Source organism: Pseudoalteromonas sp. APC 3495, assembly GCF_030407645.1.
In the GTDB taxonomy this organism is placed as follows: Bacteria; Pseudomonadota; Gammaproteobacteria; order Enterobacterales; family Alteromonadaceae; genus Pseudoalteromonas; species Pseudoalteromonas tetraodonis.
This window is the reverse complement of sequence record NZ_JASDDA010000013.1, coordinates 1-57,671: the sequence shown is the minus strand read 5'-3', so window position 1 is coordinate 57,671 and position 57,671 is coordinate 1. Positions and strand designations below refer to the sequence as shown.

General features: G+C 38.7%; 55 protein-coding genes and 1 pseudogene (1 of these 56 running past the window's edge). 50 read left to right on the top strand and 6 right to left on the bottom strand.

Annotated features, from left to right (window positions below):
• The 43 genes and pseudogenes from tssK to QL984_RS07465 all read left to right on the top strand — a co-directional run.
• Window positions 1–880: the 3' portion of a type VI secretion system baseplate subunit TssK gene (tssK, locus tag QL984_RS07675; RefSeq protein ID WP_036955230.1), read on the top strand. Its footprint begins 449 nt before the window's first position; 880 of the gene's 1,329 nt are visible here — the last part of the coding sequence; its start codon lies off the left edge, out of view; its stop codon occupies window positions 878–880.
• Between the two features lie 22 nt (window positions 881–902).
• On the top strand, window positions 903–2,183 hold the full coding sequence (gene tssL / locus QL984_RS07670; protein ID WP_036955228.1) for a type VI secretion system protein TssL, long form: 1,281 nt from the start codon (window positions 903–905) through the stop codon (window positions 2,181–2,183).
• A gap of 10 nt (window positions 2,184–2,193) precedes the next feature.
• Window positions 2,194–5,703 carry a type VI secretion system membrane subunit TssM gene (tssM, locus tag QL984_RS07665; protein WP_016900102.1) on the top strand — a complete coding sequence of 1,170 codons (3,510 nt, stop codon included), beginning with the start codon at window positions 2,194–2,196 and terminating at the stop codon, window positions 5,701–5,703.
• Entirely contained in the window at window positions 5,685–6,413 is a 729-nt protein-coding gene (gene tagF / locus QL984_RS07660) for a type VI secretion system-associated protein TagF (protein WP_024602748.1), read from the top strand. Before tssM ends, tagF begins: the two co-directional genes overlap by 19 nt.
• Complete coding sequence (locus tag QL984_RS07655) at window positions 6,406–7,203, top strand: protein phosphatase 2C domain-containing protein (protein ID WP_033102984.1); 798 nt, start codon at window positions 6,406–6,408, stop codon at window positions 7,201–7,203. Before tagF ends, QL984_RS07655 begins: the two co-directional genes overlap by 8 nt.
• 203 nt (window positions 7,204–7,406) lie before the next feature.
• Window positions 7,407–8,522 carry a type VI secretion system protein TssA gene (gene tssA / locus QL984_RS07650; RefSeq protein WP_024602746.1) on the top strand — a complete coding sequence of 372 codons (1,116 nt, stop codon included), beginning with the start codon at window positions 7,407–7,409 and terminating at the stop codon, window positions 8,520–8,522.
• Between the two features lie 15 nt (window positions 8,523–8,537).
• Complete coding sequence (tssB, locus tag QL984_RS07645; RefSeq protein ID WP_036955223.1) at window positions 8,538–9,041, top strand: type VI secretion system contractile sheath small subunit; 504 nt, start codon at window positions 8,538–8,540, stop codon at window positions 9,039–9,041.
• Window positions 9,038–10,528: a type VI secretion system contractile sheath large subunit gene (gene tssC, locus QL984_RS07640; RefSeq protein WP_013462966.1), complete on the top strand. Its 1,491-nt coding sequence runs from the start codon at window positions 9,038–9,040 to the stop codon at window positions 10,526–10,528. Before tssB ends, tssC (QL984_RS07640) begins: the two co-directional genes overlap by 4 nt.
• 36 nt (window positions 10,529–10,564) lie before the next feature.
• Window positions 10,565–12,091 carry a type VI secretion system contractile sheath large subunit gene (gene tssC / locus QL984_RS07635; protein WP_028834236.1) on the top strand — a complete coding sequence of 509 codons (1,527 nt, stop codon included), beginning with the start codon at window positions 10,565–10,567 and terminating at the stop codon, window positions 12,089–12,091.
• 2 nt (window positions 12,092–12,093) lie between these two features.
• Complete coding sequence (locus QL984_RS07630; RefSeq protein WP_036955220.1) at window positions 12,094–12,873, top strand: type VI secretion system accessory protein TagJ; 780 nt, start codon at window positions 12,094–12,096, stop codon at window positions 12,871–12,873.
• A 15-nt stretch (window positions 12,874–12,888) separates the two neighbouring features.
• Window positions 12,889–13,374: a type VI secretion system baseplate subunit TssE gene (gene tssE, locus QL984_RS07625; RefSeq protein WP_013462969.1), complete on the top strand. Its 486-nt coding sequence runs from the start codon at window positions 12,889–12,891 to the stop codon at window positions 13,372–13,374.
• On the top strand, window positions 13,371–15,197 hold the full coding sequence (tssF, locus tag QL984_RS07620) for a type VI secretion system baseplate subunit TssF (protein ID WP_036955217.1): 1,827 nt from the start codon (window positions 13,371–13,373) through the stop codon (window positions 15,195–15,197). Before tssE ends, tssF begins: the two co-directional genes overlap by 4 nt.
• On the top strand, window positions 15,194–16,183 hold the full coding sequence (tssG, locus tag QL984_RS07615) for a type VI secretion system baseplate subunit TssG (protein WP_036955215.1): 990 nt from the start codon (window positions 15,194–15,196) through the stop codon (window positions 16,181–16,183). Before tssF ends, tssG begins: the two co-directional genes overlap by 4 nt.
• A 23-nt stretch (window positions 16,184–16,206) precedes the next feature.
• Entirely contained in the window at window positions 16,207–18,825 is a 2,619-nt protein-coding gene (gene tssH / locus QL984_RS07610) for a type VI secretion system ATPase TssH (RefSeq protein WP_036955212.1), read from the top strand.
• Between the two features lie 220 nt (window positions 18,826–19,045).
• Window positions 19,046–19,525, top strand: a complete 480-nt coding sequence (locus tag QL984_RS07605; protein WP_013462973.1) for a type VI secretion system tube protein Hcp — start codon at window positions 19,046–19,048, stop codon at window positions 19,523–19,525.
• Between the two features lie 73 nt (window positions 19,526–19,598).
• Window positions 19,599–21,452, top strand: a complete 1,854-nt coding sequence (gene tssI / locus QL984_RS07600; protein ID WP_036955210.1) for a type VI secretion system tip protein TssI/VgrG — start codon at window positions 19,599–19,601, stop codon at window positions 21,450–21,452.
• A complete protein-coding gene (locus tag QL984_RS07595) occupies window positions 21,452–21,811 on the top strand; it encodes a hypothetical protein (RefSeq protein WP_036955207.1) in 360 nt (119 codons plus the stop codon). The genes tssI and QL984_RS07595 overlap by 1 nt, the downstream gene beginning before the upstream one ends.
• Before the next feature lie 38 nt (window positions 21,812–21,849).
• Window positions 21,850–22,140 (top strand): PAAR domain-containing protein, encoded by a 291-nt coding sequence (locus QL984_RS07590; protein WP_036955205.1) that lies wholly within the window; start codon window positions 21,850–21,852, stop codon window positions 22,138–22,140.
• A gap of 2 nt (window positions 22,141–22,142) precedes the next feature.
• Complete coding sequence (locus tag QL984_RS07585; RefSeq protein WP_036955202.1) at window positions 22,143–23,168, top strand: hypothetical protein; 1,026 nt, start codon at window positions 22,143–22,145, stop codon at window positions 23,166–23,168.
• The gene (locus QL984_RS07580) at window positions 23,165–24,010 is read left to right on the top strand and encodes a hypothetical protein (protein WP_033102977.1); all 846 of its coding nucleotides are present in this window, start codon (window positions 23,165–23,167) and stop codon (window positions 24,008–24,010) included. The genes QL984_RS07585 and QL984_RS07580 overlap by 4 nt, the downstream gene beginning before the upstream one ends.
• Window positions 24,010–28,602 (top strand): RHS repeat-associated core domain-containing protein, encoded by a 4,593-nt coding sequence (locus tag QL984_RS07575; RefSeq protein WP_081875098.1) that lies wholly within the window; start codon window positions 24,010–24,012, stop codon window positions 28,600–28,602. Before QL984_RS07580 ends, QL984_RS07575 begins: the two co-directional genes overlap by 1 nt.
• Before the next feature lie 2 nt (window positions 28,603–28,604).
• A complete protein-coding gene (locus tag QL984_RS07570) occupies window positions 28,605–29,822 on the top strand; it encodes an ADP-ribosylglycohydrolase family protein (RefSeq protein ID WP_024602673.1) in 1,218 nt (405 codons plus the stop codon).
• Window positions 29,823–30,154: 332 nt separating this feature from the next.
• Entirely contained in the window at window positions 30,155–30,598 is a 444-nt protein-coding gene (locus tag QL984_RS07565; protein WP_024602674.1) for a hypothetical protein, read from the top strand.
• Window positions 30,580–30,927, top strand: a pseudogene (locus tag QL984_RS18470) (hypothetical protein); the annotation flags it as partial. The gene QL984_RS07565 and the pseudogene QL984_RS18470, both read left to right, overlap by 19 nt.
• 168 nt (window positions 30,928–31,095) lie before the next feature.
• The gene (locus tag QL984_RS07555) at window positions 31,096–31,884 is read left to right on the top strand and encodes a polymorphic toxin type 46 domain-containing protein (protein WP_290172306.1); all 789 of its coding nucleotides are present in this window, start codon (window positions 31,096–31,098) and stop codon (window positions 31,882–31,884) included.
• A 5-nt stretch (window positions 31,885–31,889) separates the two neighbouring features.
• Window positions 31,890–32,156, top strand: coding sequence for an immunity protein Tsi6 family protein (locus tag QL984_RS07550; protein WP_036957303.1), 267 nt, complete (start codon window positions 31,890–31,892; stop codon window positions 32,154–32,156).
• A complete protein-coding gene (locus QL984_RS07545) occupies window positions 32,156–32,470 on the top strand; it encodes a hypothetical protein (protein ID WP_036957305.1) in 315 nt (104 codons plus the stop codon). The genes QL984_RS07550 and QL984_RS07545 overlap by 1 nt, the downstream gene beginning before the upstream one ends.
• A gap of 258 nt (window positions 32,471–32,728) precedes the next feature.
• Window positions 32,729–33,235 (top strand): RHS repeat protein, encoded by a 507-nt coding sequence (locus QL984_RS07540; RefSeq protein ID WP_128583194.1) that lies wholly within the window; start codon window positions 32,729–32,731, stop codon window positions 33,233–33,235.
• A 121-nt stretch (window positions 33,236–33,356) separates the two neighbouring features.
• A complete protein-coding gene (locus tag QL984_RS07535) occupies window positions 33,357–34,331 on the top strand; it encodes a transposase (protein ID WP_036955129.1) in 975 nt (324 codons plus the stop codon).
• Between the two features lie 228 nt (window positions 34,332–34,559).
• Window positions 34,560–35,924 (top strand): RHS repeat-associated core domain-containing protein, encoded by a 1,365-nt coding sequence (locus tag QL984_RS07530; protein WP_036955128.1) that lies wholly within the window; start codon window positions 34,560–34,562, stop codon window positions 35,922–35,924.
• A gap of 20 nt (window positions 35,925–35,944) precedes the next feature.
• Window positions 35,945–36,871 (top strand): hypothetical protein, encoded by a 927-nt coding sequence (locus QL984_RS07525; protein WP_036955125.1) that lies wholly within the window; start codon window positions 35,945–35,947, stop codon window positions 36,869–36,871.
• 69 nt (window positions 36,872–36,940) lie between these two features.
• Window positions 36,941–37,333: a hypothetical protein gene (locus QL984_RS07520; RefSeq protein ID WP_036955122.1), complete on the top strand. Its 393-nt coding sequence runs from the start codon at window positions 36,941–36,943 to the stop codon at window positions 37,331–37,333.
• Between the two features lie 156 nt (window positions 37,334–37,489).
• Entirely contained in the window at window positions 37,490–38,362 is an 873-nt protein-coding gene (locus QL984_RS07515; protein ID WP_036955119.1) for a hypothetical protein, read from the top strand.
• Between the two features lie 115 nt (window positions 38,363–38,477).
• Complete coding sequence (locus QL984_RS07510) at window positions 38,478–38,813, top strand: hypothetical protein (protein WP_128860841.1); 336 nt, start codon at window positions 38,478–38,480, stop codon at window positions 38,811–38,813.
• A 215-nt stretch (window positions 38,814–39,028) separates the two neighbouring features.
• The gene (locus tag QL984_RS07505) at window positions 39,029–39,508 is read left to right on the top strand and encodes a hypothetical protein (protein ID WP_128860840.1); all 480 of its coding nucleotides are present in this window, start codon (window positions 39,029–39,031) and stop codon (window positions 39,506–39,508) included.
• A 70-nt stretch (window positions 39,509–39,578) separates the two neighbouring features.
• Complete coding sequence (locus tag QL984_RS07500) at window positions 39,579–39,761, top strand: hypothetical protein (RefSeq protein WP_235190266.1); 183 nt, start codon at window positions 39,579–39,581, stop codon at window positions 39,759–39,761.
• Between the two features lie 3 nt (window positions 39,762–39,764).
• The gene (locus tag QL984_RS07495; RefSeq protein ID WP_138764307.1) at window positions 39,765–40,538 is read left to right on the top strand and encodes a ChaN family lipoprotein; all 774 of its coding nucleotides are present in this window, start codon (window positions 39,765–39,767) and stop codon (window positions 40,536–40,538) included.
• The gene (locus QL984_RS07490) at window positions 40,532–41,122 is read left to right on the top strand and encodes a hypothetical protein (RefSeq protein ID WP_036955108.1); all 591 of its coding nucleotides are present in this window, start codon (window positions 40,532–40,534) and stop codon (window positions 41,120–41,122) included. Before QL984_RS07495 ends, QL984_RS07490 begins: the two co-directional genes overlap by 7 nt.
• 56 nt (window positions 41,123–41,178) lie before the next feature.
• Window positions 41,179–41,445, top strand: a complete 267-nt coding sequence (locus tag QL984_RS07485; RefSeq protein WP_010389341.1) for a hypothetical protein — start codon at window positions 41,179–41,181, stop codon at window positions 41,443–41,445.
• Between the two features lie 60 nt (window positions 41,446–41,505).
• Window positions 41,506–42,291 carry a hypothetical protein gene (locus QL984_RS07480; protein WP_016900105.1) on the top strand — a complete coding sequence of 262 codons (786 nt, stop codon included), beginning with the start codon at window positions 41,506–41,508 and terminating at the stop codon, window positions 42,289–42,291.
• A 179-nt stretch (window positions 42,292–42,470) separates the two neighbouring features.
• Window positions 42,471–42,980 carry a DUF6795 domain-containing protein gene (locus tag QL984_RS07475; protein WP_016900106.1) on the top strand — a complete coding sequence of 170 codons (510 nt, stop codon included), beginning with the start codon at window positions 42,471–42,473 and terminating at the stop codon, window positions 42,978–42,980.
• Window positions 42,967–43,515, top strand: a complete 549-nt coding sequence (locus tag QL984_RS07470) for a DUF6795 domain-containing protein (RefSeq protein ID WP_327077468.1) — start codon at window positions 42,967–42,969, stop codon at window positions 43,513–43,515. The genes QL984_RS07475 and QL984_RS07470 overlap by 14 nt, the downstream gene beginning before the upstream one ends.
• A gap of 27 nt (window positions 43,516–43,542) precedes the next feature.
• Window positions 43,543–44,709 carry a lipase family protein gene (locus tag QL984_RS07465; protein WP_016900108.1) on the top strand — a complete coding sequence of 389 codons (1,167 nt, stop codon included), beginning with the start codon at window positions 43,543–43,545 and terminating at the stop codon, window positions 44,707–44,709.
• A gap of 13 nt (window positions 44,710–44,722) precedes the next feature.
• Here QL984_RS07465 and soxR read toward each other — a convergent pair whose 3' ends face one another.
• Window positions 44,723–45,181, bottom strand: coding sequence for a redox-sensitive transcriptional activator SoxR (soxR, locus tag QL984_RS07460; protein WP_013462989.1), 459 nt, complete (start codon window positions 45,179–45,181; stop codon window positions 44,723–44,725).
• A gap of 97 nt (window positions 45,182–45,278) precedes the next feature.
• On the opposite strand from soxR, the gene QL984_RS07455 reads away from it, so the two are divergent.
• The 3 genes from QL984_RS07455 to QL984_RS07445 are packed head-to-tail and all read left to right on the top strand — an operon-like array spanning window position 45,279 to window position 46,932.
• Window positions 45,279–45,743: an NAD(P)H-dependent oxidoreductase gene (locus QL984_RS07455; protein ID WP_016900109.1), complete on the top strand. Its 465-nt coding sequence runs from the start codon at window positions 45,279–45,281 to the stop codon at window positions 45,741–45,743.
• A 47-nt stretch (window positions 45,744–45,790) separates the two neighbouring features.
• Window positions 45,791–46,315, top strand: a complete 525-nt coding sequence (locus QL984_RS07450) for a DsrE family protein (protein ID WP_016900110.1) — start codon at window positions 45,791–45,793, stop codon at window positions 46,313–46,315.
• Window positions 46,315–46,932 (top strand): GDSL-type esterase/lipase family protein, encoded by a 618-nt coding sequence (locus QL984_RS07445; protein ID WP_016900111.1) that lies wholly within the window; start codon window positions 46,315–46,317, stop codon window positions 46,930–46,932. Before QL984_RS07450 ends, QL984_RS07445 begins: the two co-directional genes overlap by 1 nt.
• A 35-nt stretch (window positions 46,933–46,967) precedes the next feature.
• Here the strand turns inward: QL984_RS07445 and QL984_RS07440 are convergent, their stop codons facing one another.
• On the bottom strand, window positions 46,968–49,217 hold the full coding sequence (locus QL984_RS07440; RefSeq protein ID WP_016900112.1) for a TonB-dependent receptor: 2,250 nt from the start codon (window positions 49,215–49,217) through the stop codon (window positions 46,968–46,970).
• A 280-nt stretch (window positions 49,218–49,497) separates the two neighbouring features.
• Between QL984_RS07440 and QL984_RS07435 the strand changes: the two genes are divergently transcribed.
• From QL984_RS07435 to QL984_RS07420, 4 genes are all read left to right on the top strand, one after another.
• Complete coding sequence (locus QL984_RS07435; protein WP_010389326.1) at window positions 49,498–50,505, top strand: LacI family DNA-binding transcriptional regulator; 1,008 nt, start codon at window positions 49,498–49,500, stop codon at window positions 50,503–50,505.
• Window positions 50,506–50,674: 169 nt separating this feature from the next.
• Window positions 50,675–51,913 carry an MFS transporter gene (locus QL984_RS07430; protein ID WP_016900113.1) on the top strand — a complete coding sequence of 413 codons (1,239 nt, stop codon included), beginning with the start codon at window positions 50,675–50,677 and terminating at the stop codon, window positions 51,911–51,913.
• Between the two features lie 15 nt (window positions 51,914–51,928).
• Window positions 51,929–53,425 (top strand): alpha,alpha-trehalase TreF, encoded by a 1,497-nt coding sequence (gene treF / locus QL984_RS07425; protein WP_051894363.1) that lies wholly within the window; start codon window positions 51,929–51,931, stop codon window positions 53,423–53,425.
• Window positions 53,426–53,528: 103 nt separating this feature from the next.
• On the top strand, window positions 53,529–54,218 hold the full coding sequence (locus QL984_RS07420) for a LuxR C-terminal-related transcriptional regulator (protein WP_013462996.1): 690 nt from the start codon (window positions 53,529–53,531) through the stop codon (window positions 54,216–54,218).
• A gap of 52 nt (window positions 54,219–54,270) precedes the next feature.
• Here QL984_RS07420 and QL984_RS07415 read toward each other — a convergent pair whose 3' ends face one another.
• Genes QL984_RS07415 through QL984_RS07400 form a run of 4 tightly spaced genes read right to left on the bottom strand, consistent with a single transcriptional unit; the run spans window position 54,271 to window position 57,402 of the window.
• Entirely contained in the window at window positions 54,271–55,044 is a 774-nt protein-coding gene (locus tag QL984_RS07415) for a CsgG/HfaB family protein (RefSeq protein WP_024602690.1), read from the bottom strand.
• Complete coding sequence (locus QL984_RS07410) at window positions 55,044–55,466, bottom strand: curli assembly protein CsgF (protein WP_016900115.1); 423 nt, start codon at window positions 55,464–55,466, stop codon at window positions 55,044–55,046. The genes QL984_RS07415 and QL984_RS07410 overlap by 1 nt, the downstream gene beginning before the upstream one ends.
• Complete coding sequence (locus QL984_RS07405; RefSeq protein WP_016900116.1) at window positions 55,460–55,852, bottom strand: curli production assembly/transport protein CsgE; 393 nt, start codon at window positions 55,850–55,852, stop codon at window positions 55,460–55,462. Before QL984_RS07405 ends, QL984_RS07410 begins: the two co-directional genes overlap by 7 nt.
• 41 nt (window positions 55,853–55,893) lie before the next feature.
• Window positions 55,894–57,402 (bottom strand): curlin, encoded by a 1,509-nt coding sequence (locus QL984_RS07400; protein WP_013463001.1) that lies wholly within the window; start codon window positions 57,400–57,402, stop codon window positions 55,894–55,896.
• Window positions 57,403–57,671: the final 269 nt, after the last annotated feature.

The window sequence follows — 57,671 nt, the reverse complement described above, 5'->3', positions numbered from 1 at the left end:
TAAGTTGATGCTGTCTTCTGATGATCATTCAGGGTATATCGTGTTGCCTTTAGCACGAATAGTGGATGTGAGCAGCGAAGGGCAAATAAAGTTAGATGCAAAGTACATTCCTCCCTCTTTAAAAGTAGGGCAGTGTAAACCTTTATCGGGGCTAGTGAGAGAAATTGGCTCAATGATAAAGCAACGCGCTGAAAGCATTGCTGCTAGGTTGTGCCAAGGTTATGCGGGTAGTACGTCAGTTGCAGATTTTATAATGCTGCAAACACTAAATAAATATGACGCGATATTTAATAATTTGCTCAGCGTTAATAGTTTACATCCGAACGTGTTTTATAGCCGCTTAATTGAACTGGCAGGTGAGTTATCAACCTTTAGCACGGCTAATAAAAGAGTGCCTAAATTACCTAATTATGATCACACAAATTTAGGGCAAGTGTTTAGTGAAGTGGTTAACTTTTTATACCAATCATTAAGCCATGTAATTGAGCAAACCGCGACTGAAATTAAGCTTGAACAAAGTAAGTTTGGTATTTCGTTTGGTGCCTTAAAAGATAAATCTATTTTAAATTCAGCGCAGTTTGTTTTAGCAATTAAAGCAAGCGTTCCGCATGAAGAGTTGAGAAAAATTCTACCTTCGCAAATTAAAATTGGCAGCGTTGAAACCATTCGTGATCTTGTTAACAACCAGATCCCAGGTATTACAATTAGTAACTTGCCAACAGCGCCAAGACAGATCCCTTACCATGCTGGTTTTCATTATTTTGAATTAAATCGCCATGGTGAACATTGGGAAAAACTGCGCTCCAGCGGAGGAATTGCTATCCACCTCTCAGGAAGTTACCCAGAACTCCAATTAAGCCTTTGGGCTATTAGAACTTAACTTTTTAAAAGGAAGAGTTTCAATGGACGAAACCATTATAAAACCACGCCCTGGCCGACTAGGGCGAAATACCCCAAGCAGTGGTGCAGCGCAAAATGATGCTGATAAAACCGTTATGTCGGTTGAGCCACCCTCTGCAAAGCCGATGAGCAATAATAAGGTATCAATTTTTAAAAATCCCTTGTTAGAAGCGGCAACAGATTGCTTTTCTCTTGTGATATCCATAAATCAATCGCTTGAAATGAGCAATCTAGCAGCGCTCAAGCACCGCTGTGTTGAGGCTATAAAGCGTTTTGAAGTGGAAGTCCGTAACCAGCACCTATCAAAAGAAGTGATTAATAATTCACGCTATTGCCTATGCGCTATTCTTGATGAGTCTGTATTGAATTCAAAGTGGAGCTCAATGGAGTGGGCTGATGAAAGTCTGCTGTCGACTTTTCACAAAGAAACCTTTGGTGGTGAGTATTTTTATACTCTACTTGATGCCGGGTTAGGGCAACCTGAAAAAAACAAACAGTTTTTGGAGTTGCAATACCACTGTTTAAACTTAGGCTTTAAAGGGAAATATCGATTAGATGCCGGCGGCGATACAAAAGTCGAAGAGTATCGTTCACAGCTTTATCATTTACTCAATCAGCTTGATGGCCCGATTAATAATAAACTATCTCCAAACTGGCAACAAAGAGTTGCTGCAGGTGTTGAACTAAGAAATCAAGTGCCACTGTGGGTCATATTTTCTGTGCTGGGGCTGATATTATTGATGATTTATCTATCAATAAATATGAAGCTAAATAACGATGTTTTTGCGATTAATGAAAAACTAGCGGCCATTCATCCGTTAGCTGTTAATCAAACGGTTGATAAAAAAGATCAGCAGCTGCGTGTACTTGAACAGTTACTGCAAACAGAAATTAAAATGGGGATTGTTGCTGTTGCAAAAAATTCCGATGGGATCCGCATAACGATAAACAGTGAAAATTTGTTTAAACAAGGGGATTCTCAACTACTTCCATCATTTCAGCCTATTTTAGAAAAGTTAGCGTTAAGCTTAGAGGGAACTAAAGGGCGAGTGCTTATAACGGGCCACACAGATGACTTACCAATTAGTACAGATAAGTATCCTTCTAATTGGCATCTTTCTTTAGCCAGAGCAACACAGGTTGCTAATTTAATGGCTAAAAGTACCAACTTAAGCGGTCGTTTATGGCCAGAAGGAAAGGGCGCTGCAGAGCCTATCGCCAGCAATTCAGATTCAGCTTCTCGGTCATTAAACCGACGAATTGAAATCGATCTATTATTTTAATGAGGCTGCAATGAGTTTCTCACAAAAATTTAAAAAAATAACCTACGCACTAACATCACGAACCGCTATATTAATTATCGGCTTTTTAGCCTTATCATTATTAATTTGGTTTGGTGGCCCTTTAATCGCAGTGGCAGACTATGTACCGCTTGCAGGTGTAGCATCACGATTATTAACTATTTTATTGGTATTATTAGTTTTTTCAGTGACCAAAATTTATCGTCTTATGCAGCAAAATAAGCGCGATGAAAAAATGGCAGATGAGTTAATTGATAACAATGATGCCAATAGTAGTGAAGTAAACGAAGAAATTACTACTCTTAAAACGAGAATGAATGAAGCTATAGATTTACTAAAAGATGTAAAGCTATTTAAAGGTAAAAATATATATCAGTTACCTTGGTATATTATGATTGGCCCTCCGGGTGCAGGTAAAACAACGGTTATTCATAACTCAGGCCTCGATTATCCATTAAAAGATAAGCTAGGCGTTGACTTAGTTCATGGTGTAGGCGGTACCCGTAATTGTGACTGGTGGTTTACCAATAAAGCGGTATTAATTGATACCGCAGGGCGTTACACAACACAAAGTAGCCACGCAAAACATGACTCAAGAGCATGGGAAGGTTTTTTAGGGTTATTAAGAAAGCATCGCCCGTTACGTCCTATTAATGGCGTGATGATCAGCATGGGTATTTCTGAGCTAATGAGCCAGACCAAAACTGAGCGAAACCTACATGCTCGTGCTATAAAACAGCGTCTTCAAGAATTACAAAACCAACTAGGGATGACATTTCCTGTTTATGTTATTTTTTCTAAAGTTGATTTAATTGAAGGCTTTAGAGAGTTTTTTGCTGAGCTAACTGAAGAAGAATGTGAGCAGGTTTGGGGAATTACCTTTGAACTTGATTTAGATAAAGATACTCAGGTAGATGCGTTCAATAAAGAGTTCCATGCTTTAATTTCTAAGCTTACGGAGATGTTAAATCGTCGGCTTATTAACGAGCGTAACGAAGCTATCCGTGCCAAAATTTTTGAATTCCCTCGACAGTTACGGGTATTGCAGGGCGTAGGTGATGACTTTTTAAAAGAAATTTTCACCCCCAATGCCTATGAAGAATTACCCATGTTCAGAGGGGTGTACTTAACCAGTGCGACGCAAGAAGGGACACCGTCAAGCTTTTTAAATGATGCGAGCGCAGGGAAAACAGATTACATAAATCAATCTAAAAGTTTCTTTATTAAGAATGTTTTAGAAAGTGTTATTTTTCCTGAGCAAAACTTAGCAAGCACTAACAAACATCATGATAAGCAAAATAAATGGCTTCGCGTTGCAAGTATTTCAGCTGCGTGTGTTGCTTTATTAGGTTTTTCAGTTTCGTGGTACTTTAGTTTTGCATGGAATAGCAACTTAATAGACGCCACCGATGAGGCAATTACTACTTACCAAGAGCTCGATGCCTCTTCGTTTGATAGAAATAATTTATTGGTGTTGAACGACAGACTAAATGCACTGAGAAATCTACCTGCTACTAACTCTGAGCTCATTAACCCTGAGGATGCTTCATCAGTTGGTTTTAATAAGTTAACCGAAATTAAAGAATCTTCTACTAATGCTTACAAGCGTTCTTTACAAACGTATTTAGAGCCATTTGTTGCTAATACTTTAATTAAGGAAATGGAAGCGCATCCAGAACACTTAAGCTATTTATATGAAACGCTAAAGTGTTACTTAATGTTGTTTAAACCTGAATACTTTGAAAGTGAAGATATTGTGGTGTGGTTCAGTGCTTATTTAGACAGAAACTTACCCGGTGATATGAATATGCAAACGCGTGGTGAGTTAATGAATCATATTTCAGCTTTACTCAATGAGGGAATCACGCAAACCGAAATAGATAACCAAGCTGTGCGAGTTGCACGTGCAGAGTTAACTAAACTACCGATTGCGGAAAGAGCATACCAGCGTCTTCAAGCTGATTTTCTCGATAGTAGTATTCCGCCTTTCAGACTAACCGATATTATTAGCTTTGAAAGTGCACAAAAGTTTACTTTTCGTAATAACGGCGACTTAACGCGAAGCATTCCAGGGTTATACACTTTTAATGGTTTTCATGGCATTTTTAATATTGAAAAAGGAAAAATGCTTGGAAACTTAATGGCTAGTAGCTGGGTTTACGGGCAAGAAGCCTCAGGAACTTACGATATTTCTAAAGCGGAGATAGAGAAGAAACTAGAGCAGCGCTATTTCCAAGATTACATTTATTATTGGCAGTCATTTTTAGATGACTTGAGTCTTAATCAATACAGCTCACCCGCTGAAGGCGTCAATATTACTGATGTGCTAGCAGGCTCTGAAGCACCGATTAAAAATATCATTAATGCGGTGAAAAAGAATGTTCAGCTTACTAAACTACCAGTATCTGAAAATCAAAAAGTAGCTGGTGATGTGGCAGCCAATGCCGCTAAAGTCGCTATGCAAACTAAAGCAAATCGAATTAAGCGCTTTTTACCTGATGAAGCTCCAAAATTTGAAATTGATCTACCAGGTTACCAAGTAGAAGAAGCCTTTGAAGATATTATTGATATTGATGTTCAGCAACTTGATAATATTCAGAAAAATTTAAGAGAGTTAAATATTTATTTAACCAAGCTTGATAGAGGCGATCAGCTTAAGTACTCCATTAAAGATCAAATAAGCGGTAAGAGTAAACCTAGCTTTATTCGCCAATTAGAGTATCAAAGCAGCGACTTACCTTATCCATTTAATAGTTGGTTACTGGATATTAGTAGAGATACTAGCAACATAACCAAAAATAGTGCTAACAGGCATCTAAATGAAATTTGGAAAAGTAAAGTTTTACGCGAGTATAACGCGGCGATTGTGGGCCGTTACCCATTTGCTCCGCAGGCTGAAAAAGAAGTCAGCATTAAAGACTTTACCCGCTTCTTTGGTCCTAATGGCACCATAGACAACTTTTTCAATAGCTACGTAGCCCCGAGTGTGGACATGAGCTCAACCCCTTGGAAGTTTGAAAAAGATATCGGTATTAGCAACAACACGTTAAAAATGTTCGAGCATGCTTACAAAATTCAAACCGCATTTTTTGACCGTGGTAGTAATACTCCAAGAATTGAGTTTGGCTTGCGTACCTTTAAATTAGACAAAACGGTCTCAAGCTTCATGATTGAAATTGATGGCCAATCTATGATTTATCGTCATGGTCCGCTTAAGGTGACCAATTTTGTTTGGCCTGGTGCAAGTGGTCAAAGCAAAACTCGAGTGGTGTTTACTCCACCAAATGGTGGGCGTTCAATTAACACCACCTACCAAGGTGAGTGGTCACTTTACAGAATGTTAGATGAACTGAGTGAAAAGCGAAGTAAAACGCGAGAAGACTTAGAGCTGCATTTCTCACTAATGGGTAACAATGCAAAAGTAGAATTATTGCCGAGTTCAATCAGGCATCCTTTTTGGAATAGCAGTGTAGAGAAGTTCTCATGTCCGACCCGATTGTAGATATTGGTTATCTTGGCAAAGTCCCTTGTTTAGGCGACTTTGTTCAAGATAATGTTACTAAAGAGTTTTCAGAGCATTGGGAGCAATGGCTTCAGGCTGCCATTGCTGTAAGTAAAGAACAGCTTGGTGATGTTTGGCAAGAAAACTATTTAACAGGTCCCGTTTGGCATTTTGCCTTAAGCCCAAATATTGTGGGTGATACTGGCGTTATGGGCACGTTATTGCCAAGTATGGATGCTGTGGGGAGGCATTATCCTCTCACGGTAACGCGAACAACACATATTGCTCCTGTCGATGTGCTTCATTCTGGTGTTTTTTCGTTGGAGTACGAAGATGCAGTACTCAAAGTACTTGATGGCTCCGTTGATTTATTTTCTTGGCGCAAAGAGTTAGCTAATACTTTGAGCGAAATTACTTCAACTAAAAAGCAAGTTAGTTTTGCAAACTCGCTAGATAAGAATAAACAGGCTACAGCATTGGAGTTTTCTGGTACCGAATTAAGTGATCACATTTTACAAGATGCCATGCATGCCATTTTATATAAAAAGTATGGTGATTACAGTGTTTGGTGGACTCATGGCTCATGCAATATTAAGCCTATGGTGTTGATCACTTCGGCTCTACCGCCTGTAAATCAAGTGGCCGCTATGCTAGATGGACGATGGAAACATTGGGAATGGAATTTTACACAGGTAAAAAATAGTGATTAATAATTTAAGCTCAAGTTATGCCATTACCCACCGAGGTGCTGTTAGGCAACTTAACGAAGACGCGCATGTAGAAATTAACAGCCATAATTTATGGGTAGTAGCTGATGGTATGGGAGGACATGAAGCGGGTGAAGTTGCCAGCCAATTAGTTGTTGATGTTATAAGAACCCATGTTGAAAAGTTTAAACTAGAAGATTTAAACGTCAGTGACATTGTTAAAGCCATTGAAGATGCAAATAAACAATTAACTGAATATAGCGCGCAATACTTAAGCAACAAAACAGCGGGCAGCACGGTGACAGCTTTGTTTGTTAAAAATGAGCGCTATTACATTTTATGGGTTGGCGATAGCAGAGCTTATTTGTTGCGCAATAGTAAGTTGACTCAAGTTTCTAGAGATCATAGCCAAGTTAACGACTTAATAGATGAAGGAATGATTTCTGTTGAAGAAGCTAAAAATCATCCACTATCTAATGTAATTACCCGTGCCGTAGGGGTAATGGATGAAGTAAAAGTTGATGTTGTTGAAGGGGATATAAACACAGGCGATATATTTTTACTGTGCTCAGATGGTCTTACTGGCGAGTTATCAGATGAAGAAATATGTTTGTCATTAGAGCCCTCTAGTATTATTGATTCAGGAATGGCGTTAATGCATTCTTCGTTAGTCAGAGGAGCCAAAGATAACGTGACCTGTATTTTAGTAAAATATGATGATGTGGATGCCAATCAATCGATACAATCTTGCAATTTGCAAGATGAGGCAACGATTCCATTGTTCACTAAGTAGCTGATTAAGCCTGTTTTAGTATAATCAAGAAAAAAAGTTGTAAATAAATCAGGAACAAAAAAACTGTTATTTCAATTATTTATAAAATAACATTAGCCAGCTTATCGGCATAATAGCGTCAAGGCTTGTAATTTAATTTAAAGAATGTAATATAATTTCCGCTTTGCTTCTTAGAGCACATGGATAATATTTAGGACAATGGAATGTTTTTATTTGAAGAGTATATTTCCCCTATTTCAGATGCTGAGTTTGCAGGTATTGATCCGCGCTCAGACGTCTCTCCAACGTCTACTTACTATGCCTTAAAAGATTTAAGAAACCAACTTCGTGCGGCTGAAAGAAATGCCTTAGTCGATGAAGAGGGAATTGCTTCACTTTCGCGAGATTGGCTGCCATTACTTGAACAATGCAGTGAGGCAGTTAAAAGCGAAAGCAAGGATATTGAATACCTTGCATGGCTAATTGAAGGTTTATGCCGCGTTCACGGGTTTAAAGGAATAGCGTTTGGTTTTCGCGTTGCCAAGTATTTGCTTGAACACCATTTTGAATCCCTTTATCCAACACTTGATGACGGTGATGAAATTTCAGACAAAGTGTCTGCCTTAGTTGGCTTAAATGGTACAGCCGGTGAAGGCACGTTGATCATCCCAATAAAAAGCATTTATATGACAGACAGTGTCAGTATGGATCCTTTTTCTTTTTGGGAGTATCAGCAAGGGTATGATATTTCGCGTTTAAATGATGAAAAGCGCGAAAAGAAAATAGCCCAAGGCGCAGTTGATTTTGAGCAATTAGAAAAAAGTGCCGCTGAGACCAGTACCGAATTTTTTGTGTCTTTAAAAAACGATATTGAAGATGCGATAGAGCAGTTTGCTGCCTTGAGCGAAGTTATGGATGAGGTGACAGGTGAGCCACAACCGACGTCTAACATCAAACAAGCATTAGAAGTGAGCTTAGCGGCGGTAAAACACGTAGCAGCAGATAAGCTTGAAGCAGCGCAAACTGCACTAGATAAAGCTAACGCTGAGCCTGAAGAGGAACTCGTTGAGGATGCGATTCAAGCTGACTCAGAGCAACCTAAAAAGCTTAGCAGTGATGAGATTAATTCAAGAGAAAACGCAATTAAAAAACTTCAAGAAATTGCGACTTTTTTCAGAAAGACTGAACCTCATTCACCGATGTCTTATACGATAGAACAAGTTATTCGATGGAGCGAATTATCGCTACCTGAGTTATTAAATGAGTTAATTACAGATAGTGATGCTAGGACTGGATACTTTAAGTTGTCTGGCATTAAGATCAGCGAAACTGAAACATAGTAAAAGGAGTTCTCAATGAGTATCCATGATAAGTTAAAACGAGTTCGTAAACCTAGAGTACATATCACTTATGATGTGGAAACTGAGGGCGCGGCAGTAAAAAAAGAATTACCCTTTGTAGTGGGTGTAATGGGCGATTTTTCTGGTGATAATACAGAAGCGCTTAAGCCACTAAAAGATAGACGTTTTATTCAAATTGATCGTGATAACTTTAATGATGTTTTAAAGCGTATGAACCCATCTCTACGTTTAAAAGTAGACAACACATTAACGGATGATGGTTCTCAGTTTGAAGTTAACTTGAACTTCAAATCGATTGACGATTTCGAGCCTGCAGCCGTTGTAAATCAAGTAGAGCCGTTACGCAAATTGATGGAAACGCGTAACAAGCTTCGTGACTTGATGACGAAGATTGACCGCTCAGAAGAACTTGAAAACGTACTAGAAGAAGTTTTAAGTAATACAGCAAGCTTAGATTCGATGGCGAAAGAACTTAACTTAGAGGAGACTGATAAATGAGCACTGAACAATTAGCAACAGAATCAGAATCAGTAGCAGAAGTTAGTTCTTCACTTTTAGAGCAAGCAATTGGTGCGACTAAACAAACAGAGTCAAGCCGTGCTGAAGAGTTACTGAAAACGTTAACTGAAGAAGCATTAAAAGGCACAGTTCAATGGAACAAAAACATGACTGTGACGTTTAATGAAGCAATTCAATTAATCGATCAAAAAATCTCAAAGCAGTTAAGTGTCGTAATGCACACGGATGAGTTTCAAAAACTTGAAGGCTCATGGCGCGGATTACATCACTTAGTGATGAATTCTGAAACTAGCTCAACATTAAAAATTCGTGTTTTAAACATGAAAAAGAAAGAGCTGCATAAAGACTTAAGTAAAGCTGTTGAGTTTGATCAAAGCCAAACCTTTAAGAAAATATATGAGTCAGAATTTGGTACCCCAGGTGGTGAACCGTATGGCACGATTGTAGGTGACTTTGAATTTACGAATCACCCAGAAGATGTTGAAACATTAAGTTTAATGTCTAATGTTGCAGCCGCTGGTTTCTGTCCATTTATTGCCGCATCATCACCGTCGTTATTTGGCTTTGATAATTGGGAAGAATTAACTAAGCCACGTGATTTAGAAAAAGTGTTTGAATCACTAGAATACACTAAATGGCGTTCATTTAGAGACAGCGATGATTCACGCTTTGTATCACTTACTATGCCGCGTTTCCTTTCGCGTTTACCTTATGGTGCAGCGTCAAAACCAGTTGAAGAATTTAACTACGAAGAATTTGAAGTTGAAGCGAAAGATGGCCGTTCAGTCAGCACTGATAATAGTGATTACTGTTGGAGTAATGCCGCATACGCTATGGCAACAAACATGACCGCTGCTTTTTCTCAATATGGTTTCTGTACTGCTATTCGTGGCGCAGAGGGTGGTGGTAAAGTAGAAGGCTTACCAACGCACATATTTACAAGTGATGATGGCGATCCAGATCTTAAATGTCCAACAGAAATTGGCATTACAGACCGTCGTGAGGCCGAGCTAAGCCAGTTAGGTTTCTTGCCTTTATGTCACTATAAAAACACTGATTATGCTGTTTTCTTTGGTGGCCAAAGCTGTCAAAAACCAAAAATCTACTCAACACCTGATGCAACCGCTAATGCTGCCATTTCAGCACGCTTACCTTACTTAATGGCGACTTCTCGTTTTGCTCATTACCTTAAAGTAATGGCGCGCGATAAAATTGGTAGCTTTATGGAAGCCGAAGACGTTGAATCATGGTTAAACCGTTGGATTCTGTCTTATGTAAATGCGACAGAGGGCGGTGGTCAAGATATTAGAGCACGTTACCCTCTTGCTGATGCGAAAGTATCTGTAAAAGAGATCCCAGGACAACCTGGTGCTTATAACGCTGTTGCTTGGCTTAAACCTTGGTTACAAATGGAAGAGCTTACTTCTTCTTTACGCCTTGTAGCTAAAATCCCAGAGATCGGTTAATAAAACCGCTCTCTGCATTAAGGATGATGCAATAGAATGAATCACGAAGAGTTTTCATTTATCAATCAAGACTTCACTTTTCAACAAAAGTCGCAGTCTCGAATAAGTGATAATGACGCTTTACTCGATAGGTTTTTGAACGAAAAAAACCTAGATAAAGCGTTATTATTATGGCTTGAAGGCTCTTCTGATTCTCCACTTTCTTGGAATAAGGAGTCATTGAGTCCTTATTTACAGCGTGTGATCATTGAACTCGATCAACTGATTTCTGCACAACTCAATCATATAATTCATGCAAAAAGCTTTCAAAATTTAGAAGCTAGTTGGCGAAATTTATGGTGGCTATTATTACAAACAGAGCAACAAGACAAAGAAAAAAAAGTAAAAGTTAAATTGCTTAATTGTGACTGGCCAACGCTCTCAAAAGACGTAAATAAAGCGATAGATTTCGATCAAAGTACGTTTTTTCAATTACTCTATCAAAACGAATTTGACAGTGCCGGCGGCGAGCCCTTTGGTATTGTGATTGGTGATTATGAAATTAGTAATGGTTGCTCAGCGGGCACTATTTACAACGATATAGATACGATTAAAGAAGTGTCAAGAACGGCTGCCGCCGCATTTTCTCCTTTTATATGTTCGGCATCGGCTAACTTATTTGGCGCTGATAGCTTTTCAGATTTAGGTTATTACTCTGATTTATTTAATCATTTTGAGCAGCCTGAATATATAAAATGGCAAAGCTTTAGGAAAATGGAAGAAGCTAGATTCATGGGTTTTACACTCCCTCATGTGCTAGTTAGGCCGCCTTATGCTAATGACGGTAAGCGCCATCAAGAATTCTATTTCAAAGAACAAATTATTAATCCAGAAACAGATATGCTGTGGGGAAATGCAGCCTATCAATTTGTATCAACAATAATCAGAGCTTACTGCGATAGCGGCTGGTTTGGGCATATACGTGGTATAGAGCCAGGGAAAGTGTCAAAAGGCTTAGTCACAGGGCTAGCTCGCGATAGTTTTGCTAATGATACTTATCAAAAAGAAGCCAAGCCGCCACTGGATTTGTTAGTAACCAGTAAGTTTGAAAAGCAATTTTCTGAACTCGGTTTTATCCCAGCCTCTTCGGTTACAAATACCGAACATATTGTTTTTTACAGTAATGCGTCGGTTCAAAAGACAAAAAATTACGACTCAAGCGCTGCTAATATCAATGCGCGCTTATCGTCTATGTTGCAATACATTTTATGTGTATCGCGCTTTGCGCACTATTTAAAATTATTGGCCCGAGATCGTGTTGGTTCTTATAGCACGGCTCAAGCGTGTGAAAGAGATTTACAAGCGTGGATCAATAACTACACAACCGCGTCAGACTCTGCGTCTGAGCACATTAGAAGTAAATACCCACTCAGTAATGCAAAAATAAAAGTAAGTGAAAACAAGGCTAATCCGGGTCATTACTTTTCGGTTTTGCAGTTACAGCCCCATTTTCAGTTAGACCAAATGGTCTCGAGTATTAAGTTAATAACAGAGCTCAGTCCTCATCATAAAATAAAGGAATAGTCATGAAGAAAATACACAGTTTAATTCGCGAGGGAAAACTTGCTGATGCTTTATTATGTTGCGCTAAAGAGTTGCAAGATGAGCCTTTAAATTTTGATATTAGAAGTCTTTATTCTGAATTACTTTGCATTAACGGTGAACTTGAAAAAGCAGATAAACAGCTAGATTTTATGGTGCAAAAGAACCCTGAATTTGCTGTAGGTGCGGTTAACCTTAGGCATTTAATTCGCGCACAACAATCGCGTGTAGATTTTTATCAAGGTAAGGGTATTCCTAAACTCTTTCATGAAGCTAATGAGCTAGACACCTTGTTCTTAAAAATGCACGTAGCCCTACTTGAAGGCGAAACATCTGAAGCGGCAACGCTTGCAAAACAAATGGAAGCGCTTCGTCTTGAAAGCGTTGATGATGAGCATTCAGCAATTAGAGATTTAGATGATAGCTTAAGCCCATATTTGGAAGTGCTAGGCACGAATGGCAAGTTTTACCTTGCAAACTTTAATGAAATTGAAACATTAAAAGTAGAACCTGTAGCGTCTTTATTAGAGAGCATCTGGTTACGTGTTGAGATCACTATCAAAGACGGTCCTTCAGGCACGGCACATTTACCGTTGGTTTATGCAAACTCAAATACTGAGCTTGAAAAGTTAGGTCAGGTTTCTGATTGGGATGAACTACAAGATGAGTTTATTGTAGGTAAAGGAATGAAAATGTTATTTGTCAACGATGAGGCAATCACCATTCCCAGTCTAAAAATCAACGCCGTTGAAACAGCAGAGTAAGCGCAATAGACGATTATGATTGAACATAAGCAGCAACTCCAAGCATCTATTTTAGATAGGCTCATTGACGATGAGCCTGACTTTCAAGATGCGCCTTCTCGTACTGAGGGGATCAGCATTAGTGAGCTGAGAAAAAATGTGCGTAGAGACATAGAAGCGCTGCTAAATGCTCGAATTCAGTGGCATACCTGGCCATCACAATATGCTGAGTTGTCGACTTCGTGTTTATCATATGGTTTGCCTGATTTTTCAAGTATGTCTGTAAGCTCTCACGAAGGGCGTGCACTTTTATGCGAAACCGTAAGAAATACAATTTTAAAATTTGAACCACGGTTTATTGAAGTAGAAGTGTTTACCGATGATGAAGTACCCGTGAACAGAGTATTAAACCTAAGGATTAACGCCTTGTTGTATGCCGATCCAGAACCTGAATTTATTAGCTTTGATTCTGAAGTTGAGCCAGTTAATTTAGGTATGAAGATTATTGAGGCCTCTTTATGAACGATGAGTTATTGAAGTACTACAATCGCGAACTAGCGTTTGTTCGCCACATGGGTAAAGACTTTTCTGAAAAGTACCCTAAAGTTGCCGGGCGATTAAAGTTAAGTGATGACCATATTGAAGACCCTCATGTATCTAGGCTAATCGAATCGTTCGCATTTTTAACTGCAAATATTAGGCAAAAACTAGATGACAGCTTTCCTGAACTAACGGATGCTCTATTGGGGCAAATGCTGCCAGACTATCAAGCGCCTATCCCTTCAATGTCGGTAGTAAAATTAGAAGCTGAAAATCTGTCCACCACGGGCGTGGTCATTCCAAGAGGCAGTGAAGTAGAAACCAATGTTGAGTCGATGAAGCAATGTAAGTTTCAAACCTGTTACGAAACTTATTTATGGCCTGTTGAGATCACAAGTGCCCAATTTGATAATAGTCCGTTTGTTGCCCCTAAGCCTCGTTGGCATGAAAAAGCTAAGTCAATTTTTAAACTTGAGCTAACCGGTGAATATCCGGGTGTATCATTAGCTGAAACCGGGCTGGAAAAATTACGATTATTTATAAATGGCCAATGGCATCATACGCTTAAAGTGTATGAACTATTATTTAAACACGCTATTGGTATTGCTTTTGATAATGGTGAAGAGGGTATAAAGTACCTTTCTAAAAACCAGTTAAAAGCCGTAGGCTTTGATGCAAATGAAGCGGTGGTGCCCTATTCGCAGCGCTCAAGTGCTGGTTATCGGTTACTGGTGGAAAACTTTACCTTTCCGGAAAAGTTTCGCTTTGTTGAGCTTGAAAATATTCGTTCATCACTGCCTGAAAAGTCTAACAAATGCAGTGTGTATATTTACCTTGATTCAGAGTCAACCGAGCTTGAAAAGCAAGTAGACAAAAATATGTTTTTAATGGGATGTACACCCATTATCAATATGTTTGAGCAAGAACTAGAACCGATTCGCCCTGAGCTGAGTGAATACGAATACCAATTAACACCACGCTATATGGACTCTGAAATCTCAGAGGTGATTGGTATCTCAGAAGTTATTGCGTTTGATCACAAAGGGAACAAACAAATAGTGTGTCCTTTTTATGGGCAGACTCATCCACGATACCAAGGCCATGATGATTTATTTTGGCACATCCGCAGAGAAACCGCCTCATGGGCCGGTGGCTATGTTGAGTCAGGTACGGAATCGTTTCTATCATTGGTAGATGCACGATTTGAAAATAGCGCTATGGATTATGCTGAAGGGAACACGGTATTAACAGTACGTGCTAATTGCAGTAATCGAAACCTTCCTGCTAGCATGCCTTTTGGAGATGATGAACTCGGACTTTTAATGCCTGAACGTGGTGATGTAATAAAAAAAATACGTTGTTTAATCCCATTTACTCATGCAGTTAGACCGATATTAGCCGATGCAACTCGTTGGCAATTAGTTAATCATTTAACCCTTGATGCGTTTAGTGGAGATGATGCATGTAACAAGCTTAAAGAAGTGTTACGGCTGTATGACTTTAGAGCTTCACCGCAAACAAAAGGCCTTATCGATAATATTTACCGCGTGATTGTAGAACCAGCAACGGCGCGTGTTGTACAAAAAGGACGAGTAAGCTTCGCAACGGGAAGCGAAATAGAAATTACCTTTGCCAATGATGATTTTTCGGGAAGTGGTATGTTTTTCTTTGCTTCTATCCTCGATCATTTCTTTGCACAATTTGCGGCAATAAATAGCTTCACGCGTGTTAGTTTAAGGCTCAAAGAACAAGAGCAAGTGTATTATCAATGGCCTGCTCGAGTTGGGGAAAGCCCGTTAATATGATCCAGCATATTATTTCTCAAGCGTCACAAGTTGATTTTTATAAAGCTGTTTTCATTATTGAAAACCAGCTTAAAAAGCATTGCTTAGAGTATCGCTATGTAGGGTATGACAGTAGCCCAAAGCAAGAGTTAATTAAATTTACCGCAACACAAAAATTTGGTTACCCAGGTAACGCTATCACAAAATTAGAGCAAGCTAGCTTTGAAGATGGGTTGCATAAAGTCAACATGCAGATCTCTTTTATGGGATTAACGGGTTGCTCGGGTGCTTTACCCCAATTTTACAGCGAGCTGGTGATGCAGCGTCTTCGCTATAAAGATACCACCATGCGTGACTTTTACGATATGTTTAATCATCGTTTGGTGTCTTTATATTATCGAGCGTGGAAAAAATATAAGCCGTCTTTAAATCATGTGAACAAAGATAAAAACAAAGACCCATATACACAAATATTGGGACTTTTAAGTGGCGGCTACAATGATCATCAGTTGCACTTTTCAGGCCTTTATAGCCGAAAAATTCGCAACGCTTTTGATTTAAAAAGTGTATTGAGCTCTTACCTTGGTTGTGATGTTGTCATCAAACAAATGGTAGGAAAGTGGCATGATTTGAAGCCACAAGAACAAACTTGTTTAGCAAGTGAGCGCCTATATGAGGGACAACATGCTCGCTTAGGCGTTGATACCGTAATAGGTAAAAAGATATGGGATATTTCTTCTAATATTGAGATTCATATCAGCACTACTGATATTGATAAAGCAAAATCCTTGTTACCGAAAGGCAAGTTATTTGAGTTAGCTACAAAGATTGTAAAAGATTATGCGGGCAATGCGATTTCATTTCGACTTATCATCGAATCAGATTTTCAACAACTTGATGCGGTGCAGTTGTCTAAACGGGAATGCCAACTTGGCGCTAATAGCTTTTTAATGGCGAGTAAAAACACCCCTAAATTTAACCCTATTAAGTTATCGTTTAAAGGATAATTAAAAATTAAAAGGAACAGCGTATGTCAACGATGACATTAAATAAATTAGTTGAAAAACTAAGTCCAGATTGTAGAAAAAGCTTAGAGGCAGCTGTTGCAATATGTAATAGCCGCAGCCATTTTACGGTTGAATTAGAGCATTGGTTGTTAGCTATGATTGAGCAGCAACTAGACGATGTTAGACTCATATTCGGTTCTTTCGATATTGATATTGATCAGGTAAAGCAAGATTTAAACCAATCACTAGAGTCATTTAAAACGGGCAGTGATTCATCGCCTAGCCTATCAGTGCATGTGACTACATTATTAAGGCAGTCATGGTTAAGTACCAGTATTGAGTTCACCGATGAGCAAATTCGTAGTGCTTACGTTATTTACACGCTCACAAAAGACGATACCTTGTCTAGTTTAGTAACGCGTTGTAGTAAGCTTTTCAATAATATAGAACCTGGACAACTGTTACACGCATGGCCTGAAATTGTTGCCCAATCGCAAGAACGTAATACCAGTACTGCAAGTGCTACAACACCTGCAAATGGTTCATCTAAAACACCAAGCTTAGATCAATTTACAGTTGATTTAACCGCTCAAGCAAAAGCGGGGAAAATAGACCCTATTCTAGGTCGTGATTTTGAAATACGTCAAATGGTTGATATTTTAACTAGACGTCGTCAAAACAACCCAATCTTAACGGGTGAAGCGGGTGTAGGTAAAACCGCTGTGGTTGAAGGACTTGCCCTAAGAATTGCCCAAAAAGGCGTACCTGCAGTATTACAAAACGTTAAGTTGCACAGCCTAGATTTGGCTTTGCTTCAAGCAGGTGCGGGCATGAAAGGTGAGTTTGAAAATCGCTTAAAGTCGTTAATTAACGAAGTTAAAAACGCTGTTGACCCTGTGATTCTTTTTATAGATGAAGCTCACACTATGATTGGTAGTGGCGGACAAGCGGGTCAAAACGATGCGGCTAACTTACTAAAACCTGCTTTAGCAAGAGGGGAATTACGTACAATTGCAGCAACAACGTGGGCTGAATATAAAAAGTTTTTTGAAAAGGATGCTGCACTAACACGTCGTTTCCAAGTGGTAAAGGTTGAAGAGCCAACGCCAGAAAAAGCGGTTGCTATGCTACGTGGTTTAGTTCCTGTTATGGAAAAGCATCATAAAGTGTTTATTTCAGAGCAAGCACTTGAAAGTGCGGTGCATCTATCGCACAGATACATTACTGCGCGACAACTTCCCGATAAAGCAGTTGCATTGTTAGATACGGCCTGTGCTCGTGTTGCTATGAGCCAAGCATCGACACCTAATGCGATTGAGCAGTTAATGAATAGACTTAGTGAAATTGAAGCGCAAGTTTTAATGTTAAATCGTGAGCAAAAAACCGGTTTAGATCACAGCGAACAATTATCAGCACTTAAATCTGAACTAGTTGAGATTGAACAGCAACTTGAACCATTAAATGAGCAGTTCAACGTTGAAAAAGGCATCGTTGCAGAATTAAACCAAGCGCTTGAATCGATTAACACAAACGATGCAGACTCTTCTGCTGAAGTACTTGAGCAGTTAAAAGAAAGCAAGCTTAAGCTAGCCTCGTATGAACATAATATGGTGCATTGGCAAGTTGATGAAGAGCTGATTGCACAGGTTATTTCTGATTGGACTGGTATTCCTGTTGGTAAAATGCATGAAGATGAAATTCATGGCATTTTAAATTTAGCTGCGCAAATGAAACAACGCGTAGTTGGCCAAGATCATGCGCTTGAACTTATGGCTAAAGTAGTACAAACCTCCCGTGCTCAGCTTGCAGATGAAAGTCGCCCTAATGGTATATTTATGCTGGCAGGCCCAAGCGGAGTGGGTAAAACAGAGACCGCACTTTCACTAGCACAAGAAGTGTATGGCAGTGAAGATAACGTAACGGTTATCAACATGTCTGAGTTTAAAGAAGAGCATAAAGTGTCATTACTACTTGGCTCACCTCCAGGTTATGTTGGTTATGGCGAAGGCGGTATTTTAACCGAAGCAGTAAGAAGAAAACCATACAGTGTAGTGCTACTTGATGAAATGGAAAAAGCCCATCCTGGCGTGCAAGATATTTTCTATCAAGTATTTGATAAAGGCACCATAAAAGACGGTGAAGGCCGAGACATCGACTTTAAAAACACCATCATCATTATGACCTCAAATGTGGGTACTGATACCACAATGAGCTTATTTGAAGATGAAGAAAGTAAGCCAAGTATTAAAGGCTTATTAAAAGCATTACAAGATGATTTATTAGGGGCATTTAAGCCTGCATTTTTAGGACGAATTAATGTTATTCCATATATTCCGTTAAGTGATGAAATTCTTACCCAGATTGCTGCGTTGCAAATTAGTAAAATAATTAAGCGTGTTAAAAAGCACTATGATGCGCAATTAACGTATAACGATGATGTGATTGAGCACATTATTGCAAATTGTCAAAATGCCGGATCGGGTGCACGAAATATTCACACCATATTACAGAATAAAGTACTACCTCTATTGTCTGAGATCTTGCTTTCAAGCATGGTTGAAGGTGAAAAAGTAACATCTATCTCATTGTTAATTAAAGATAATGAGTTTGATATTGAGTTAACTAAAGTTAATTCAAAATAACTTGTTTTTAAGGTTGTTTCTTTAGTTTTAGGGCATTATAATTCGTGTGTCTTATATAGAAACAAGGAATTTTTGAGACATTGTCTTCATCTAGGGAAAGGAATTCTGAAGACCTTTTCATTGCTGTTTTAAAGATAATGATTTCAAGGAATTTTGGGTAACCAAAGTAAACGAATCCACATAATGGATAATATTGTTTAATAAAAAGGAGCATTATCAAATGCAAGCAAATACATATTTAAAATACGGTTCAATCAAAGGCGAAACTACTGCTGAGTCTTTCAAAGATTTAATTACAGTTTTATCTTTAGATTGGAACGTTAGCCGTGAAATTAGCGCAGCGACTGGTACGGCGATGGATCGTGAATCTAGCTCTACTCGTTTAGGCGATGTGACTATTACTAAACTTCAAGATAAAGCATCTCCGGATCTTTTCAAAGAAGCAACTATTGGTAAAGGTCTACCTGCTGTTTTCCATATCACTAAACAAGGTGATAAAGTTGAAGAAATCATGAAAATCGAACTTACAGATGCCATGATCTCTAGCTACTCAGTATCAGTTCAAAACGACCGTCCAATTGAAACAATCACTATCAGCTACACTGAAATGATGATGACTGTTACACCTACTGACGACCAAAACAACATCACTGCACCACTTGTATATGGTTACAGCGGTGTTAAAGGTCAACAAATGTAATATTTGTTACCCGATTGTAGCTCTGGGCTTTGCCCAGGGCTTTTTTTGATCTTCAGGATGGGAAAAGCAAGGAATGCAAAAAGCAACACAAGATAAAAACGTAATTCAAATTAGTACTCCTGTTGGTAAAGACGCCCTTTATTTAACACGCTTCGTTGCGCAAGAAGCCATGTCAGATTTGTTTGTTATGTCGGTCAATATGTACACCATAGGCCAACAAATTGCACATGAAGATCTGGTTGGCAAGCCTGTTTCTATCAAGGTAAAAAATGCCGAGGGTGGCGGAGAGCGTTATTATCACGGTATTGTGAGTCAGCTTGTTTCTAACGGAAGCCGTACGGCGGATGTTGATGAGCAAAAAAATTACATTGATTATCAAGCTACCATTGTACCTTTTGCCGCTTCTATGCGTAATCGTAAAAACAGTCGCATTTTCCAAAAGAAAACAATTAAAGATATATTTGCTGATTTGTTTGGCCAACACAATGTGGCTTTTTCAGATAAAACCAGTAAAAACTACCCCAAATACGAATACTGTGTGCAATACCAAGAGTCAGATTTTGACTTTATCCAACGCTTATTACAAAGCGAGGGGATTTTTTACTTCTTTGAGCATACAAAAAGTAACCATACATTAGTTTTAGCAGATGATATTACCGCATATGAAATGTGTGGTGAGGCTAAAGTTGTTCATTCAACTGGCCATTTAAGTGAGTCTCATGTTTCGCGTTGGCAGGGCGGATTAAGCTTAGCGCCAGGTAGTTTCAAACGTTTGGGCTACGATTTTAAACAGCCATCGCGTTACCCTGATGCAGAGCAAGCAAATGCCGAGTTACCGACCCAATCGGTATCAGAAATTTTTGAATATACAGCAGAGTCAGAGTGTCATCCTCGCGCGGCTAATTTGGCATCTGTACAATTAGAGTCACTGCAAAGAGACATGAAGCTCTCAAGCGGGCGCAGTGACTGCCGCTCATTTTCTGTTGGTAAACTGTTTAGTTTCAAAAAACATGAAGACCCACGCCTTGAAGGTAAAACATTTGCTATTACCTCGATGATGACGTCGATTGTGGTACCAAACCAATCAGGCGCTGCACAAGCATCGAGTGAAGAAGTGTATTCTAACCACTTTGAATGTGTGCCAAAAGACATTCCATACAGAGCGCAAGTGAGCAAAAAGAAACCGGTTATCAACGGCGTACAAACAGCCATAGTAACGGGTGATAGCGCCGATGAAATTATGATTGACCAATATGGTCGCGTTAAGGTGCAATTTGATTGGGATCGTGAAGGTAAAAAAGACTCTAAAAGTTCATGTTGGATCCGAGTTGCACAAAACTGGGCTGGCAAAAAGTGGGGCGCCTTTTTCTTTCCCCGCGTAGGTCAAGAAGTTCTGGTTGATTTTATTAATGGCGACCCAGATCAACCTATTATAAGCGGTGCTGTTTATAATGCAGACCTAATGCCTCCGTACGCATTACCTGGTGAAAAAACGCAAAGTGGTATTAAAACCCGCTCAACTAAAGAAGGTGGAGCAGATAACTTTAATGAGCTCCGCTTTGAGGATAAAAAAGGCAGCGAGCTTGTGTATATGCAAGCCGAAAAAGATAAACAGCTTTACGTTAAAAACGATCAAAACGAAAAAATAGATAACGACCGTAATGTTGAAATTCTTAATAACGATAATCTCAAAGTCACAGCTAACCGTGTTGCTGAAATGGGTGAAAATGACACCTTAAAAGTCGGTAAAACACTTAATATTGAAGCGGGTGACGAAATAGTGATTAAAACAGGCTCGGCGCAAATTAAAATGAGCAGTAGTGGCAATATTACTATAGAAGGTACAAACATTGATATTAAAGGCAGTAATGTAAAAGTAGATGGCAGTGCCATTACCTTATCTGCTGGTGTAATTAAGTTAAATTAATGATGGAAATAGTCAATAACTTTCAATCAGGATTTAGAAACGGCATTGCAAATAACGGGCACGTTGTTTACTGCCGTTATGGTTTACCGCATTTAGTGTGTTTACCGATAAACAGGCCAGATGATCCATTACTAAGCCCAGCTTTAAGTCATTTAAAAGCCATGAATGGCTATTATGCACAGCAGTTTTTTATTCATTTAAGTGATGCACTTAATAGTGAAAATGTAATTTCAAACTTATATCAATATGCAACTCAAAGCGCTGTGGCACTTGCTGATCACAGTAAAGATGAGTTAATTGAAGAAATTTCGCTACTGGTAACCAGTAACAAGCTATTAGTTATCCCGCTTTATGAATAGTATTTCATAAACCAACAAAGACACGACAAGGAGTCAAAATGGGCAAACCCGCTGCTACAATTGGTCATATGCATGTATGCCCTAAAGTGACCGCTAAAGTTCCACATGTGGGCGGACCTATAGTTGCTGGCTCTGGCAATGTGTTAATAGGTGGTATGCCCGCTGCCCGCAAAGGCGACATGATAGTGTGTGTTGGCCCGCCAGACAGCGTGAAAACAGGCTCGGGTAGTGTTCAAATTAATGGTAAACCTGCGGCTAGAATGGGCGATGATAGTGGCCACGGCGGAAAGATCATCGTTGGCAACCCAACCGTTTTAATTGGTGGTTAACTTTGCTAACGACCTATTTAAGTGTTCATCAAGCACAATTACTACAAATTAGTAACGCTCAATTGTGCCCGTTTACGTGTGTAGGTCATGTTCGTTATTTAAGAAAAACCCTATTAGAAAGCTGCTGGGTAAACGCAAAAAACAATAATCAAAAAAATAACTTTGAATTGCCCACCACTGAGCAACTAGTCGAAATAATAACTAACACCAAAAACGATGAATTAGTTGCCCAAGCATGTATTGAAGTCATGGCTAACTTGCCACAAAATAAAAATATTATATTTATAAATGAATTACTTAATGAGCCAGCGCTGAGAGCCTTTTTTAAAATCATTATAAATAAAGTCGTTATTCAACAGCATAGCTTTAACTTAATTCGGCTATTAAATTTAAACACCTTGTTTTTTGCTTACAGTGCTGAGGAAGAGATTGCCCCGCAAACACTGGCAACGATAAATAAAATTACCAAGCTTGCGCAGCACCACGACTCACAGATACTAACGGCTATTTTTGATGCATTAAGTGAGCAAGCCCATCTATCACCCTTAATGTCGTTATTTTTGTTGTCGTTAAATTTTGAGCAAGTAAATAGCTTAAGCAATCATGCTAGTAATACCTTATCGGTTGATCAAACACTGCATATTTTATTACAAAGCGGTTTTGTAAAACTGATTGTTTTAGCTAATTCTTTATTACAACAAGTAGAGCAACCCGCGTTAATTATTGCGCTAATAAGACGCATGTTAGGTGATAAACTCGATCAGCTAGTGGAGTACGATATCCAGCGACTCGCTTGGCAAGGTGATGAAAGCGCGCTATTAGAGTTTCAGCAGCAGTTAAAACATAACTGGTCTAAATATGAAACCGCCCTGTCGAGTTTACGACTGATTGCAGGACACTCTCTTGATGAAGTGCCTAATGCCATTTATTTATCGGCCATGGATAGCTATAGCCAAGGGGTGTTTAACTTACATCGCTATTATCAACATCTCGCTGCCAATAAAGCTCAGGACGAGGTGGCATCATGAGTGCATTTTCAATCGAGATGACATGCTTTTCAGCCCCAAATATTAGCAGCGTAGATGCATTATTATTTGACGATAACAGTGCTGTTTTTAATGAGTTGCAATGGCAGTCTTGGGATGCATGTGTTTACGATTGCATAATTAAATCTAAAGAATTAATGGCAGAAGTTACCGACAGCACATTGCCGATGATTTGGTTACTACCGGCATTATCATTTCAAGATGAGCTCAAACAGTTATTAGCTCAAAGCTTACAACAGTTATACCCCGATCATAGCAGTGAGCTGATTTTTCATGGAACAACAGGTGCACACTCTGCTATAGCTTTGGCTGGTGAAAAAAAATGGCAAAAATTTAATGTAATTGCTTTAGATGCAACTTTTAAAGCAAATAAACAGCAACAGTTTGTATATCAAGGTGTAGGTGGTGCGTTGGCTGTAGTTGAAATGGTGCCTTGCGGGTGGTCGCAGGTAAGCCATGAGATTGCAGCATCTATTGATTTTAGCAAACATAATCAGCTAGCAGGTATGCTTACGCGATTAGCTGAACAAACAGAGAATAAGATTGATCTAATTTTTGCACCGGGAAATGGGGTAGATGATGATAGTTGGCTAAACAATTTACAGCTACTTACTAGCTTAATTGATGAGCACACATATTACGAACTACCCAATTATAAATTAGGGAAAATAGGCGCACTAGAAGGGTTAGTTAATTTGTACCAATTAACCACAAGCCCTGCAATTGTTGAGCATTTTAGTTATGCATTAATGCTCTCCCAAGAGCAAGCAAAGCATCAAGGTGCAGCATCATACTTATGGATAAGTGAGGAAGTAGACAGCTAATGCAAAGTAATACCGTTGTTTTACAAGGAATAAGTTACCCAATTTGCCTCGTCGCTGGTAAAGGTTCTGCGCCGTCGGGCTTTGTTGCTGTAGCAGCTAACACGCCTGAAAGTGCCAAAAATCAAATTGCGCAAATAGGCAGTGCGCTTACTAGCGACGCCGCTAAACGTTTAGACGTTATTAACTTGCTTAACCTTGCAGGAATAAGCTGTTCGCGCGGTGCGTCTGCACGTGAAACCGCGAGTGTATTAACCCAAGCTTTGGTTGCAGATAAAATTAGTTGTTATCACCAAAAAGCTAAGTCGGCCATTCAGGTAAGCGATAACACCAATAGCGGCGCAGCAGGTAAAAAGCCAAGTAGTAAGAGCAGTTCAACAGCCTCAGGTAAAAGTGCCTCTCAAGCGCCGGCTAAAAACAGTGGCGGTGCAAGGAATAATACCCCAAGTGAAGAACCTATCACCCAACAAGAATGTCGTTCTGATCCGGTTTCTATGCTCTCAGGTGAAGAAATACTGCCGCTTATTGATTTCACCCTAGCAGGGAGTAAACAATTAATTTGGCGACGCCTATACCGTTCATCGCATGCGGATGTATGCAGTGTAATGGGGAATGGTTGGCGACATGACTTTATGGTGCAGCTAACTGAGCACTATTTACCGCCACCTAAAGTAGGCCCAAAACAAAAAGGCACCTACTGGTTAGAATACCAAGATGAGCATGGCGCTAAACACCGCTTTGAAAAAGTAAAACCGGGGCAATCGAGCTATCAGCTAAGCAGTAATTTAGCGTTGCATTACCAAACTAATGGTAAGCAAGTATTGGTAACCCCAGATGATCAGCATCTTACGTTTAAAGCTGGCGAAAACTCATGGTTGCTCGAAAAAGTTATTAACGAAAAAGGCCAAAGTATTGGTTTTTATTACGATGCGAAAGAGCGCTTGCATCGCGTTGAGGTAAATAAAGCGCGTGGCTGTATTTTAAAATATAACCCGCAAGGGTTGCTGGCAAACATTTCGGCTTATCGTACAGGTGATAACAATAAGCCAGTATTACTAACGCCGTTTCTTGCGCAATATGATTATGATGAAAACAAAAACCTCATTCGTGCGACCAATCAGCAGGGTGAAACAGAGCATTATGGCTATAACGCCGCTAACTTATTAACTAAGCGTACCCGTGCCAGTGGTTTTAGCCATCATTTTGAATGGGACAGTTACTCATCGAGTGCTAAATGTATAAAACAGTGGGGCGATAACAACACCTATACGTATCAGTTTGAATATAATTTAGACGCTGGTGAAACAACTTGTATAGATTCGCGTGGCCACAAAGAACACTTTGTACATAACGCGCAAGGTAAATTAGTTAAGCACACCGACCCTAATGGTAATGTGTGGCACTACGGCTATAACGTACAAGGTCAAAAAATAACGGAAATAAAGCCTGATAGCAGTGAAATAAAATACAGCTATACGCCTTACGGCCAGTTAGAATCAATAACGCAGCCAGATGGCCGTGTCACTAAATTTGCTTACAACCAATTGGGTCAGCGTGTATTAACCACCTTGCCTGATGGTCAAACAATAACCCGTAAATACAGCGTAGCGGGTTTACTGCAAAGTGAAACCTTTGGCGACGGTCGCACCGTACTTTACAGCTATGACAAATTTGGCCAGCTAACCCAACACATAAATAAAGATGGTCAAGTCACTAAATTTGTATGGAACGAGCAAGGCGAGCTTTTAGCCAAACACCATAACGATGAGCTCATTCGCTACAGCTACGACAGTTTAGGCCGTGTAAATGCCACCATTAATAACGCAGGTTTGCTGACTCAATATAAATACAATGAGCACGGCCAGCTTGCGCAAACTATTGCCTTTGACGAAAAAGACCCCGAGAACAAACAGCATCAACATTTTAGTTACGATGATGCAGGGCGGTTAATTAGCTCGCAAAACAGTAAGGGCGATACCACCGAGCAACACTTTGAAGGGCTAAGCCAGCCACATTGTGTTATTCAGCCCGATGGCAGTGCACTGCATTTAACTTACGATAAAGAGCGCAACCTAACCGCCATTGAGCGTAGCGACGGCCATGTATACCGTATAAGCTATGACGCTAACGAAAACCCAACGCAAGTAACTGGGTTTGACGGTACGCTACAGCAATATAAATACGATGCTTGCAACCGCTTAACCTCGGTGACACAAAGCGATAAACGCCATGTAAAAATTGAGCGCGATAAATTAGGCCGCGTGATTGCGCAGCATGCCAGTTTGGCAACCGATAAGCACATCGTTAATAACGCCAATTATTACAGCTATAACCTGCAAGGTAAAATTACCCGTGCGCATAATGCACAATCCACCTTAAAGCAGCAGTTTGATAAAGGCGGGCGATTAGTACGTGCTGAGCAAGTGCATAACCAGCAACAAGCGCACACCTTAAAATACAGTTACGACGACTACGGCAGAAGGCAATCCCTGACCTTGCCAGATTCAAGTACGCTTAAATACAGTTACAATAAATTTGGCCAGCTAAGTGCGATTCATTTACACCAAGGCAACAGCACCACTGTTGAACTTGCAGCGCTCAGCTACGACAGCCAAGGCAATATTCAAACGCAAAAGTTTGGTAATGACATAACTCTTACTCAACAGTTTGATGTATTTAATCGCTTAACACGGCAGCAGTTAACCCATCCTGCGCAAGCGCTATTTGATACCTGTACGTACAATTACGACAGCGTAAACCAACTTATTGCGCGTAAAGAGCAAGGCGTTAGCAGCCACAATATTAATTTTGAGTACAACAGCCTTGGCCAGTTAATTCAGCAAAATCTAGTAAGTTCTGAGGTTGATACAACCACGCAATACCAGTGGGATAGCTTTGGTAACCCAGTTAGCCAGTCAAAAATTCAAAATAACGAATTAGCTGAGCAGCAAGCTACTCAGCACAATGATGATAGCGATGCTAATGACGCCAGCAATAAGGTTGAAAGTAATCAGTCAGAAAGCACAAATCACGTGCTTCACAGTGAGTACAGTGATTCAAGTACAGCAACGGTTGCTAGTGAGCTAAGCGAAGACGATAGGATTATTACAGGCATCACTGATGCAGACCGTTTAACCCACTTTGGCGACAGCGACTTTCATTATGATGAATTTGGTAACCAAATACGCGAAACCGGCAAAGGTATAAAAACCCGCCGTGAATACAACGCATTTAACCAGCTAAGTTGCTTTAACAACAACGGCACGCTCACCCAATACGACTACGACCCACTGGGGCGCCGTATTGCCAAGCACACCGAGCAGGGCAAAATTGACTATATTTGGGATAACGACCAGCTAATTGGCGAATACCAACACGGTGAATATACTTGGTATATTAACCTGCCAAATCAATTTCACCCAATAGCATTGATTAAAAAAGGCGAGGTGTACTTCTACCACCTAGACCAACTGAATACTCCACGTTTTGTAACCAACAACAAAGCAGAAGTCGTGTGGGAAAACCAAGCCGATGTGTATGGTTATGAAGGGCCAGAGGTAAGCACTACAAATAGCTTTACTCAGCCAATTCGTTTTCAAGGGCAGTATTTAGATGAAGAGAGCGGCCTACATTACAACCGCTACCGTTATTACAGCCCCAAACAACAACGTTTTATAAATCAAGACCCGATTGGTTTAGTGGGTGGAATCAATCATTACCAATATGCTCCGAACCCGGTTAATTGGGTTGATCCGTTTGGGTTAATGTGTAAAGAAGGTGAGAGAAAATTAAAAATAAGCTTAGAGAAAGCAGTTAACGAAGGCGTAATTAGTAGGGAGCTACAAAGAGATCTATTAGAAGCTGCACAAATTGGATTCATTACCCCAAAAGAGATTAAACAGAAATTAATTACAGGGAATCCAGCTTCGTTACTTATATTGAATGGGATGGAAAAGCCAAGCCCAATGACCACTCAATCTATAATTGACGAATGTATTGACGGACCACCTTCAGTTGATGAATTAATTAACTCAGACTTAGATATAGTGACCAGTTTAATTGGGAAAGAGGGGGAAGAGTTCAAAAATCACGTATTAATGAATTACCATTTAGATCCTGATATGAAGGCTTTAACTCGTGATGAGTTTTTATCACTAGCAGTATATACTACAGACCTTTACAAGCCTATTAATGCAGGTCTTCGAGGCTTTTCACCTGAGGATAAGGAAAAGTGGGCTCGGGTTGTTGCTGATACTGACCAAGCGTTAATTAAACTAGCAGAGAACTCAGCATTAAGGCATGAGGGACAGGTTATTCGTGGAGATGAATTCAGCGATGACTTATTAGAGGAACTGTTCCCTATTGGCGGCATACACCATGAAAAAGGTTTTAAAAGCTCATCGAGCAATTTAGATAAGCCTTTTAGTGGGAATACTAAAATAATGATAACTTCTAAAAGCGGGGTTAATATTGCCAATAATGCCGCAGTCAAGCCTGATGAGGAAGAAGTACTGTTTAAGTCAGGAACGAAATTTAAAGTTATTAGTCGTATTAAGGTAAATGGTACAAACTTCATAGAGTTGGAAGAGGTTTAAAAATGAGTGACAAAAAATATTATGATGATTCTGGTAAGTTAATTACCTCTTCCACAATAATTCGAATGTTAGAAATGGAAAACAAAATCCCTAATGATCTTCGATTTCCTTTTATGACAAATAAATTAAGTGGTTCTAGAGAGCCTCATAAAACACAATGGATGTCATCATATAATGTTTATCGCATCGCTGTTCCAAGGCCAACTGATGAGCAATGTAAAGAATACTATCAAAGAATTCAAGTTGATTATGATGATGACATCAATCGTTTCCGAGGGGCTTTGCTAGGATGCGCGTTAGGTGACTCTTTAGGTACAACGCTTGAATTTAAGGCCCCTGGAACATTTGAGCCGATTAATGATATTGTGGGTGGTGGGCCATTTAACTTGAAGGCAGGAGAGTGGACTGACGATACTAGCATGATGTATTGCTTAGCTCATAGCCTTGTTCGTACTAAAATTTTTGACCCAAAAGATCAAATGGATTTGTATTCTAAATGGTGGAAAGATGGTGTTTTTAGTGTTAATGGTAAATGTTTCGATATTGGAAATACCGTAATTCATGCACTGAAAAATTATGAACGAACAGGTGATCCTATAGCTGGTGATACAGATCCTAATTCAGCTGGAAATGGTTCGTTGATGCGTTTAGCACCAATACCGATTCGTTACTATTACAGCTTCGAAGACGCGATTAAATACGCTGCTTTAAGTTCTAAAACAACTCATGGTGCAGAAGAAGCAGTAGATGCGTGCCGATATTTTAGTGGGTTAATTTGGGGAGCTTTACATGGGGTATCGAAAGAAATTTTACTTGATGGCATTTACACACCTATTAATGACTATTGGGATAAAAATCCATTATGTCAATCTATTGTTAAATTGATAGTAGACGCTAAATATAAATCTAAAAGTGCTTCTCAAATACGTGCTAGTGGTTATGTTATGCATACTTTAGAGGCTGTTTTATGGGCGTTTTATCATTCTGATACATTTGAAACTGGTGCTTTATTAGCAGTGAATTTAGGTGAAGATGCTGATACTACCGGTGCTATATATGGACAACTCGCAGGAGCTTACTATGGAGAGCGTGTTATTAATTATCATTGGATTAAAAAAGTAAAAGAATTTCATGTTTTTTATTTAAAAGCCCAAGAGTTTAAAGAGTTGATTGCAACTGAGCGCAGTAATAAAAAATATGGAGCGGAAAGCAATAACTAATAGAGCAAAGTTATTACATTTATTAAAAGAAGAGATTGTTTACTTATCTATAGCTCTTATATTTGGCATTATGACGTATCTAAATCATGATATTCCGAACTCAGTTGAGATGTTTCTATATGTAACATTGTTTTTTCAGTTAATAATTTTAATAACTAACTGGAAAATAATATTTAGTAGTGATTGACTTAAGTTTTTTAAGAAAACAAAAATAACCTAAATACGTATCTAAAACGTAAAAATATAACGCTCTTTAAAAACATGGATATTTTAAAGCTTAGGCAATTTCCCTTAAGTTCTCTATGCTAATGAGGGCAAGGCAATCACTGACCTTGTCAGATTCAAGTACGCTTAAATACAGCTACAATAAATTTGGTCAGCTAAGTGCTATTCACTTACAGCAAGCCAATAGCACGGCTGTTGAACTTGCAGCGCTTAGCTATGACAGTCAAGGCAATATTCAAACGCAACAATTTGGTAATGACATAACCCTTACTCAAAAGTTTGATGTTTTTAATCGCTTAACACAGCAACAGTTAACCCATCCTGCGCAAGCGCTATTTGATACCTGTACGTACAATTACGACAGCGTAAACCAGCTGATTGCGCGTAAAGAGGAAGGCGTTAGCAGCCATAATATTAATTTTGAGTACAACAGCCTTGGCCAGTTAATTCAACAAAATCTAGTAAGTTCTGAGAACAAAAAACCACGCAATACCAGTGGGATAGTTTTGGTAACCCTGTTAGCCAATCAAAAATTCAAAATAATGATTTAACAGAGCAGCAGACTACTCAGCCAAATGATAATAGCGATGCTATCAATAAGGTTGAAAGCAACCAGTCAGCTAATACACCTAGTGTAATTCAAAGTGAGTATAGTGACTCAAAGTCAGCAACGCTTGCTAGTGACCTAAGCGAAGATGATAGGGTTATTAAAGGCATCACGGACGCTGACCGTTTAACCCATTTCGGGGATAGCGACTTTCATTATGATGAATTCGGTAACCAAATACGCGAAACCGGTAAAGGTATAAAAACCCGCCGCGAGTACAATGCATTTAACCAGCTAAGCTGTTTTAACAACAACGGCACGCTTACCCAATACGATTACGACCCACTCGGCCGCCGTATCGCCAAGCACACCGAGCACGGTAAAATTGACTACATTTGGGATAACGACCAGTTAATCGGCGAGTGCCAACACGGTGAATATACCTGGTATATCAACCTACCAAATCAATTTCACCCAATTGCGCTTATTAAAAAAGGCGAGGTGTACTACTACCACCTAGACCAACTGAATACTCCACGTTTTGTAACCAACAACAAAACAGAAGTAGTCTGGGAAAACCAAGCAGATGTATATGGTTATGAAGAGTCAGAGGCAAACACTACAAATAGCTTCACTCAGCCAATACGTTTTCAAGGGCAATATTTAGATATCGAGAGTGGCTTACATTACAACCGCTACAGCTATTACAGTCCAAAACAGCAGCGCTTTATTAACCAAGATCCAATTGGTTTAGTCGGTGGGATAAACCACTATCAATATGCGCCAAATCCGGTTAATTGGGTGGACCCGTTTGGGTTGAGTTGTAAGGAGGGCGAGCAAGAAGAAACGCCTATTGCTGATACTATTAAGCAACGTAAACTCGTGGCTTTTGAGTTTTATAAATCGCAAGGCTTTAAGGAAGAAGATATTCCGTCACATCTTACAGGAATTGATTTTGCTCACCCGGTAGAAAAAGTCATGATTGAGAGCGGTCAAGTCTTCTATCAGTTTCAATCACCCGGAGCACCACAAGGAAATTATTATTCAGATGATCCCAATATCACGCCAACTCAATTAGGCATAAGCCCTATGGGTACAAATAGAGCATTAAATAGTATAGAGCCTAAAATTAAAGGTGTTTATATTGCCCAAGAAGATACACCAGCCCTTAGAAGTAGAGCAAAAGCGGTTGATGACTTCTGGTCTGTTCGGGGGGAATCATATCCAACAGAAGGTGGTGGAACACAATATTTTACTGCTAATAAATTAGCTTTTAAAAAGAAGAGATAACTTAAATGAGCCGCTTGGAAACAATAGAAGAAGGTATATCTTTAACTGAGAAAAGGTTAAAAAACATTCCTGATTTTGATATTTATAAAAGCATTTTAAAACAACTACACTATTTACAGATGATATTGAACGGTTCTGAACCTGATCGAAGTAAATTAGAGAAAATAATTTTAGGGCATTTCGCAGTTCGTGAATTTGAAGAAAGTGACCTTGAATTTTCAGAAATATTAAAGAAGTGCCAAAATATCGCTTTTAAGTTAAGTATGGAGTAGTGAGAAAAGTTAGTAAGTTAGTACCTATTCCTGTCTCATTTGAAAAAATTAAAATACAGGATTACCCTAGTGAGGATGAGGCTGACTATTCACACCTAAAGCCAGTTGTAGATTTTTTAATAGGGCATGGTAATAAGTCTGTTAATGAATATATTTGGGGCATCAATAGAACTGGTTATTTTTGCCATTTAGAGAAAGATATAAATTTTGATGATCTAAGGAGAGTATTTAGCTTTCCTGATAGTATAAAAATAGATGAGGAAAAGAATACAATTGATTGCTTTAATACTTATACAGTAATAAAGACAGCTTAATCAAACAATCAATACTTTCATTTTAAATATAAGATAAAACGCTCTTTAAAAACATGGATGTTTGAAGGTTTAGGCAATTTTGCTTAAGTCTTTTATGGCTACGACAGCCAAGGTAATATTCAAACGCAAAAGTTTGGTAATGATGTAACCCTTACCCAACAATTTGATGTATTTAACCGCTTAACACAGCAGCAGTTAACCCATCCTGCGCAAGCGCTTTTTGATACCTGTACGTACAATTACGACAGTGTAAACCAGTTGATTGCGCGAAAAGAGGAAGTCGTTAGTAGCCATAATATTAATTTTGAGTACAACAGCCTTGGACAGTTAATTCAGCAAAATCTAGCAAGTGGTGAGAACACAAAAACTACCCAATACCAGTGGGATAGTTTTGGTAACCCAGTTATCCAGTCAGCGGTTAAAAATGATGAATTAACCGAGCAACAAAATGCTAAACCAAGTGATGCTAGCGATACTATAAATAATGTTGAAAGCACCCAGTTAGCTAACACAAATAACGTGCTTCACAGTGAGTATAGTGATTCAAGTACAACAACACTTGCTAGTGATTTAAGTGATAATGATGATGTTATTACAGGCATCACTGATGCAGACCGTTTAACCCACTTTGGCGATAGCGACTTTCATTATGATGAGTTTGGTAACCAAATCCGCGAAACCGGTATAGGCATAAAAACCTGCCGTGAATATAACTCGTTTAATCAGCTAAGTTGCTTTAACAACAACGGCACGCTCACCCAATAGATGAATAAACTAGACACCTGAATGAACTACACCTGAATGAACTGGACACCCATCCTAATTTTTGCAGTTTGGCTAACTAAGTACTAGGCTTTTATCAGTGCAAAAAAAAGCAGGGTGTCTTATGGCAATCGCAAGAAAGCGTCAAGTAAGTTTGGTTGATACAAAATATTACCACTGTATCTCGCGTTGTGTTCGGCGTGCTTTTTTGTGCGGTGAAGACCATTTTACAGGGCAATCTTATGAACATCGACGAGGTTGGGTTGAGGATAAGCTGCTTAAATTAGCCAAGATATTTTGTATTGATGTGTGTGCTTATGCTGTTATGAGTAACCACACGCACTTAGTGTTGTATGTTGATGATAAAAAAGCAAATAGACTGAATGATAAAGCAATTGTTATTCGCTGGCATAAACTGTGTAAAGGCACGTTACTCACGCAAAAATACATACAAGGTGAAAAGTTAAGTAAAGCTAAGCTTATCTTTTTTAATCAAACAGTCAAACAATATCGAGAGCGCCTATCAAGTATTAGCTGGTTTATGCGCTTATTGAATGAAAATATTGCTCGTAGAGCAAATAAAGAAGATAACTGCTCAGGCAGATTCTGGGAAGGTCGCTTTAAATCTCAAGCACTCCTTGATGAAGCCGCACTTGCGGCCTGCATGGCGTATGTAGACTTAAACCCCATCAGAGCCAAAATGGCAAATACACCAGAAGACTCTGACCATACGAGCGTTCAAAAGCGGCTAACATACGCAAAAAATGGCAAACAAACAAAAAAATTGCTCCGCTTTGCAGGTATGCCACGTCAAATAATGCCAAAAGGGTTACCGTTTGAACTTAAATCGTACCTTGAACTTGTTGAGTTAACAGGGCGAGTAATACAAGAGGATAAACGCGGGTATATTAATAATATGAACCTCCCTTTGCTAGAAAGGTTAAATATATCGCCAGAAAACTGGGTGAAACTGACTACGCAATTTACACGCGTATTTCATGGTGCAGTTGGCCGCCCGTCTTCACAAGCAAGTTACTGTGAAAATCTAAACAGAAAACGGCGAGCGGATCTTAGTAACTGTGAAAAGCTATTAGCATAAACTTTAAATTACTCATTAGAAAAAGTTGTTACTGCAATGGTGCAGTTGTTTCTATGCGTGTAATTTAGGTTTAAAGGTGATAATGGTTTATTTACTGGATGAAATGAAGTAACGCAGTCGTAAAATATTAATTATGAGCCTAAAAAAATAAATCTAGAAAAACAGCTTTGCTTGCAGAATTAGAGTGGATGTCTTGTTTGGTTTTTTGTCACCAACAACAAAGCAGAAGTGGTATGGGAAAACCAAGCCGATGTGTATGGTTATGAAGAGCCAGAAGCAGACGCTGACTTTAGTAAAGAAAATAGCTTTACTCAGCCAATCCGTTTTCAAGGGCAGTATTTAGATGAGGAAAGTGGTTTACATTACAACCGCTACCGCTACTACAGCCCAAAACAGCAGCGCTTTATTAACCAAGATCCAATTGGTTTAGTAGGTGGGATAAACCATTATCAATATGCGCCGAATCCGGTTAATTGGGTAGATCCGTTTGGACTTGCTTGTAAAGAAAATACATGGAATGAATTTCAAAAAGATCATAAAGGAATGTTTTCAAGTTCTTCGGAAGCCGCAGCAGCCTATAAAGATTTAGTTGAAAATATGTCTCCATGGCCTATTGGTTTTGATTATAAAGCGACCATAAGGGATATGAAGGTGGGAGAGACCTTCAGTATGATAGTTGACGATGGTAGTGAAGATATGCCAGGTAGGTTTGCCACATTCGACAATATTACGAATACAGAATATGGAAGGCAAAAACTAGCTATTAAAGAGTCATGGAAACCAACATTAGATAATGTTGTTACTTATGAAGTGCTAAGGCCATTTAAAGTATACGAAGGTCCTGTTGGCCCGCAAGTAGATAATGGGAAGTATCTCAAGGGTGGTGGTACGCAAGTTACTTTCGCAGATGATAAAGATTGGTCATCTGCACGCCCAAATAAATATAATGACTATACAGAAGAGCCAAAGTTAGATGTTAAGTCAAAAAGAGAATTAGCAGACGATGAGCTTGATCTTACAGACGAATCTGTCAGAAAAGCATTATATGAAAAGCATGGAGTGGTTGTTGGCCCTTATAAAAAATTACAAGGGATAACAAAGGAAGGCTACCAGCGGGAGCACTTTATTCCCCACTCTTGCTTCATGGAAAGATCTAAGTATGCAAAAGAAAAGCGCTCTAATGTACCAATAGGCAAAGACTTTGGTAATTACAATGAAGCTGATGCGATAACATACTTTGTATTTGATGATCAAAGTAAAGGCACTGAGCATAGGTACCTTACTGATGTTGAAAAAGACTATGCTAAATCGCTTGATAAAAAAGGCGAGTACGCCACAGTAAATGAATGGCTAGACCATATGGAGAGTGAGACGGCAAAGTCGCTTAGTATGGAGACAATTGAGAGGGCGCCAGGCGTATACGAGGCGAGGATCCCAGAAGAGGAAGCAGCTTTAGTGGCTAAGGCGATTCGAATAGATGCTGAAAACTACTTAGATAATGCAGGGGTTAATAAAGATGCCAAAATGTCTAATTTAGTTGGCGGTGGTGGTGTTCCTGATGATGATACCATTGAGATAGGCGAAGATTTTTAATGAATTTGGAAGTATAAATAATGCGTAATGATTATGAGATAGTACATGTAATTGATCTTAAGGTATCAAACCTTGGTGAGCATAGATTAATAACATATTACAATGAGGCGGATGCGTTAAATGCTGTAGGCGGTGTAAGCTTAAAGGAAAAAACACACGTTAAGACGTGTTTAGGTGCAAATTTTCAGCTTAACGCTATGTGGTCATCACAAAACGGTCATTTATGGGTTGTAGATGACCAAGGTGACGTATTTACTAATGCTAATATTAATTTTAAGCAGCCGCCTTTTGAGCGATTAAAATTTAATTCAGGTAGTTTTGATATTAAGTGGAATGTTACTGAAGTATTTAAAGGTCAGTTAAATGCAATTTGGGGAACAACAGACGAAGATGTATGGGTAACCTCCTTTGCAGGTCCTGCGTTTCACTGGGACGGTCAGTCTTGGACTAAGTACACACTTCCAAAAGCGCCAAATGCAATAGATGGCTCAGCTTCTGATGACGTATATGTTGTTGGTTATGATGGAAACATACATCATTTCGATGGGAATGAATGGTTGAAAATAACTTTACCTTCAGGCATACCGCAGCAAGATGCGTTCACTGATGTAAAAGTGCTTTCTCGAGACAAGGTTTTTATTACTGGTCGAAGTGGCTGTTTACTAGTAGGTAATGCAAAAAATGGCTTCACAGATATTGGGTCTGCTAAATATTCATGGTACGGAGTTGGGGCAATTGAAGAGCGTATTTTTCTTGCTGGTGGCGAGCAAGGTATATTTGAATTAATTGATGGGCAATTTGTATGTCTGAAAGATAAAGGGCAGCCTGTAGGTGTTTTTGAAACGCCTAACGCCATTAATTTTATACCTGCAGAGCAACAACCAAACCCCTGGTTTGTAAGGTATGAACCAGGGGTTAGCAGAGAGTGGACGAAAGTAAATACTTAAATAGCTAGCAAAACCTGATTCATATAAAGTCAAATTTCAAAGTATATTTAATAGAGTTATTTAGGATTTATGAAAATAAAAAGAGTGTTTAACAGAGAAGGTGATTCGCCTAATACAACCTTATCATGGACTCATGAGGAACGGCTTGTTGAAATAAATTTTAGCTTTGATGCTAGTGCTGTTTTTTCTAAAAAGCTAAACCTAGTTTTTGTTGAAGCATATGCTGATATGGAAGTTCAGCTTTTTAAATTAAATGGTGAGTATATTGGAAAATATAAAATTGCTACTTTAGAGCATTATAGCTTTCGCGGTTTAAATCAAAATATGGATTCTAAAACAGGTGTTTCACTATTATTTCACCCAAATACTAATGAAGTTGGTAATGAATGGGGAGATACAGAGCAATATGAATTTATTATGGGAGATAACACTCTCGGTAAGTTTTTAGATATATATAGATGATGGTCATTTTAATGGCTTCATATCTGTTTAGAAATTGTAACCATGTCGGTAGGGGGAGGCTGTAAAATAATATAGTCGATTTTCATCGAAATGTTCAAAATTTGAATAGTACTAATATAAATAGTTAAAAAAGTATTTTTATAGAAAAGGAATTTCATGTTCAACTTAAATATGACTGCAAGTGTTGGATTAAAATCAGCAAATAAATCGGCTGACGTACAACTAATACGCTCACTCTTAAATGCTTATGCACGTAAAACGGGGTTATCTCCTATTGCAACTAATAAGGTTGATCATCACTTTATTGACCTAATTGAGCATTTTCAGAAAAAAGTCATAAAAATGGGTAATCCAGACGGTGTTGTTTCTGCAAATAGAGGGACTTTTAGAAAGTTAGTTGAATTTTTGTCTAGCACTTATACCAAAGTCTCAATTACAAAGCCTAACTACGGTATTTTAACATGGGATGCTGAGGGTACAGAAGGTGGGTTATATCACAGCCGCTGTTTCCATGTTCCATCCAATAGGTCTGGGTTAACCATTGGTCGGGGTTACGATATGCGTGATAAAACATCTTCCAAAGTTAGTGGTCATCTTATTCAATCGGGCATCGATAATAAAGTGGCTAATGTTATAGCCCTTGCTGCAGGTAAAATGGGTAATGCAGCTAAGCAGTTTGTTATAGAAAAAGACTTACTTGATTTTGAAGTATCAGCACAGGTGCAATTAAAGCTATTTGAAATTGTTTATAAAGAAATGGAATCTGATGTAAAGCGGATATGTAATAAAACTATAACAAGTCAAACATATGGAAAAACAGATTGGCTAAATTTAGACCCGAAGATAAAAAATGTTTTGATAGATTTAAGATTTAGAGGAGATTACCACCCTGCTAGTCGTAAAATTTTACAAAAACATGTTGCGAACAATGATTTAATATCCTTTAAAGCTGAAATAAATAAAAGTGCTAATTGGAGTGGTGTACCACTAACTAGGCAGCAGGCACGTATTAAATACATAAATTCATAGGTGTATGATGAAACAACTGATTACTAGCATTTGTCTGGTTTTAACTTTTTTTTGTACTGAATCGGAAAGTAATGATGACAAAACATATGTGAGCCTAGATGTTATAGAGATGCATGTGGAAAGGGTTAATGATAATTTATTCCGCTGGATAAAATTTCATCCTGAGAGTGACTTTCCATGTTTACGATTAGAGATTTTAGAAGCAGGTAGTAATGAGCTTATTAAACGAAAGAATATCTGTGATGTATATGACGAGGCACTAAAAGTCACGCACGATTTTAAAAAGTTATCATTTTTAGATATTTACAATCTGAGTGTTGAATCTCAGACTCTAACATTTGATTTAGAGCTATCTTTACTGAGTCAAAGTGTGGTTAATATGAATTGTTCAATTAAGGTTGAAAATACAGACTTTTCTCCACTTGTTTGTCACCGTTCAGAGTCAGAGTAGTTGGGATAAAGTGTGGGGGAATACCGCTCACATTTGTGGATGATTTTAATGATTCAAGCTTTAATGGACATATATTTATCATTTTAAATGTAATAACGGCTCCAAACTATCTAAAATAATTACTTAAATAAGTAGGTATAGTTTGGTACGTTTCAAAAAAGCTCAAGAGTTTTGATTAGCTAAAATTTAAAGTTAGGTCTATGGGGACGGTTTTAATGGCTAAAGGTACCCAAATCTTTTTATTATTCCCCCCATGGAAGCTTTTACGTAGGTTCTTATTAGTAACAATCATCTTACTTTTGGGAACGGTTTATTCAGGCATGACATTGTTAACACAGTACTTTGATACAAGTCCTGAGTGGCTGTTGGGCATTTTGTTTTCCGTTGGAATTATGTTTTGCTTTTTTAACTTTAAAGTTAGTCAAGGCTCTCTTCTATGTGCAAAGATATTGAAATACTATGCTCTATTTTTAGCTTTGATTTGCTTACCATCATTTATGATTTTAGAGGGAAGTGGTTATCATATAGCTACAGTTACTAATATAGCCTTTATGCTGCTGTCTTTTTATTTAATTAAGGGAAATAAATACCAAGGCTTAATAAAATATCAATATAATTTTTTTAAGGATATAAAAGACGCTCGGGCCGCTGTTGAAAAAGAGATGGCTAAAGGAAATAAAAGGAAGAAAAAGTAAGGCTGTATAGCTTTGCTGAAATACAAAGGAACATAGATAAAAATAGGGCGACGGGTATGTTAGCCGCGCAATGTCATTATGGCGTGGAGTAAAGGAATGTTCTTCAAAAAGTGAAGAATGTAACCTCACTGCAAAAGCGCTTTTATTTGCAATGAGCTATGAATATGCAGTTGCTCCTTACAGCTCTGAGAATAATGACGCTATTGAATTTTATAAATGGTGTTTTGAAAATTTAAATAAAGATCAAGGATAGGTAATGAATAAAATAAACACGGATGTAAATTACAGAACAATGGCCGGTAATGCGCGATTAGTGATGCTTGGTGAATCGAGCCATAATACCGCTGGCTATAAATATGAAGCTATTAAAGCCCTAAAACAGCTTAAAGGAGCTGGATTTACTCATTTTGCGATGGAGATGTTGCCACGCTCTATGCAAGAAAAAATTGATTTTTACCAACGTACGGGTAAAGGTTTTAGAGAAATTCAACAATACTTTGATGAAAACTGGGCTTGGGGTTATTTAGTTCCTAAAGCTTATGGTGAGTTAGCAAAAGCTGCTAGAGATATTGGCTTAAAAATTATTGCTTTAGATATTTCGCAACAAATAATGGAGGCTATGGATAAGGAGTGCTCTTATGATCAATATATTGGAGGGGACTGTTTGAGCACGCACACCCGTCGTAATAAAATATGGGCTGATAATATAGCGGGTGTTTTAAATCAATCGAAGGCAAATCGTATTGTTGCTTTTATGCATCGATGGCATGCTGTACAGGCTTCAAACTACGAGCCTGGTTTAGATACCCTAATGCCAATTAGGGGAATCAATAGCATTAGGTTTATAGATTTTATAGGTGGTATTGCTTGCCTATCTCAAAGGCGTTGTGAAGGCGATTCAACTGAAATAAATACTCTCAAGCAGCAATATTTTTATCGTGAAGGTTTCCCTTCTAAACATTCAGTTAAAACATTTCAAGTTCATATTCCTGAACAAAGAGTCAATTCTGATGGAACTCTCAAATGGTAAAAAAAATATTTATAGCTTTTTTTGTTCTTAGCACAATCACTGCTCAAGTTCAGGCTAAGTCGTTATCAAAGACTTTATGGCCAGATCTTGATATCAACAACCCAGAGTTGTCTAAAAATACAGTGATGCTTCAATGTCAAAAAAGTTTAATGTATGCGCCTAGACAGCTTGAAAAGTGGTGCGAAAAAGCTTACGACATGGGTGAGTATGAAGCATTACTTTTTATTGGCCATCATACTGGGGACGGCTCCCGTTATGTTAATGAGTTAAAGCGCCGTGTGCTGAAAAATGAAAATTTGGCTATTCGCAGGCTTGCATGGCTTTATGATGGTGGTTTGTTTGTTGAGGAAGATTTAAAGGAAGCCGCACGTTTATATGAGCTTTTTTTAACTCAGGCAGAAGAGCCCTATCCAATTCTGTTAAGGTCGATTCATTACGATTTAGCAAAAATCTATACCAAGCTTGAAGATTGGCCAAATGTTATTATTAATGCGCAATATGTGATAGATCAAAAGCTAGACGATGGCTCTGATACTTTAGCTAAAACATTAAAAGAAAATGCCGTAGCAGCAATGAACAATTAAATATCAAATCCAAAAAGGAGCTATAAACGCCAAACTTAGGGCGTTATAGAATTATTATGGAACAACAACACCAACAAACACTAACCAACCTTGTATACGATATTTACGAGGATCCAACCAAAATTGAAGAGCATCAAGAGCTTATTCAGCCATTACTGAGCGATTTAGTCGCAACTGCCCCTGCGGGTTTTGAAGGCATGGCGACGATGATTAATACTCACATTTCAAACGGGTTTAAGTTTAAAAACCCTAAAATACAGAAGTTTGAGCTTGAGTCGGGCTTATTAAAGCTTAAAACTTACCTGCAAAAAATAAACCTTTAATTAGTTTCGAAATTGCCAATACTCTCGGCGCAGCGTGTTGGCGTTAATCAAGGATGATAAATGACTCTTATAAACACCTGCATTTTAATGCTGTTTTTACAGCCATTATTTGTTTATTTAGCACTTTTTAAACAGTCAAAATATAGCGTTGAGCCCAAAAGCTCGTTAGATAATGAAGATTCAATGTTTTTATTTATCGCCCCTGGCTTATCGGTTTTTTATCTTGATCAGTTTTGGGTCGCGCTGCTTTATTTAGGTAGTGTGTGCTTATTGGGTGTATTGCTGGCTAAAATTGTAGAAAGCAAAGCAAACAAGCGATTGACCAGAGATGATTCAATAGGGTTTATGGTCGCCAGTTTTATCTTTTTTGGAATGATAAAGTTAATAATTGTTGCGGCTGCGTATTTTTTTACCGATGACGCTTCAAGCGCGATAACGGAAGATTTAAGCCCAGCTAAAGAGCCCTCATTAACGATTAGCCAAATGTTTAGTGTGGATTATTTATATAGCCAGTTTAAACCTACGGTTTATTTTTTAGCATTAATGGTCGTGACCTTAGTGCTCAAAATTATTGAGTATAAGTTTTCTCTGAAGGAGGCGCTTTCAGGCATACTTATTATGCTAAGTGCTATATTAGTCGGTATTTCTCCACTATTTGGCGAAGCTTATATATTAGGCTTAATTGCTAACTTTTTTATCTTTTTTATAGTGTGCTCTACATGTATTGAAATAGACAAGATAGGGGATGCATCGGGTGGCGCTATTGCTATTTTGTATGGCTATATATTAATGATGGGACTCGGGTTTAGCATTATATGTAAGCTGGTTTATGAATTGTTTTTTTAAGGAATGATTTATTGCTTGTTTTTTGCTCTAAATGCTTGCAGTGCGCTTTGTACCCAATTAGAATAAATTTTAGTTGAAATGGGCAATTTCATTAACGCTGATAGTTAAGAGTTTAAAACGTCATTAAATAGCAATACGACACGTGTATTTTGAGTTTAATAGTTGGGAGCTTGTATATTTTGTTATCACGTTTTAAAGCTTACTTTTTGGTAATTGTATCTATTATCATTATTTTTACTACAACACAGGCTTGTGCAGATATGTTTGGTTTTTTTAATAAGCAGGATTTTGTTTTATCGGCTCCGGTAAAAGGGCAATTATTAGATAAAGGGCAGCCTGTTGCAAATACTAAGGTTGTACGTGCGCTTACTTATGGTGATGAATATAAAGATGAAGCAATAACAGATGATAATGGTTTTTTTACCTTTACAGAAAAATCTATAAAAACGAGTAAGCCTGCAAACATGTTTGATAATGAATCATTGGTTCAACATGTTTATTTAGAAAATGGTACGCCTGAGGGCGTTGTTCTTTGGTACATAACCGTGTCTATGCACGAGGGGAGTGATACCCTAAAAAGCTTACTCGCTGACTTAGAGTGTGATATTGCCAAAGACCCACAAACATACGACATACCTATAGAAGAAGCGCCAGAGCACTTCTTTACGGTATATGGTGCATGCATTTGATTTATTGGAGATTATATTTTTGATGGAGCGGTTTAAGTTGCCATTACTCATTGTAGTTGTGGCTATTCTAATTTTATTTACTACAACACAGGTTTTTGCAAATATGTTTGGTTTTTTTAGTAAGGAAGATTTTGTGTTATCAGCTCCAGTTGAAGGGCGCTTGCTTTTTGATGAGCAGCCTGTTGCTGGTAAAAAGGTATTTCGTAGACTAAATTATGGCGATGAATATATTGATGAAGTAACAACAAGCAGTGATGGTCGTTTTTCTTTCCCTAAAAAAGTTATCAAAACATCAAAGCCATCAAACATGTTCGACAACGAATCTGTTATACAACACATATACACATTAGATGAGAATGCAAAGGAAGTTACTATTTGGGCAGTTAGGCTATTTCCTTATGAGCATAAAGATACGCTAACCAAATACTTAAGTAATTTGGTTTGTGATATCGCAAATGAGCCAGAAACATTTGATATAGCCGCTAAAGATAATAAGCAGCATACATTTGCAGTTTTTACCACCTGCAAGCTCTAACGTTTAAAACCAATAAAAGGATTTAAAATGAATACGTTAACACCTACTCAGGCAGTCCAATTAGCATCACTTGCTTATGATGCTAAAGAATTAAAAAATACAAAATTATTAAATGGGTTATTGCACGCATCCTTACGAGATCAGTTTGATTTTTCTATCAATAATAAATCCATACAAGGTGTGTCAGGCGGGTTTTTCTCTCATTTATTTGGTTTAAGTACTGGGTTTGGCCTTGTTGCACACGGTAAAAATTCATTTCAAGGTGATTCAGTAATCACAATTCGTGGGACGGCTTCTCTTAGAGATGGCCTAACAGATGCACATTTTGGGTTAAGCGGTGGCTCTAACGGCAGTATGGTACATGCTGGGTTTAATAAAACCTTTTATAGCATGAAGCCCGCTTTACAAGAGTTTGTAGCGGCTAACATTCGAGACAAAATAACCGGCTGTGTGCACATTGTTGGTCACAGTTTAGGTGGTGCATTGGCTACGCTTTCAGCCGATTGGATAAAAGCAGAGTATTCGTTGCCGGTTAAATTATATACATTTGGCTCGCCAAGAGTGGGGCTTGATAACTTTTCACGCGCTGCTACTTCTCGTATTGATAAAATATACCGCTGTACACACGGTGCTGATCCGGTTACAAAAGTGCCTTTGTGGCCATTTTCACATGCGCCCTACAATGGCCAAGAAATTCGTCTTGATAATGGTCAGGGTCTTAAAGGCGCAGCACACAAGTTAAGTGGTACGCCAGGCTATGTCAATACCGCAAACAGTAATAATTGGGGCAATTTAACTGTAAAAGCAAACCACTTTTTAAGCACGCCAGTACGTTTAAAGTTTGAAGACAGAAACCAAGCTTCATTTAGTTCACACTGGGCAGATAAACTGGGCGCTGCGTTAGTTACCTTATTAAAAGATTCGGGTTACTACAGTGCTGTTGCAGCACAAGCAGCCATAGGTACAGGCTTAACTTTTTACGATATGCTCGCGCGAACGCTTGATAAAATAGCCAAAGCGTCAGCCTCATTTGCAACGCAAACCTTAGGTTTACTAGGCCACATGCTTGTGTTTGCTGGCAAAGTTATTAGTAAAGCCGTAGAGTTGACTTACAGTTTTATTAAATCAGTATTTGATTCAACTCTAGGGGCATTATATCGCGCTGCACGAGAAGGCTTAAATGGTCTAGATTAAGGTTTTATAAGCCTTAATCTCGCTCTAGCAAAATAGCACCACTTTGGGTTTCACCTAAGTGGTCGTCTTTGTTATAAATAGGGCACTTACTCATTGATAAACACCCACAGCCAATACAGCCATCAACCCGTTCACGTAAACGTTGCATATAAGCAATGCGCTCATCAAGCTGTGCTTGCCATTGTTTTGAAAGTGCAGACCAGTCTTTTTGGGTAGGTGTGCGCTGCTCTGGTAACGTTGCCAGAGTTTGTTTAATTTCTTCTAGCGTGATCCCCATCGCTTGTGCCGCTTTTATAACTGCGACTCGCCTTAGTACATCTGGTTTAAAGCGTCGTTGGTTGCCACTGTTTCGCCAACTGCGTATTAGCCCTTTAGTTTCGTAAAAGTGCAGTGTAGATACCTTAACGCCACTGCGTTTAGCGACAAACCCAACCGTTAAGTTGGCTTCAGTAAGCTTTTTTTGTACCGCCATCACTTTAATTCCTTTTAAAAATTAAATTATTTCTTATTGACCTAAACTTAACTTGAGGTTTTAAGCTTTGCTCCATCATAAAAAAGGAGCTAACCCAATGCAAGAAAAATCAGCACACAATATTGCAATCATATATTCAAGTGGTCGTAAAAATGGCAATACTACCGCGCAAGTTAATGCCTATAGTAAGCAACAAAGCGGCATTGTTTTTTGCTTAGATGATTATGTTATTTCACCTTATCGCTACGATAAGCAGTATCACAATGATGATTTTTATAATTTGTTTGAAGTGTTACTTCGTTACGAACATTGGGTGTTCGCATCGCCTGTGTACTGGTATAACACCACGCCAAAAATGAAAGCATTTATAGATAGGATCACAGATTACATGGATGATAAGGCGTTAAAACCGAAGCTTAGAACTTTACGTCAAAAGCAGTTTTCACTGCTGTCTAATGCCGCATCTCCCTCTGCGCCAGACGCATTTATCGATATGTTTAAACACACCTTTAATTATTTAGGAATGACTTTTAAAGCGCATTCACATGTTCAGGCTAGTTAATCACGTTAAATAGCGTTAGGCTAAACAAAAAGTAAAAAGGATGATGTATGAAAACGTTACTTATTGGCTCAAGCTTACTTTTGGCTAGCTTTAGTACTCTTGCTGCAGAGCCTGCGCCTGTTATTAAAGACTATGGTTATTTTTATAATGTGCCCGAGCATGTGTCTGATTTAAGCCAAGCACAGTTTAAGATAGCTTTTGATGTAGGTAAAGGCGCTGAAAAGGGCGCGCAAAATAATCATATTAATTCGTTAGCGCGATTTATTAATATGCATGTGGCTCACGGCGTAAAACCAGAAAATATTCAACTTGCGCTGGTGGTACACGGTGGAGCCAGCGTTGATGTACTGCAAAACAGTGATTATAAAGCTCGGTTTGAAAAAGATAACAAAACCGAATCTTTAATTAAACAGCTGCTTGCTAATAACACGCAGGTATATGTATGCGGGCAGTCGGCAATGCATATGAAGGTAGCAGCAGATCAGCTTATACCTGGGGTGAAAATGGCGCTTTCTGCGATGACTGCGCATGCGCAGTTACAGCAACAAGGCTATACATTGAATCCGTTTTAATGAATATTCTGTGTTTTGGTGATTCCAATACCTTTGGTATTTCTCCTGTTGATGGCAAACGGCTGAGCGAAATTGAACGCTGGCCTACTTTATTAAAGCAGCAGTTGGACACCGGCTTTGAAGTGATTGAAGCCGGGGAGCCTAATCGTACTTTAGTCAATAACCCCCCGTTTATGGGAGATAAATCGGGCATTAAATATTTAAAACCGTATCTGGAAGCGCACACTGTTGATGTTGTTATTATTCAACTCGGTACTAATGATTTAAAAGCACGTTTTTCACTGTCTGCTATCGATATTGGCAAAGCGCTTGAGGAGTTAATTTTAGCCATTAAAGCCTTTTATCACTGTAAAACAATACCAAAGATAATCATTATAAGCCCGCCCAAGGTTCATGAAGTGGGAAGTTATAAAAGCATTTACGCAGGTGCAGGTAAAAAAGTTGAACAATTATCCATTGAGTTCAAAGCCGCCGCTGATCGTCACACGTGTGAATTTTTAGATTGTTATCTGCTGATACAATCTTGCAAGAAAGAGGGCATACACTTACCTGTTAGTGAGCATAGAGAGCTTGCTAATAGGTTGACACCTATAATAAAAAAAGCCGCCGTGTATTAAACACCGCGACTTTAATTTATTGCTTAGGGAGTGTATTAAAATGCGTAACTAACACTTAAGCGTGTTGTACGCGGCATAATGTAACGGCCATTGGGCGCGTCGGCATTACGTGGGTCGCCTTCAGTGATACCTTGCTCGTCGGTTAGGTTATCTATGGCTAATTGCAGTTTAATGCCTTCCATTGGTTCAATAATTAAACCTAAGTCTACTTTTTCGTATCCATCAAGTGTCACGGTGTTTTCGTTATTACCAAAGCGGTCATCCACCGCTGAAATTGTTCCATATAAAGTGGCGTACATGCCGTCTACTTCAAAGTCATAGCTTGGTGTTACGCGTACTTGCCATTTAGGCTGGCGCTGTGCTTCATTGCCTTTATTTTCTGGACTTTCAGTGATTTCGGTTTGTTGTAATGTGGTATTTAAATTAACAGAAAAGCCAGATTCATGATTAAAGTTGTAATCAAGTTCAACACCATACGCTTCGTTGGTTAAAATTTCAGCCGGCACACCCGGGCGACTTACAAAGGTATCGCCTTTTACTTCATTGACAAAAAAGGTGGCATAGAAGTCGGTAGTGTCTGAAATAAGCTTGTAACCTAGTTCGCCCTGCGTTACCTCTTTAATTAGTTTTTCACCCCCTTGGTATGCGCCAAAGTTATCTCTAAAGTCATCAAAATATGGCATTTTATAACCACGGTTAACACGTGCAAACACGCCCATGTCGTCATTAATTGAATAGTTTAAACCGGTTGTCCATGAGGTTTTACTTTCATTGTAATCAACAGTTTTAGTGATAATACCGTCAAGGTCTTCATCAACACTGTACTGCACATCATGGTTTTCTTTACGTACACCTAAATCAAGCGTAAATGCATCTGCAAATTTATATTGGCTTGTAAAGTAAAGGGCATTGGTGCGGGCATCGCCTGTTGAGCTAATATCGTAATTAAAACCACACCCGTCAGTGTTTTGGTTACATTCAATACCATTTAATAACTCACCACCAGCTTCCAGCACATGATACGCGGTATTACCTAAGCTCCACCAATCGCTCGCAGATGTGCTTGCGGTGTAATAACCAAAAGTGGCCGATAAATCGCCAAATTGCTTTGAAAAGGCTAAGTCGTTAGTAAACGAGCTTATTTCTTTTAATACTACCCAGCGACCCAGTTGCTGAATCGCAGTGTCACTAGCATATTCGGTATCAGTTACCGCACCGAATGCCGTTTGGCCATTGTCGGCCACTTCACCAACGGTTGTTGCTGAACCATTAGGTACTAGGCCAAATGTATTGGCATCGCCTTTGGTAATATTGAAGCGATCAATAAATTGCCAGCCATTATCAAATTCAAGTTTAATACTACCGCCGGATACATGGCCATCCCATCCTCGGCCATCACCTAGGTCAATGTCGTGTGGTTGCGCATTTGGGCCGGTAAAAATCGTCGCTTGACGGTTAAGTGTGCCAAGTTGGGTATATTCAGCATCAATGCCATTAACATTGAGTGGTGTTGGTAAGTACCATGCGCCATGATCGTCTGTTTGACGGGTATAAAAGTTAAGCTCGCCATTGTCTAACTCTTTAGTAATGTTAATTGTAAATTGGCTGCCTTTTTCAGAAGTAAAGCCTGCATCACGGATACCCGGTGAGCTTTTAACATAGCCGCCTACCATAAAATATAGGTCGTCGGTGATTTCACCACTTACTACAGCATCAACACGCTGTAAGTCGTAATCTGAGGTGGTGTATTTAAACAAGCCTTGAGTATCTTCACTGCCACGTTTTAATCTAAAGTTGGTTGTTAAACCAGGCTGACCATTGGATAGCACAGGATTAGGACCACCACGCAGTGCTTCCATTGTTTCAATCGTTTCATCGATTCTAAATAACGATGAGTTTTCTAAAAATGAAAGAGTAGGCGCAGGGTAAACTGGCGAGCCTTCAATACTGAGTGTTAAAAATGGCGCATCACCACCTCCTGGAAACCCACGCACAAATACGTTGGCACCAGACTCACCGCCAGAGCTTTCAACCCACACACCGGGAACGGCTTTAAATAAGTCAGCAGTACTTTTAGGTGATAATTTTATAATTTGTGATGAATCAATATTTGTTACAGCGTAGCTGGCATCAATCTTTCTGATCCCAACACCTGCGGGTGTACCAGAAACGACAATTCGCTCAACTTTTTTTTCTTTTGCTTGTTCTGCTGCAAGAGCAGCGTGTGTGCTTAGGGCTAAAGTAATTGCACAAGCTAGCATGCTTTTTGCTTTATTGAATTTCATGTGTGAGATCCCGTTTTTAGTGTGTTAAACAGTGTGTATTACAGCGAGATTGATTAAATTTTAATGTAAACAGGCTGTATAAATTGAAACTCTAGAGATAAATGCAAACGTTTGCAATATTTATTTGTAAATTATTTATTAATTAGGGCTGTTGTTTTATTGAGCGTAATTACACAAGAGCGTAATTTTTAAGTTAATGGGCAAGCCAGTAAAAAATAATAATGCTATATTGTCAGTAAGTTAGATATAGCAACAGCCGCAGTGGAGCGTTTAGGGTTTTATGAATAATAAAAAAATTAAATTAGCTGATTTAGCAAAGCTTGCTGGGGTGTCTACCTCAACGGTTTCGCGCGCGCTGAATAATAACCCGCTCATTAAGCAAGAAACCCGCGACAAGCTTCAGCAGCTTGCAAAAAAACATAATTTTAGCCTTAACACGGCGGCTAGCCGTTTGCGTACGCAAAAGACCAATGTTGTTGCCGTCATTATTAATCTTGATGAGCAAACCGAGCAATCAATCAGCGATCCATTTTTACTCAAGGTAGTGAGCGAAATTAACCTTGCGCTTAATCAACAGGGGTTAGAGTTGTTGTTATCTAACTCTATTATGGCGCAAGATGACTGGGCTAATTACTTTATTAATGGCCGCCGAGCAGATGGCATTATTGTTGTGGGGCAAGGAAAAAACCAAACTAATATAGAAGCGGCTGCCGATGCAGGTATTCCTTTAGTTGTATGGGGGGATCCAAAAACACAAAGCAATTATCCTATTGTCGGCAGTGATAACTACTTAGGAGGAATGCAAGCGACGGCTCATTTAATAGAACACGGTGCTAAAAATATTTTATTTTTAGGCGATCCTGAGCATGGTGAAATTAGTGAAAGGCATCGTGGTTACGCTGCTGCACTTTCTACCCATAAACTTGAGCAGCATGTTATATCCATTGATCTTACCAGTCGCTCTGCGTATCAAGCAATTAACCAGTTATTACGTGAAAAAGGGTTGTATTTTGACGCGATCATGGCCTGTAGTGACATGGTTGCACTGGGGGCGATGAAAGCGCTGAAAGAGCGCTACGTGAGTATTCCCAACGATGTGGCTCTGGTTGGATTTGATGACATTGCCATGGCTGATATCAGCCATCCTTCACTTTCTACAATTAAACAAAACACCCAATTTGCTGCGACTTTGTTAGTTAAAAAGTTAATACAGCAGTTTTCAGGTGAAAAAGTCGAATCACAAGTTATTGATATAGAATTAATTACTCGCCAGTCAAGCAAACGTTAATCTAGTATGCATGTATATTAATTGTTAAATTTAAAATGCAAACGATTGCAATGATATTTATTCTACTCTAAACTCAGGATTCACTGACTAACACACACGGTAATTTACCAGCTATGGGTAATTTGCTTTATAAACGTTATGGCGTATGTCGCAATAAACGAGGCACGCAATGAGTAAAATAAAAATCACACTGGCAATTGCTGCAAGCTATTTTATTTTCGCAATTTTATTAAATAGCGTAGGCACTGTTATTTTGCAGGCTATAAACACATTAGGGGTAAGCAAAACAGAAGCGTCGGTTTTAGAGGGATTTAAAGACTTATCAATTGCAATAATGTCATTTGTTGTTGCTTCATTTATACCACGTTTAGGCTACAAGCTTGCAATGCTGCTAGCACTGATAGTTGTCGTTATAGCGTGTTTGAGTACGGCTGTAATAAGTGACTTTTACATGTTTAAAGTGTTATTTGCTGCTGTGGGTTGTGGTTTTGCGGTCGTTAAGGTGTCGGTTTATTCAATTATTGGCCAAGTGACTGAGGATGCAAATAGTCACTCATCATTACTGAACACCATAGAAGGCATTTTTATGGTGGGTGTATTAAGTGGCTATTGGGTATTCACCGCATTTATAGACCCTGTTGATAGCAATGCCTGGTTGAACGTTTATTACGTATTAGCAGCGCTTACGCTTTTGGTGATTATCAGTGTCGTAATAGCACCAATAAAGCCTGCTATCAAAGGTCAAAAAAGCAACTCGGGTTGGAATGACTTTATTGCTATGCTCAAACTTACCTATCAACCGTTAGTGCTGATTTTTATTATTAGTGCATTTTTGTATGTGTTAATCGAGCAAGGGGTAGGGACTTGGTTGCCTACATTTAATAATCAAGTTTTGCAATTACCAGTAGCTATTAGTATTCAACTAGCGAGTATTTTTGCCGCAGCTCTTGCTTTAGGGCGCTTAGTGGCGGGCCAAGTATTAAAGCATATTCATTGGTTTGTAGTACTTAGCTGTTGTTTAGTTGCTATGGCTGCATTGATCATTATTACCTTACCACTAACGGAAAACTTACCTAAAAGCGAGGTGAATAGTTTATTTGATGCGCCTCTGGCGGCGTTTGTTTTGCCATTAATTGGCTTTTTTATGGCGCCCATTTATCCGGTACTCAACTCAGTCATGCTCAGTGCGCTTCAAAAGCATCAACATGCTGCAATGACAGGGTTAATCGTTGTGTTTTCAGCACTTGGTGGCACTACCGGGTCGGTGATAACCGGCTATGTATTTGAGCACTTTAGTGGCCAGCATGCTTTTTATCTTTCACTTGTGCCCATTAGTTTAATTTTCATTAGCGTGATTATTTTTAAAAAACGCACCCATGCCATTTCACAACACGCAGTCAATAGTTAATAGATTAGGACAGTTATGAGTTTTTTTAATAGCCAATTATTTAAAGATGTACAAACACAGCACATATTTAGCGACTGTAAAACGTTTGCTGATGCAACCGCGCGTGTTGATTGGCAAAGTGCCTGTAAACAATATGAGCAAATAGCACCCCTTAATAAAACTCAATTAAGAGACTTTGTTGATGCGCATTTTATAACAACGCCTTTATTAACAATGAAAGGGGCTGCAAATACCACCAGTGTAAAAGGCTACATAAACTCACTGTGGAGCGGCCTTCGACGTGAAGCCGATACACCCAAAGCTAATTCTTTACTCGCTTTAAAGCACAGCTACATTGTACCTGGTGGACGTTTTCAAGAAATTTATTATTGGGATAGTTACTTTACTGCGCTAGGTTTAATTGATGCAGATAAAAGTGATGTAGTAGAAGACATGCTACAAAACTTCATAGACTTAATTAACGATTACGGCTGCATTCCAAATGGTAACCGCAGTTATTATTTATCGCGTTCACAACCGCCTATTTTAGCGCTGATGGTTGAGCTTTTATGGCAGCACACTCACAGTAAAACACATAATTTAGCTTGGCTTAAATTGTGTGTTGAAGCTTTAACAAAAGAGCACGCATTTTGGATGCAAGGAGCAGATACACTCAGTGATACGCAAACAAGTGTAAAACGCGTGGTAACAATGCCATGTGGTGGGGTATTAAATCGCTATTGGGATGATGAGGCGGCTCCTCGCGCAGAGTCATTAAGAGAAGACTTAGCGCTTGCATCAGGATTTAGTGATGATAAAAAATCTGAGTTTTATCGTAATATTCGTGCTGCGTGCGAATCTGGGTGGGACTTTAGCTCGCGCTGGTTAGCCGAGTCAAACTTACTAAGCTCAATTCAAACGACAGATATTGTACCCATAGATTTAAATTGCCTACTTTACAATTTAGAAAATCAGCTTAGTAAATGCTTTAAATTGCTTGGTAATGAGCAACAATCACAAACGTACAGCAGCTATGCTGTAAAAAGAAAGTCGCTTATTAATCAATATCTTTGGAGTAATGAGAAGCGTTTTTTTGTTGATTATAATCATAAGCTATCTAAGCCGTCTGCTATTTTAAGTGCAGCGGCAAGTACCCCGCTTTTTGTTAATTTAGCCTCACAACAGCAAGCTGAACTGGTCGCAAACGTATTGAGCAAGCAGTTTTTAAAAGTAGGTGGTATTGTAACAACGGTTGTTGATACTCCACAACAATGGGACAGCCCGAATGGCTGGGCTCCATTACAATGGTTTGCGGTAAAAGGCTTGCGTAATTATGGTATTGATCAATTAGCTACACGCATAATGAAAAACTGGCTAACAATGGTAGAACAAGATTTTATTGAAAATAAATGCTTGTTGGAGAAATATAACGTATGCACACCGCAACAAAAAGCCAGCGGGGGTGAATATCAAGTACAACAAGGATTTGGTTGGACTAACGGTGTTACATCACGCTTTTATACCCTTTTATAGGGTAACTAAACTCATTGGCTTATACTAAAAGAGCATTGTGTTTTGTAGTTAATTTAGGTAATGTGACGATAGTTGTAAATCTAATGTTTCAAGGATGAGTTATATGTTGCAAAAAAGCTCGGCTTTTATTAAGACAACGCTTCAATCGTCTTTCCATTCTCAAAACTACACAGTTATTTTAAGAACACTTCAAGCCATTTTTGGTGATATAAAAATGGACAGTACTATCCCACATATTGATCAGCGTGGTGCTTATGACATTTTTCTAATCGATGGATCTCAAAATGATTGGCAGGACTTGATCCCAGCAGATTTAATTTGTTTGGCTAAACAGTATAAAGTTGTGCTTTTTAATGTAGAACTAGAGCAAGTATGTGAAAAAAACTTATTACTCAATCATTTTAATGGGGTATTTTATAAATCGGCAGCAGCAGAAGATATATTTAAAGGCTTAGTAAGAATTTCTACTGGTGAGCTTTGGTTTACTCGTAAAGTAATCTCTAAGGCCTTTAATGATATTCTAAGTGTGGCCTCTTCGTTTAGCTCCTTAAGCGAAGATATCACGTTAAATGAAGCTGACTATAAGCATTTAACTAAACGAGAAAAATCGGTTATTCATTTAATTGCACAAGGAGCGAGTAATAATAAAATAGCGGACAAACTAAATATTAGCGACCATACTGTTAAAACTCACCTTTATAGCGCATTTAAAAAAACTAATTCGCGTAATAGAGTTGAATTGGCCAATTGGGCGCAAAGATATATTTCAGTATTATTACCCGTTGAGAGCTAATCGTTATTTGTTTGGCCACATCAATGACGTTGTGGCCATCTGCAAGAGTAGGTTAAGTTGCCTGTTTAGCCCATAAGCCTTTATCAATACCTTTGGTGATAAGATCTGTAAGCGCCTTTTCTATTGCTTGCGTTACGCAAATGCTCATTGGTTCATTATCACTAAAGCCCGCCTCAGCTTCCGCCAGACGTTTATAGCTAACATACCTAAAAAAACCTGCTCGCATTTCTTGGCTCAATACTTTTTTGCTGGTGGCTACTGATAACAATACCTGGCCAGTTCTTACATCTACGGCACGTAAATAGATTGATATTGCATCTTCACGATATAGCTCTGATGCGCCAATACCAAAATATTCCATTCCTAAGCCACCCGTTTTTACATTGGTGTCGTAACTAATTATACCGCCTTCTAAAATGATTTTCGCAGTGGTTAACGGCGGTAGCTCGCCTTGATTAGGATTAGTCGCTTGTGCCGCTCTAATTATTTTTCTCTCTGTTAAAATATTTTGTAGACCCTCACGTTCAACCGGCGTAAACCAGTCAGACTCATGTAATGCTTGCACTAGAATAGAGTTTGCACCTTGAGTGACGGCCGTTGAAAACGAGCTAACATTAGTTTGTGGCTTATATTGACCGGTTTGATCGCGAAATGAATAAACCGAGACTGGAATGCTGCCCGCAGGTTTAGGTAAGCTTTTTAAATCAGAAAAGACATCTGTTGGCTCTAACGTTACCGCACTTTGTTTTGACGGAGGGATTAAATTACCCATAGTAGAGCAACCACTAAGAGAAAGAGCGATTGTTATTATTATTAATTTATACATTATCCAAACCTCGGTACTTCGATAACCACAACCGAGTCATCAATTACATTTGTTATTCTAACCGTGATAGTGTCGGTTGTACTGGTGATCACTTCTATTTGATAATCACCACTCATAAAAATGGAGTCTTGATTAAAAACACTGTCTTCAATATTTTCCCCAAAAGCCATGTCGGTGATTTCTCTCACCATTCGATTTAAGTATGTCCGCTCTAATGAATCTTGAAACTGCTCTGCATACCCTTTTTCGACAACCGGCGCTTTATGTTTATTTTGTGCTTGTGCCTTACTAAGCAGCATATTGGCATTGAGAGGGTTGCCACCAAAACTCGGGTTAATAGGGGTATAAATAATTTCAGTTGCGGAGACTGAAAAGCTTAAAGTTGTTATTATTGTTAATGCTATTTTTTTCATTGTTACCATCCATTCAATGCCATATCAGGACTCGCTGTTTGCATATTCGATCGCGCCATGGCGTCCATTACAGAGTGCACTGCTTGCTCTACTCGCTCGTCCAAAGGCTCTAACTTTCGTCCCAAATGGGTTGCATAAATAATCTTATGATTCATTATTAAAACTAATTTAGTACCAGCACGGGGTATAACCGTTTCTTTTATTTCTACATTAAAGCCAGCTGTTGAAGGCAGTTCACGCCAATAATTTGAAAATTCACTGTAAAATTGATACCCAAAGCGACTAATACTTTTGTTTAGTAATAATCCATCGATTTCTAAATCAGCACTGGCATTACTCAAAGGAGTAAAAAAAGTTAAAAGTATAAAAAGATAGATATATTGTTTATTTTTCATAGTTAAAATAAGGGAGAGGGTTACTCTCCCCGTCTCATCAATTACATTTGTGTAATTGTTGCTGTATTACCATCACCAAGTTGAGTGACAGAGAATGTACTGTTAAAGCCAATTACGTTACCTTCAACAGTGTTGTAGTTACCGGTTTGAGTAACAGAGAATGAAACGTTTTCACCGCCTAATAAAAACGCTGAATCTCCAGTTCCACCTACCCAGTTACCTTCGCCTTGCTGTGCAATATCAATAGAGTGATTACTGCCTTCTACCATTAAGTCAATAACGTTAATATCACCATTTTGAGCAATATCAATTTGGTTTGCGTTACTATCAAGGATACCCGCTAGTGTAACAATCGCCTCATTTTGATTACCGACTTGATTAACATCAATATCGTTATCGTTTGAAGTGAGAGAAACATCAGGGTATGAAGACTGCACTAAAATTGCGTTTTCATCGCCACCTGATTGGCTAAGATCAACATCGTTACCGCTACCATTAAAGTTAGCTAAATGAACCGAGTTAAAATCACTAACCTGGGTTACTGTAAATTCATTATTTGAACCAATGACACCCATGTATGCTTCATTAGTGTTACCAACTTGCATTGCTGTAAGCTCATTGTTATCGCCCATTAGCTCAGTAGTCGCAAGGTTTTCATCACCAATTTGATTAACTGTTACTTCATTGAATGAACCGTCAAAAAGACCAGACTCAATAGCATTATTCGAACCTTCTTGGTCTAGTTTTATTTCATTATCATTACCAGTAACGGCTGCAAAAGTAATGGTATTGTTATCACCGCTGCTTTGTTCAATAGCTATTTCGTTGTCATCACCAGCAATATCAGTAAATGTAATGATGTTACGTGAACCATCTTGGCTAACGTCAATCTCATTTTCGTTACCGCGTAATGAGCCTATTTTAAATTCATTCCAGGTGTCTGTTTGTTCAATTTCAATAATGTTTTCATCGCCTGATAAGCTAAGTACTTCAAATTCTTGCCACATACCAGACTGAGATGAAATAATTTCGTTACCATTACCTCTCATGTCCATGTTGTAAAACCAGTGACCGCCATTTCCTTGTTCAACGTCAATATTATTATCGCTACCAGTGATAATATTAATTGCTTCATTGTTTTGAAATAACCCTTGGCCGAATTGAGAAACATAAACGCCGTTGTTATCACCCGTTATGCGTGTGATGAACCCATTAGCAACACCATCTTGTGCATAAGTTTGTTGGTTGTTATCACCTGTTGTTTCAACTTCGGCGTAATTACCATTTTGTAATTGAGCTATTTTAACATCGTTGTTGTTACCGATTTCAGTAGCTAGTGCAGTATTGCCATCGCCATCTTGAGAGACTAATGCCGTGTTGTCAGAAAATGATTGCTTAACTGTTACAGCATTCTCAATGCTACTTACAGATACTTTAGCTGCAAGCTCAGAAGTTGAACCTGCTTTTGTTTCTGTGTTTGCGTTTGCTGTAAAGCTGGCGCCCATTGCAATTGCAATTGCACAGCTTAAAAGTGATTTATTCAATTTCATTATTATTCTCCTTGAAAGATAAAATAAAATACCTTGATTATTTATTAAGTTTTAAAAAGGTATTTTCGTTGCAGCATGCCGTGCTGCCATAATGTGTGATTAGCTTTTTATTCTTAAACGTAAAATGCTGTTTTAAATATGAACTAGGGTTTGGTCATTAGTACTTGGTAAGGTGGTTTGCCATTCACTAATTCATAACTGCTCAGTCACTGTATTCTTCAATGAGTTCATTTTGAATCATCTTTTTTAATGGTAATTTAAATCTATAA

Coding starts and splice junctions, on each gene's coding strand:
- tssL (WP_036955228.1), top strand. CDS start 903: ATGGACGAAACCATTATAAAACCACGCCCTGGCCGACTAGGGCGAAAT.
- tssM (WP_016900102.1), top strand. CDS start 2,194: ATGAGTTTCTCACAAAAATTTAAAAAAATAACCTACGCACTAACATCA.
- tagF (WP_024602748.1), top strand. CDS start 5,685: ATGTCCGACCCGATTGTAGATATTGGTTATCTTGGCAAAGTCCCTTGT.
- tssA (WP_024602746.1), top strand. CDS start 7,407: ATGTTTTTATTTGAAGAGTATATTTCCCCTATTTCAGATGCTGAGTTT.
- tssB (WP_036955223.1), top strand. CDS start 8,538: ATGAGTATCCATGATAAGTTAAAACGAGTTCGTAAACCTAGAGTACAT.
- tssC (WP_013462966.1), top strand. CDS start 9,038: ATGAGCACTGAACAATTAGCAACAGAATCAGAATCAGTAGCAGAAGTT.
- tssC (WP_028834236.1), top strand. CDS start 10,565: ATGAATCACGAAGAGTTTTCATTTATCAATCAAGACTTCACTTTTCAA.
- QL984_RS07630 (WP_036955220.1), top strand. CDS start 12,094: ATGAAGAAAATACACAGTTTAATTCGCGAGGGAAAACTTGCTGATGCT.
- tssE (WP_013462969.1), top strand. CDS start 12,889: ATGATTGAACATAAGCAGCAACTCCAAGCATCTATTTTAGATAGGCTC.
- tssF (WP_036955217.1), top strand. CDS start 13,371: ATGAACGATGAGTTATTGAAGTACTACAATCGCGAACTAGCGTTTGTT.
- tssG (WP_036955215.1), top strand. CDS start 15,194: ATGATCCAGCATATTATTTCTCAAGCGTCACAAGTTGATTTTTATAAA.
- tssH (WP_036955212.1), top strand. CDS start 16,207: ATGTCAACGATGACATTAAATAAATTAGTTGAAAAACTAAGTCCAGAT.
- QL984_RS07605 (WP_013462973.1), top strand. CDS start 19,046: ATGCAAGCAAATACATATTTAAAATACGGTTCAATCAAAGGCGAAACT.
- tssI (WP_036955210.1), top strand. CDS start 19,599: ATGCAAAAAGCAACACAAGATAAAAACGTAATTCAAATTAGTACTCCT.
- QL984_RS07595 (WP_036955207.1), top strand. CDS start 21,452: ATGATGGAAATAGTCAATAACTTTCAATCAGGATTTAGAAACGGCATT.
- QL984_RS07590 (WP_036955205.1), top strand. CDS start 21,850: ATGGGCAAACCCGCTGCTACAATTGGTCATATGCATGTATGCCCTAAA.
- QL984_RS07580 (WP_033102977.1), top strand. CDS start 23,165: ATGAGTGCATTTTCAATCGAGATGACATGCTTTTCAGCCCCAAATATT.
- QL984_RS07575 (WP_081875098.1), top strand. CDS start 24,010: ATGCAAAGTAATACCGTTGTTTTACAAGGAATAAGTTACCCAATTTGC.
- QL984_RS07570 (WP_024602673.1), top strand. CDS start 28,605: ATGAGTGACAAAAAATATTATGATGATTCTGGTAAGTTAATTACCTCT.
- QL984_RS07550 (WP_036957303.1), top strand. CDS start 31,890: ATGAGCCGCTTGGAAACAATAGAAGAAGGTATATCTTTAACTGAGAAA.
- QL984_RS07535 (WP_036955129.1), top strand. CDS start 33,357: ATGGCAATCGCAAGAAAGCGTCAAGTAAGTTTGGTTGATACAAAATAT.
- QL984_RS07525 (WP_036955125.1), top strand. CDS start 35,945: ATGCGTAATGATTATGAGATAGTACATGTAATTGATCTTAAGGTATCA.
- QL984_RS07520 (WP_036955122.1), top strand. CDS start 36,941: ATGAAAATAAAAAGAGTGTTTAACAGAGAAGGTGATTCGCCTAATACA.
- QL984_RS07515 (WP_036955119.1), top strand. CDS start 37,490: ATGTTCAACTTAAATATGACTGCAAGTGTTGGATTAAAATCAGCAAAT.
- QL984_RS07505 (WP_128860840.1), top strand. CDS start 39,029: ATGGCTAAAGGTACCCAAATCTTTTTATTATTCCCCCCATGGAAGCTT.
- QL984_RS07500 (WP_235190266.1), top strand. CDS start 39,579: ATGTCATTATGGCGTGGAGTAAAGGAATGTTCTTCAAAAAGTGAAGAA.
- QL984_RS07495 (WP_138764307.1), top strand. CDS start 39,765: ATGAATAAAATAAACACGGATGTAAATTACAGAACAATGGCCGGTAAT.
- QL984_RS07490 (WP_036955108.1), top strand. CDS start 40,532: ATGGTAAAAAAAATATTTATAGCTTTTTTTGTTCTTAGCACAATCACT.
- QL984_RS07485 (WP_010389341.1), top strand. CDS start 41,179: ATGGAACAACAACACCAACAAACACTAACCAACCTTGTATACGATATT.
- QL984_RS07480 (WP_016900105.1), top strand. CDS start 41,506: ATGACTCTTATAAACACCTGCATTTTAATGCTGTTTTTACAGCCATTA.
- QL984_RS07465 (WP_016900108.1), top strand. CDS start 43,543: ATGAATACGTTAACACCTACTCAGGCAGTCCAATTAGCATCACTTGCT.
- soxR (WP_013462989.1), bottom strand. CDS start 45,181: ATGGCGGTACAAAAAAAGCTTACTGAAGCCAACTTAACGGTTGGGTTT.
- QL984_RS07455 (WP_016900109.1), top strand. CDS start 45,279: ATGCAAGAAAAATCAGCACACAATATTGCAATCATATATTCAAGTGGT.
- QL984_RS07450 (WP_016900110.1), top strand. CDS start 45,791: ATGAAAACGTTACTTATTGGCTCAAGCTTACTTTTGGCTAGCTTTAGT.
- QL984_RS07445 (WP_016900111.1), top strand. CDS start 46,315: ATGAATATTCTGTGTTTTGGTGATTCCAATACCTTTGGTATTTCTCCT.
- QL984_RS07440 (WP_016900112.1), bottom strand. CDS start 49,217: ATGAAATTCAATAAAGCAAAAAGCATGCTAGCTTGTGCAATTACTTTA.
- QL984_RS07435 (WP_010389326.1), top strand. CDS start 49,498: ATGAATAATAAAAAAATTAAATTAGCTGATTTAGCAAAGCTTGCTGGG.
- QL984_RS07430 (WP_016900113.1), top strand. CDS start 50,675: ATGAGTAAAATAAAAATCACACTGGCAATTGCTGCAAGCTATTTTATT.
- treF (WP_051894363.1), top strand. CDS start 51,929: ATGAGTTTTTTTAATAGCCAATTATTTAAAGATGTACAAACACAGCAC.
- QL984_RS07420 (WP_013462996.1), top strand. CDS start 53,529: ATGTTGCAAAAAAGCTCGGCTTTTATTAAGACAACGCTTCAATCGTCT.
- QL984_RS07415 (WP_024602690.1), bottom strand. CDS start 55,044: ATGTATAAATTAATAATAATAACAATCGCTCTTTCTCTTAGTGGTTGC.
- QL984_RS07410 (WP_016900115.1), bottom strand. CDS start 55,466: ATGGTAACAATGAAAAAAATAGCATTAACAATAATAACAACTTTAAGC.
- QL984_RS07405 (WP_016900116.1), bottom strand. CDS start 55,852: ATGAAAAATAAACAATATATCTATCTTTTTATACTTTTAACTTTTTTT.
- QL984_RS07400 (WP_013463001.1), bottom strand. CDS start 57,402: ATGAAATTGAATAAATCACTTTTAAGCTGTGCAATTGCAATTGCAATG.